Origin of the sequence: Kitasatospora sp. NPDC127067, from assembly GCF_042724755.1 — a bacterium.
Classification (GTDB): domain Bacteria; phylum Actinomycetota; class Actinomycetes; order Streptomycetales; family Streptomycetaceae; genus Kitasatospora; species Kitasatospora lactacystinica.
Window position 1 is genome coordinate 1 of the sequence record NZ_JBHXEM010000065.1, and the last position, 47,660, is coordinate 47,660.

Sequence of the window (47,660 nt, forward strand, 5' to 3'; positions counted from 1 at the left end):
TTCGGACCGCCTTCCAGCGGACCCTCCGGGCTTCGTTCTTTCGTGTTTCCAGCTTATCAGATGTTTTCCGCTCCGTTTTCCGGAGTTTCATTCATCCAATTTCCCGAACTGGCCGAGTCCGCTTTTCGCGACGTCCCCCACATTAGCTCATTCCGAGTGCTACCCGAAATTCACGCTCACTCGGTCGGCGGGAATGCCAAGAAGCCCATTTTCATGGGGATCAGAGTGAGAGTGGGTCTTGCTGAGTGGGATGGCCGCTCCAGCGACTCGTTCAACACTAGGCCACCTGGAGGACATCGTCAAACGTCGAGGGCCGGATCTGTCCAGATCCGGCCCTCGGGGCTCAAAGACGCAGCTCAGGGCAGGTGTGTTTTCAGCCAGGCTTCAACCGGCCGATCCGTCGCCGTCAGCCGGCAACGACCAGCTCCGCCGCCGCCAGGTTGCGCTTTCCGCGCCGCAGCACGAGCCAGCGGCCGTGCAGCAGGTCGGCCTCGGTCGGCACGGCCTCCTCGTCCGTCACCTTGACGTTGTTGAGGTAGGCACCGCCTTCCTTGATCGTCCGGCGGGCGGCCGAGCGGCTCGGCGACAGACCGACGGCGACCAGCAGGTCGACCACCGTCTGGAGCTCGGACACCTCGGCCTTCGGGACCTCGGCCAGGGCGGCGGCCAGGGTCGGGGCCTCCAGATCGGCAAGGTCGCCCTGGCCGAACAGCGCCTTGGACGCGGCGACCGCGCGCTCGTACTGCTCGGCGCCGTGCACCAGCGTGGTGAGCTCCTCGGCGAGGGCGCGCTGGGCGAGACGGGCGGCGGGGCGCTCGGTGGTCTCGCGCTCCAGTTCCTCGATCTCCTCCTTCGAGCGGAAGCTGAAGATCCGCAGGAAGTTGGGGACGTCCCGGTCGTCCGCGTTCAACCAGAACTGGTAGAAGGCGTACGGGGTGGTCAGCTCGGGGTCGAGCCAGACCGTACCGGACTCGGTCTTGCCGAACTTGGTGCCGTCGGCCTTGACGATCAGCGGCGTGGCCAGCGCGTGGACGGACTTGCCGTCGGCCTTGCGGATCAGATCCGTGCCGGCGGTCAGGTTGCCCCACTGGTCGCTGCCGCCGGTCTGCAGGGCGCAGCCGTAGCGGCGGTTCAGCTCCAGGTAGTCCATGCCCTGGAGGATCTGGTAGCTGAACTCGGTGTAGCTGATGCCCGCGTCGGAGTTGAGCCGCCGGGCGACGGCCTCCTTGGCGATCATGTTGTTGACCCGGAAGTACTTGCCCACGTCGCGCAGCAGGCTGATCGCCGACATCCCGGACGTCCAGTCCAGGTTGTTGACCATGCGCGCCGCGTACGGGCCCTCGAAGTCGAGGAAGCGCGAGATCTGGCCGCGCAGGCGCTCGACCCAGCCGGCCACCGTCTCGGGGTCGTTGAGCACGCGCTCAGCGGTGGGCTTCGGGTCGCCGATCAGGCCCGTGGCGCCGCCGACCAGGCCGAGCGGGAGGTTCCCCGCCTGCTGGATGCGGCGCATGGTGAGGATCTGCACCAGGTTGCCGAGGTGCAGGCTGGGGGCCGTCGGATCGAAGCCGCAATAGAACGTGACCGGGCCGTCCGCGAACGCCTTGCGCAGTGCGTCCTCGTCAGTGGACAGGGCGATCAGCCCACGCCACTGCAGCTCGTCGACGATGTCCGTCACGGTCACGCTTCTCCTTCGATCGGGCGTCCGCCCAGTGCTGGCCCGGTTCGGTCGGGCCCCGGGTCGGTACGACTCCAGCCTGATAGAGCCTACGCGGTTCCGGCCAGCGAGTTTCCCCGAGGCACCCCATCAAGCTGGGCGGCCCGCTCTCCCGGTCCCTCCCCCGATACCGGAAATTCCGTTGTTCGACGGCTGTGGGCCCATTCAGAGTGGTTCCACCGCCGTGCGGCGGCAGTGACGTGTGTGGAGACGGTCGTGCCGCCGTGGCACGCCCGCGGGAAGGGTGTGCCGAGTGCGCAACACGCTGGTTCTGAACGCGAGCTACGAGCCCCTGACGACGGTGTCGCTCCAGCGCGCCGTCGTCCTGGTGCTCCAGGACAAGGCGGTGGTGGAGCAGGCGCATCCGCTGCGCTCGATCCGGGGAACGGGCGTGGCCGTCCCGGTGCCACGGGTGATCAGACTGCAACGGTACGTACGGGTGCCGTTCCGACAACAGGCTCCGTGGTCACGGCGGGGTGTCCTGGCCCGGGACCAGCACCTGTGCGCGTACTGCGGCCGGCGCGCCACCACGGTGGACCACCTCCAGCCCAGGTCGCGCGGTGGTGCCGACAGCTGGATGAACACCGTCGCCGCGTGCGCGGAGGACAACCAGCGCAAGGCGGACCGCACACCGGAGCAGGCCGGGATGAAGCTGCTGCGGCGGCCGTTCGAGCCGACGCCGCAGGCCAGTCTGATGCTGGCGCTCGGTCTGCGCAGCTCGGAGGTCCGGGACCTCGCCGACTGGCTGCCGGCCGTACCGGGCCGGCCGGTCTCCGCGGCGTGAGGCGGATTCCGGGAGACGGTTCGCGGGAGGCTGCTCGCGGGAGGCGGTTCCGGGGAACGGGAGCGCTCTCGACGTTCTCGACGTTCTCGACGTTCTCGAGCTGAGGACACTCTCAGTGCTCGGACGGCGGCGGGTGGGGCGGCGCGCCGGCGTGGTGCGGGGCGGAAGGCCTCAGTCCTTCGCCTGGTACCCCGCCGCCGTGCCGTAGTTGGTCGAGTGCTCGGGCACCACGACCACCTGTCCGCCGCCGATCAGCACTCGTCCGGAGATCAGCAGTGAACCGGTGCCGACCGGGAAGTTGCCGCCGGTCGCCTCCTGACCGCCCGCCAGCGGGAACCTGCTGAGACGGGCGGGCTGGTCACGGCGTTCGTCGGCGGCGAGCACCAGCGATCCGCCGTCGATGCCGACCGCCCGGACGGCACCCTTCGCGGCGCTCGGCACCTTCCAGCGCTGCTTGCCGGTGTCCAGGTCGTAGCCGACCGCGGCCACCGGCCCGCCGCCGTTCGGCGGTTCCAGGGTGGTGACCATCGTGCGGCCCTCGAAGTAGACGCCAGGAGTGGCCGAAAACGTACCGTGGGCGACGTCCAGCCGGCCGCCGTCGACGGCCACCGGGATCTCGGCGGCCGGGTCGCCGCCCGCGCCCCAGGCGAACACCCGGTCGTCCTCGGGCTTCCCGCCGGTCGTGAGGACCACAGACGGCTCGGCGGACAACACCGTCACCGTCTTCGGCTGGTTGTTCAGGCCCCGCCACCAGCCGACCTTGCCGTCCGCGATGTTCAGCGCGACGGCCTGGTCGGCGGGGGTCGAATCGGCGCAGGAGGAGGCGACGAGCACGGTCTTTCCGCTGACGCCACCGGACAGGGTGCAGAACTTGCCCTGGCCGGTGTACTGCCAGATGTCTTTCCCGTCGGCCGACTCCCAGGCCAGCGCCCGGTCGTCGCCGACGGCCACCACCTTGTCCTCGGTGACACCGACCCGCGCCGAGTAGGCGCCCTTCGTGTCCGAGAGGGTTTTGGTCCACGCGGTCCTGCCGGTCTTGGTGTCCACGGCGGACACCAGCGTGCAGGGACTCTTCGGATCGGCCTGCGGACGGAACAGCGCCGCGCCCAGGCCCGCCTGGTTCACTCCCGCCGACAGCCCGCACGGGACGGCCCCGGCGGCCGGCGGCTCCACCGACCAGGTCGGCTTGCCGCCCGCCCGGTCGTACGCGCGGACACCGGAGCCGTCGGCCCGGACCACCGCGTCGGCCAGCAGCCAGCTGCCGATCAGCGTGTCGTCGCCCCCGGCCGGACCGGCCACGGCAGGCTGCGCGGCCCAGGCCCTGGTGTGCGCCACCGCGAAGCCCGGCTCACCGCCGCTGCTCGCCGCCGCGCTGCCACCGCCCTCGGTCCCGACCATCAGCCCCGCCGCCACCAGCACTCCCAGCGCGGCCACCCCGGCACCGGTCCGCACCAGCAGGGCCTTGCGGCTGGGCACGTGATCCCCTGCCAGCACTGCGTCGGCGGCCTTCCGTGCCTTGGCAGAGAGCGAAGAGGCCGTGCCCGTGCCCGCGCCGGCACGGGCACCGGAGCCACGGCCGGCACCTCGGCGCGCGGAGGCCCGCGACGGCGAGGCGGGCTCGGCCTGCGACTCGGGGGCCTGCGCCGTAGAAGTCTCCGCGGACTGCGCCGGGACGGTCACGGGCACCTGCCCGGCCTCTTCGAGGTGCACGTAGCCGTCCGCCGAGTACTCCGCCCCGGCCGGGACGTACAAGCCCTCCCCGGCGGGCTGCCGCGGGGCGGCGTACGGTGCGGCGGCCTGATGCGGCTGCGCGTGGTCCGGGTACTGCGGATACGGCTGGTACTGCTCCTGAACGCCGTAGTGGCCCTGATCCTGGCCCTGGACGTAGCCGCCCTCGACATAGCCGGTACGACCGTATCCACTGTGGTCGTAACCGCTCTGGTCATAGCCGGCCTGGTCATGACCGGCCTGGCCGTAGCTGATCTCGTAGCCGGTGTGCCCGTAGACGCCTTGGCCGAGCTGCGGCTGCTGCCCGTACTCGGCCGAGCCGTAACCCGCCTGCTGCTGCGGCTGCCACTGCGACGGCTGCTCCGGCGTCTGCTGCTGCTCGGAGTACCCGCCGTGCCCGCTGTGCCCGCCGTTCTGCCAGTCCGAGTGGCCCTCGGACGGCCACGGCTGTTGGGGGTGGGCGTCTCCGAAGGGCTCCTGCGCCATCCGTTCCGTCCCTCCCGAGCCATCTGCCTGCCGATGCGGCAGTCAGCATCTCACGCCCACCCGGAGAGGCGGCCCGGGCCCTCGGTCGGACGGGCCCGGGCTCCTCGGCCGTGCCGCGTCAGGCCGCCGACTCGACGCGCAGGGCCTCGTCGATCCGGGCGGCGAGGGTGAAGTCCAGCCCGGTGAGGCCGCCGGCGCTGTGGGTGGACAGGACGAAGCGCAGCGATCGCCAGCGGATGTCGATGTCGGGGTGGTGGTCGAGCGCCTCGGCCTGCTCGGCGACGGAGACGACCACCCGGATCGCCGCCGGGAAGTCCGGCGCGTCGGCGGTACGGGCGATGCTGTCGCCCTCCCGCTTCCATTGGGGCAGCGCCGCCAGGGCTGCCGTGATCTCGTCCTCGTTCAGCCGCGCCCTGCTGCTCATCGCCGCACTCCTGGTGGGTCGTCCGTTAGGTCGTCACTCCGGGGCCGGGGAGCTCCGGGGCCGGGATTCCGGGCCGTTCAGGCGCCCGGGAACCGGTGTCAGGCGGCCTTCCGGCGCGGACGGGCCACCAGCTCGCCGCCGCAGTTGGGGCAGGTGGCGGCCATGGCCTCGGTGCAGTCCGGGCAGAAGGTGCACTCGTAGGAACATATCGAGGCGCGGCCGTCCGCGGTCAGCGACACCGCGCAGCGCTCGCAGCTCTCACGCATCTCCAGGGCCATGGCGTACTCCTCCGACCTGCATACGGTCTGACGGTCGTTCAACTCAACAGCAGCTTGGTGACGGCCACGAGGCCGACCACCACGATGACAACGCGCAGCGCGGTCGGCGGGAGACGACGGCCGACCTTGGCCCCGAGCAGACCGCCGACCAGCGAACCCACCGCGATCAGACCGGCGGCGGCCCAGTTCACGGTCGAGGTGAAGAGGAAGAAGAGCGCGGCGACCGCGTTCACGATCAGCGCCAGGGCGTTCTTCACCGCGTTGATCCGCTGGAACTCCTCCTGGAGCAGCATGCCCATCAGCGCCATCAGCAGCACGCCCTGCGCGGCACCGAAGTAGCCGCCGTAGATGCCGGTCAGGAACACCCCGACCAGCAGTACCGGGCTGCCGTCCGGATCGCCGCCGGGGCGGCGGCGGGCGGCGACGGCTTTGGCCACCCGGGGCTGGATCACCACCAGCACGAGCGCCAGCAGGATAAGCGCCGGGACGATCGCGTCGAAGGCCCCGCTCGGCAGCTTGATCAGCAGCAGCGCGCCGAGCAGCCCGCCGAGCAGGGAGGCGGTGCCCATGCGCAGCACGCGGCGCCCCTGGTCGGCCAGTTCGCGGCGGTACCCGATCACCCCGCTGAGCGAGCCGGGGACCAGGCCGAAGGAGTTGGAGACATTGGCGGTGACCGGTGGGATGCCGACGGCGAGCAGGACCGGGAAGGTGATCAGCGTGCCGGAGCCGACGATCACGTTGATCATCCCGGCGCCGACGCCGGCCACCAGGACGGCGATCGACTCCCAGAGCGTCATGGGTCACCTCTCCTCTCGGTCCTGTCCGAGGGGATCATGCCGGACGGCCCCGCGGGCCGACCAGACCCGCCCACGATTCGGGACGCACGCCACAGTGCCGGGTACGTGTGCTTCGGCACCGTGAAAGGCCGAGGGCCCGCCACCTCTCGGCAGCGGGCCCTCGGCGAAGCACGGTTCGGCCGATCACTCCGGGTCGATCTTCGGATAATCCCGGGCCGGGTCCACCCGGGGACGGGCGGCGCCCTTCTCGGTGTCCACCGGCCGGGGGCCGGACGCCGGGTCCAACGGCACCTGGGTGGCGGCCGGGACCGTCTGCGGGACACTGGGCGCCGCGACCGCGCCGCCGTTCACCCCGCCGTTGCCGGTCAGGCCGGTGAAGGCACCGCCGAGGCCCTTGAGCGCGTCGCCGACCTCGCTGGGGATGATCCAGAGCTTGTTGGAGTCGCCCTTGGCCAGCTCGGGCAGGGTCTGGAGGTACTGGTAGGCGAGCAGCTTCTGGTCGGCGTCGCCGTCGTGGATGGCCTCGAAGACCGTCCGGATCGCGGCCGCCTCACCGTCCGCGCGCAGGACCGCGGCCTGCGCCTCACCCTCCGCCTTGAGCACCTCGGCCTGCTTCTCACCCTCGGCCTTGAGGATCTGGGCCTGGCGCTGGCCCTCGGCGGTGAGGATCGCGGCGCGCTTGTCCCGGTCGGCACGCATCTGCTTCTCCATCGAGTCCTGGATGGAGGTCGGCGGCTCGATCGCCTTCAGCTCGACACGGTTGACCCGGATGCCCCACTTGCCGGTGGCCTCGTCCAGGACACCGCGCAGGCCGGCGTTGATGACCTCTCGCGAGGTCAGCGTGGACTCCAGGTCCATCGAGCCGATGATGTTGCGCAGCGTGGTGACGGTCAGCTGCTCGATCGCCTGGATGTAGCTGGCGACCTCGTACGTCGCGGCGCGGGGGTCGGTCACCTGGTAGTAGATGACGGTGTCGATGTTGACGACCAGGTTGTCCTGGGTGATCACCGGCTGCGGCGGGAACGGCACGACCTGTTCGCGCAGGTCGATCCGGTTGCGGACGCGGTCGATGAACGGGACGACGATGTTCAGCCCTGCGTTGAGCGTCCGGGTGTAGCGGCCGAAGCGCTCCACGATCGCGGCGCTGGCCTGCGGGATGACCTGGATCGTCTTGATCAGCGCGATGAAGGCCACCACGACCAGGACGACCAAAACGATAAGGACGGGTTCCACGGACTCTCCCCTAGACGACCAGGGCGGTCGCGCCCTGGATTTCGACGACGTCGACCTGCTGTCCAGGCTGGTACACCTGGCCCGGGTGAAGCGCACGGGCCGACCAGATCTCACCGTTCAACTTGATCCGCCCGCCCTCCCCGTCGACGGTTTCCGCGACGACCGCGGTGGCGCCCTGGAGCGCCTCGATGCCCATCTTGACCTGCGGGCCCTTCTGAAGCTGCCGGTAGGCGATCGGGCGGACGAAGACCACCAGTGCGACCGAGACGACGACGAAGGTCAGGGTCTCGGCGACCACTCCTCCGCCCAGCGCGGCCACGACGGCGGCGGCCAGCGCCCCGACCGCGAACATGGCGAACTCCGGCATCGCGGTGAGCACCAACGGTATGCCGAGCCCTGCGGCGGCCAGGAGCCACCAGATCCAGCTGTCCACACGTCCATCCTAGGGAGCGAAGGCCTTCGAAGCGGACAGTTCCCGCAGGTCGAGGGGCGGAAACCGGTCGCGCGTGCGACCGGTTTCCGACGGCCTTCCGGATGAGCGGACGAAGGGGCCTCAGCCCAGCGGCAGACCCTGGGCCGACCAGCGGTCTCCGTGCCGCTCCAGGGTGAGCGGCAGGCCGAAGCACTTGGAGAGATTACGGGCAGTCAGCTCGGTGTCGATCGGGCCGGCCGTGAGCACCTTCCCCTGTCGGATCATCAGGACGTGGGTGAAGCCCGGCGCGATCTCCTCGACGTGGTGGGTGACCATCGCCATTGCCGGGGCGAACTCGTCCTGGGCGAGCGCGCCGAGCCGGCGGACCAGGTCCTCGCGGCCACCGAGGTCGAGGCCGGCCGCAGGCTCGTCGAGCAGCAGCAGCTCGGGGTCGGTCATCAGGGCGCGGGCGATCAGGGTGCGCTTGCGCTCGCCCTCGGAGAGGGTGCCGAACTTGCGGTCGGTGAGATTGGCCATGCCGAGGCGGTCGAGCAGGGCAAGGGCGCGGACCTCGTCCGACTGCTCGTAGGTCTCCTGCCAGCTGACCGTCATGCCGTACGCGGCGGTGAGGACGGTCTGGAGCACGGTCTGCTCGGCCGGCAGCTTGTCGAACATGGCGGCGCCGGCCAGGCCGATCCGGGAACGCAGCTCGAAGACGTCGATCTCGCCGAGCTTCTCACCCAGCACCGTGACCTTGCCCGAGGTCGGGAACAGGTACGAGGAGGCGATCTGCAACAGCGTGGTCTTGCCGGCGCCGTTCGGGCCCAGGATGACCCAACGCTCGCCCTCGGAGATGGACCACGAGACCTGGTCGACCAGCGCGCGCCCCTCCCGGACCACGGATACGTCCACCAGCTCCAGCACGTCGCTCATGCCTACGCCTTCCCCAAAAAACAAGATTCTCGGCCGTCGGTGCGGGCGGCGAGCCTACTCCGGCAGCCGGTGGGCACGGGGTGGGTGCGCCGCACACGCATGGGCAAACCTACGCCACGCGGATGACCGCCGATTCCGTAGGCTGGCCGGATGCTCGTGACTCCTGCCGACAATCCGTACGAAGAGCCCCGTTCGGGGCGGCTCACCGCATGGGGCAACGCGTTGCTGGCGGGCCTGGTGCCGCCGGACGACGCCGCCATGGCCGTCCTGGGCCGGGACGAGATCCACCGGGTCACCGGGCTGCCCGGCGACGAGCCCGGCGAGCAGCACGGGCTGACCTGGGCGCTGGGGCGGCTGCGGGTGCTCGGCGTGAAGGGTCTGCGTCTCGCGCTGCCCTCAGCCGGGCATCCGCTCGGGCTGACCGGTCCGAAGGCCTTCAACGAGCAGGCCATGAGTGCGGGCGAGGCCGTCCTGGCCGTGGGCGCACCACTCGGGCTGGTGCCGGAGGTGGAGGTGTACGGCCCGGCCGGCGACCGCTCGGCCACCGTGCTGTGGCGTTGTTCCGAGGTCAACGACACACCTCCGGCAGACGTGCCGTCGCTCCACGAGGCCGAACGTGAACTGGCCGACGGGCTGCGGGAGGCGACCGTCATGCTCGCCCGCCTCGACGTGGCCGGCGCCGGACCTGAGGCCTTGCGCGCCCTGGATGCCTACCGCCGCCGTGGCCACAGCGAGCTGCTCGCTCCCGGGTACCCGCCCCGGGCTGTCCGTGTCCTGGAGTCGGCCCGCCAGGTGTCCGCCCTGCTCTCCATCGCCTCCGGCGGCCACGGCGCTGCCGTCAGCGCCTCCGAGATGGCGGCCCGCCAATCCGCTCTGGCCCCGCTGCGGCGCACCGCCCGGCGCGCCCAGGTCGCCGCCTACAACGCCCTCGTGGACGAGCGAGACGATCGCTGAGAGGTGCTGGGCCCCGGAGTCGGCGGTGGCGAGCGCGATCACCTCGGCGCGCTCGTATCTGCCGTCGGGCCCGGCGGCCAGGCCTCCCTGCGCCGTCGTGGCCACCAGCCGGCACCGGGGCCACCCCAGGACTTCGGCTGCCTCCTCCGCCGAGTAGCTCTCCGCGAGTCTCCGTTCCAGCGCCTCGGCCGCGGCCCGTGCCGTGGCCGCAGCCTTGTGCATGCGCTCCGTGACAGTCTGCTGCACCACGGCATACGGGACGGCGGCCAAGGCCTCCCGGCTGTAGGTCGGCCAGCCCCGGTATCCGCCGCAGGGGCGTAGCTCTCCTGCGGCGGCGAGCCGCCTGATGTCCTCGGCGATCACCAGCAGACCTGTGGTGTGGCCCAACACCGTGGCCGCCTTGGCCGCCCCCACGGGCGGCACGGCGCCGAGCGTGAGGATGATCTCCTCGGTGCGGGCCTTCAGCTGTACCTCGACGAGCGCCGACCAGGTGCCGTTGTCGTGGTCCGGCTCGGGGATCAGTTCACGTTCCCGTGCCAGGTTGAACTGCCAACGCCGCATCCGCAGTCGGCGTCTCAGCAGCTCCGGCCCGTAGGCCTCCCGGTCTCGGGCTGTCTCCCGGGCCAACCTCGCTCTGCGCTCGACGGCCTCTGCTGCACGATTCTCTGCCCTCGCCACCTGGCATCCGGACAAGGGCCGTCCTGGCGCTCGCCCTCGACCCCCGCCCTCGACAGTTGACTGCGACCCAGGCCCGGACATCGGAGACTCGTCGAACAGGCGGCATGTCACCTCAAGCTCATGGGCCAGCACGACAGGCCCGCACTGATTGCGCATCGCGTTCATCCGGCCCTCCCTCGGGATCGGTGTCGGCGATCAGCCTGGCACAGCCGAATGGCGATGGATCACCTGAATTCGGGCTAACCCTGCCGAACGGCACATGCTGGACCACCGTTTGACGCCCTGCCTGGCCGAGAACCTGCCGATCGGCACGGCGCCCGCGCCAGTACGTCGCGCCTCCGGCGCGCTACCCCTCTCGGGCCTCGCCGTGACGAACGGCCCAGAGTGCCGCCTGGGTGCGGTCGGCCAGGTCCAACTTCATGAGGATGTTGGACACATGGGTCTTCACCGTCTTCTCCGAGAGGTGCAGACTGCGGGCGATCTCCCGGTTGGAGCGGCCATCGGCGATGTGTCCGAGCACTTCGCGCTCGCGCTCGGTGAGCGTGCCACCTCGACCCTGCGGAACGCGCGGGCCGTCGTCGGCGAGCAGGGCCTCGGCCAGTTCGGGCTGGAGCAGAACGTGACCGGCGTGCACCGACCGAATCGCCCCGGCCAGCGCCTCCGGGTCCACGTCCTTGTACACGTAACCGGCCGCACCGGCCCGCAGCGCGGGAACCATCGTGCGGTGCTCGGTGAAGCTGGTGACGATCAGGATCCGGGCGCGGCTGCCCTCGCCCTTGAGCGTGCGCAGCGCCTCGATGCCGTCGACGCCGGGCATCTTGAGGTCCATCAGGACGACATCGGGGTCGAGCTCACGGGCCCGGTCAATACCCTCTGCCCCATCGGCGGCCTCCCCGACCACCTCGATGTCGTCCTGGACCTCCAGGAAAGTGCGCAGCCCGCGCCGAACCACCTGGTGGTCGTCGACCAACAGGACACGGATCGACGGTGTGCTCTCAGGCACCGGGGACCTCCATCTCGACGAGCGTCCCCCGACCGGGGGCCGATTCCAGGGTGAGTGTGCCGCCGACGGCGGCCGCGCGGTCGCGCATCGAGGCCAGGCCGAGGTGACGGCCTGCTCGCCGGACGGACTCCGGATCGAAGCCGCGCCCGTCGTCGTGTACGCGCAGCACCGCACCGCGCGCAGGCGTCCCTGCCAGGGTGACGGTGACCCTGCGGGCGCCGGAGTGGCGCAGCGCGTTGTGCAGCGCCTCCTGGGCGACTCTCAGCAGTGCGGCCTCCTGGGCGGGCGGCAGAGCCCGGACCCCGTCGGCGGCGAAGGCGACGTCGGCGGTGTGCGCCCGGTCCAGGACCTGCACCTGGGAGGCGAGAGTGGCGCTGAGCCCGTCCTCCTCCAGGGCTGCGGGACGCAGTTCCACGACGACTGCGCGCAGCTCGTCGGCTGCCTCGGCGGCGAGCCGGGCGACCTCGGCGAGCTCGGCACGTGCCCGGACGGGGTCGCGGTCGACGAGCTTGGCGGCCGCCTTGGCCGTGAGCCGGAGCGAGAAGAGCTTCTGCGAGACCGCGTCGTGCAGGTCGTGGGCGATCCGGGCACGCTCGCCGGCCAGCGTGAGCTCGCGGCTGCGCTCGTACAGTCGGGCGTTGGACAGTGCGAGGGCCGCGTGCGCGGCGAGGATCCGCAGGAGCTCCTCGTCGTGATCGGTGAAGAGGCCGCCGCCACGCTTGTTGGCGAGGAAGATGACGCCCATCACCTGCGGCTCGTCCTCGGCCGCGTCGGTGTCCAGGATCGGCATGCCCAGAAAGGCGTCCATATCGGGGTGGGCTGCGGGCCATCCTTCGAAGGCGGGTGCCTTGCGGACGTCCGCCAGCCGGGTGGGGCCGGTCTCGTGCAGCATCGCGGCGAGTACACCGTGCTGTCGGGGCAGCGGGCCGATCGCCCGCCACTGCTCGTCGGTGACACCGTCGACCACGAACTGGGCGAAGCCCCCGTGGTCGTCGGGCACGCCCAGGGCCGCGTACTCGGCGCCGAGCAGTCCCCTGGCGGAGGCGGTGATGCGGCGCAGCACCTCACGGACCTCCAGGTGCCGGCTCATGGCGAGCAGTGCCTGGCTGACGGCCTCGATCCCGGACAGACAGGGCTCGCAGGCGGGCAGCGGGCCCCGGTGGGTCCGGTGGTCTCCGGTGGTACTGGACATACCGCCAAACTACCGCCGCCCCGGCGACCGCCGCGTCCGTCCGCGGCCGCCCCGGGCCCAGGTCCGGGGACCTAGGCCGCAGGGCCCGCCCGGAGCTTCATGAGAGCGCCCGGAAACGCCGAGGGGCGGCCCTCCCTGTTGGGAGAGCCGCCCCTCGGCCTGCCGCCGGAGAGTCGGAGAAGGGGTCAGCCCTTCTGCATGACCTCGGGCTCGTGCCGGCGCTGGAGCCGGGTTACGAGGACGCCGATGGCGACGGAGATGACGATCAGCACACCTGCGTCGATCGCCCACTGGGCGACGCTGTGCTTCCAGAGCGGGTCGTAGTTGGGGTTCTGGAAGTCCTTGTTCCAGGGGCCCATGAGCACGGACAGGTCGAGCGTGGTGGACACGATGCCGGTGCCCCAGCGGGCCGGCATCAGCCAGGCGGCCTGCTCCAGTCCGGGCTTGCTGAAGATCTGGAAGAGGCAGCCGGTGAAGACGACCTGAACGATGGCGAACATGACCAGCAGCGGCATGGTCTTCTCGGCGGTCTTCACCAGCGCGGAGATCATCAGGCCGAACATCATCGCGGCGAAGCTCAGCAGGATCATGCCGATGGTCATCTCGATGATCGGCAGGTTCTTGACGATCAGGCCGTGCTCGGGGAGCTTGCGCGGCAGGAAGCCGACGGCGGAGATGATGGCGCCCTGGATCACGCTGAAGAAGCCCAGCACGATGATCTTGGACATCATGTACGCCGAGCGGGAGAGCCCGGTGGCTCGTTCCCGCTCGTAGATCGCCCGCTCCTTGATCAACTCGCGGACCGAGTTGGCCGCCCCGGAGAAGCAGGCGCCGATCGCCAGGATCAGCATGATCGTCGCGGCGCCGCTGTTGAGGTGGAGCTGTGTCTTGGGGTTGGGTGCGAGCCCCGGTTCATTGGGGATCAGCACGCTGACCGCGCCGATGACGGCGGGCAGCAGCACGGAAAGCGCGAGGAAGCCGCGGTCCGAGGCGAGCACCGACATGTAGCGGCGCATCAGCGTCCACAGCTGCGAGCCCCAGCTCTGCGGCTTCGGCGGCTTGACGGCCTCCTGGGCGACCTGGACGTGCTGCACCTCGCCCGCCTCCACGGTGGGCGCGGAGTACTGCTGGTAGTGCACCGAGCCGCGGTAGCGACCGGCCCAGTCGTGGTCCGGGTAGTTCTCGAAGGCCTGGAAGACGTCCGCCCAGGTCTCGTACCCGAAGAAGTGCAGCGCCTCGTCCGGCGGGCCGAAGTAGGCCACCGAGCCACCCGGCGCCATCACGAGCAGCCGGTCGCAGAGTGCGAGTTCGGCCACCGAGTGGGTGACGACCAGGATGGTGCGGCCGTCGTCGGCGAGGCCGCGCAGCATCTGCATGACCTCGCGGTCCATGCCCGGGTCGAGGCCCGAGGTGGGCTCGTCCAGGAAGATCAGCGAGGGCTTGGTGAGCAGCTCCAGGGCGACCGAGACACGCTTCTGCTGGCCGCCGGAGAGAGCGGTGATCTTGTTGTCGGCACGCTTGTCCAGGCGCAGCTCGTACAGCACCTCGTCGATCCGGGCGTCGCGCTCGCGCGCCTCGGTGTCGCCGGGGAAGCGCAGCTGGGCGGCGTACTTGAGTCCCTTCCGGACGGTGAGCTCGCGGTGCAGGATCTCGGACTGCGGCACCAGGCCGATGCGCGAGCGGAGCTCGGCGAACTGCTTGTAGAGGTTGCGGCCGTCGTACAGGACCTCGCCGCGGTCGGCCGGGCGGTAGCCGGTGAGGGCGCGCAGCAGCGTGGACTTGCCGGAGCCGGACGGGCCGATGACCGCGACCAGGGACTTCTCCGGGACGCCGAAGCTGACGTCGTCGAGCAGGACCTTCTTGCCGCCCTTGTGGTCGACCTCGACGGTCAGGTGGCGGGCGGAGAAGGAAACCGCACCGGTGTCGACGAACTCCTGCAGCTGGTCGCCGACCAGGACGAAGCTGGAGTGGCCGACGGTCAGCCGGTCCTGCGGGCCCATCAGCTGACGCTGCACCCGCTGGCCGTTGAGGAAGATGCCGTTGTGGCTGCCGAGGTCGACGATCTCGTAGCGGCCGTCCGGAAGCTGACGCAGCTCGGCGTGGTGGCGGGAGACCTGGAGGTCGGACACCACGATGTCGTTGTCGAGCGCACGACCGATCCGGGCGGTGCGCATCGACGACGTCAGGTTGCGGATGATGGTCGGCTGCGGCCCGCCGCCACCGTGCTGCGGCGGGGCCTGGAAATCCTGCTGCTGTGGGAAGCCACCGTGCTGAGGCTGGGGCTGGGGCTGGGGCTGCTGCGGGGCCGGCTGGGCCTGCGGCGGCGCGTACTGCTGCTGCGGGAACGGCGGCTGGGCCTGCGGCTGCCCGGGCCAGGCCTGCTGCTGCGGCTGCTGGTACGGGTCCTGCTGCGGCCAGCCCTGCTGCGGCGCGGGCTGCTGGGGCGTGGGCACCGGGCCTCGGCTGGTGGCGGCCTCGTGCATCGGGGTGGCCTGTGGAGCCGCCGCCTGCGGAGCGGCGGCGTGCACGGGTGCGGAGAAGCCGAGCCGGGGGCCGTTCTCCGGGTTGCCCAGGTTGACCACGGCACCGGGGAACAGCTGGGCCTGCAGGGTGCGGGCCCCGGCCACGTACGTTCCGTTGGTGCTGCCGTGGTCGTCCAGCTGCCAACCGCTGCCGTTGAAGCTCATGGTCCCGTGCTGCCAGGAGACCCTGGCGTCCTCGAACGGGAAGTCCGACTGAGGGTTGCGCCCGATGGTGTAGGACCGCCCGGGCTCCAGAGTCCGCTGCTGTCCGTTGATCTCAATGACGAGTTGCGGCACTGCTCGCCTGCCCCGCTCTCTCGGTTCCCCCGAATTGTGGCCCCCGGCCGGGGCTGCGATGTTTCTCTGACTGACGGGGGGAATCATTCCAGCCCGCCGACCGCCGGTGAAAGTCGGCCCGGGCGACTGTGACCAGGCTGCTACCGACCCCGGACCGCGCCGTCCCGCGAGGTGGGACGGGTGCCCCCGGGCCGTCGGGCGCCCGGTAGCGTGGGAGGCACCATGAACGCATCGCCCCTGGCCGCTGAGCCCCTCCCCGCCGCCCAGCACCGGACCGCGGACGAGCGCACCCTGCTCGTCAAGGTGTTCGGCAAGGACCGCCCCGGCATCACTGCCGGCCTCTTCGCGACGCTGGCCGGCTTCGGCGTCGACGTCATCGACATCGAGCAGGTCGTGACCCGTGGCCGCATCACGCTCTGCGCGCTGGTCACCCCGCCCCCCGTACCCGCCGCCGAGGGTGGGCTGCGGGCCACCGTCCACCGCTGGGCCGACGAGCAGAAGCTCCAGGCCGAGATCCTCTCCGGCATCGGTGACAACCGGCCGCGCCGTGAGGGCCGTTCGCACGTCACGGTGCTCGGCAATCCGCTGACCGCCGCCGCCGTCTCCGCGCTCACCTCCCGGATCACCGCCTCGGGGGGCAACATCGACCGTGTCTTCCGGCTCGCCAAGTACCCGGTGACGGCGGTCGAGCTGGCCGTCTCCGGTGTGGCCACCGACGAGCTGCGGGCCGCGCTGGCCCAGGAGGCGGCCACCCAGCGGGTGGACGTCGCTGTGGTCGCCGCCGGGCTGGAGCGCCGGGCCAAGCGCCTGGTGGTCATGGACGTCGACTCCACGCTCATCCAGGACGAGGTGATCGAGCTGTTCGCCGCCCACGCGGGCTGCGAGGAGGAGGTCGCCGCGGTGACGGCGGCGGCGATGCGCGGCGAGCTGGATTTCGCCGAGTCGCTGCGGGCCCGGGTGGCGCTGCTGGCCGGGCTGGACGCCTCGGTGACCGAGAAGGTCCGCGCCGAGGTCCGTTTCACGCCGGGTGCGCGCACCCTGATCCGTACGCTCCAGCGCCTCGGCTACCAGGTCGCGGTGGTGTCCGGCGGCTTCACCCAGGTCACCGACCACCTGGTGGAGCAGCTGGGCCTGGACTTCGCGGCCGCGAACACCCTGGAGGTGGTGGACGGCAGGTTCACCGGCCGGGTGGTCGGCGAGATCGTGGACCGGGCGGGCAAGGCCCGCTGGCTGGCCCGCTTCGCCGAGCAGGCGAAGGTGCCGCTGGAGCAGACGGTGGCGATCGGCGACGGCGCCAACGACCTGGACATGCTGAACGCGGCCGGCCTCGGGGTGGCGTTCAACGCCAAGCCGGTGGTGCGCGAGGCCGCCGACACCGCGGTGAACGTGCCGTTCCTGGACACCGTGCTGTACCTGCTGGGCATCACCCGCGAGGAGGTCGAGGCGGCCGACGCGCTGCACGGCACCCCGACCGAGACCGAGTAGGAGCCGGCCCGGCAACGGCCGGTGGAGTGAGGCCCGAGGAACAGCCCGAGGAAGGCGCGCGGCCCACGGACACGGACCGGTACGGCCTGCGGACACGGACGAGGGGCACGCGGATGCGATCCGCGCGCCCCTCACCTGTGTTCCCGCGGTCAGTCCTGCGGCGTGTGGTACGAGACCAGCTCGGCCACGCCCGGCTCGACGCCCTTCCAGGAGCCACTGAAGCTGAGCACCGCGATCGCCGCCGTCGGGAAGCCACCGAGCCGCAGCCGCTCCAGCGCGTCCCGGTCGCCCGCGTCCCCGGCCAGCACCTGGGTCAGACCCAGCACGCCCGGGTTGTGACCGACCAGCACCACGTCCGAGTACTCCTCCGGGGTCTCCTGGAGCACGGCGATGATCTCGCCGGGGCTCGCCTCGTAGACCCGTTCCTCGTAGACGGTCTTGAGGGGCCGCTGCGGCAACTCGTGCACCGCCAGCTTCCAGGTCTCTCGGGTGCGCAGCGCGGTGGAGCAGACCACGTAGTCGGGGTTGATGCCGGAGTCGACCAGCCAGCGGCCGGCGTCCGGGGCCTGGTGACGGCCCCGGTCGGCCAGCGGCCGGTCGTGGTCGTCCACGCCGTTCGGCCAGTCGGCCTTGGCATGGCGGAGAACGATGATCCTGCGGGGCGTGTCGGCGCTCATACCCAGCAAGCTTGGCAGAAAAGCGGCCCGGCGGCGCGATGCTCCCGGACGCCGCCACTCCGAGGGACGACGAGTGTCACCGCGTCCCGTTCACCGGAGCGTCGGGTGGAGTACGGGCGCAGCGGCGCAGAGGCGTCCGTCAGCCGATCGAGGCCGCGACGGTGGCGATGAGCGCCACCAGCACCACGATGGCGGAGAAGGCGAGGGCGATGCGGCCGAGCTGCTTGCGGCCGTCGGTGGGATTGGGATCGAGAACGGGCATGTCCGGAATTCTCCCATCCCGAACACGCCCGCCGTCCGCTGGCCCCACCCCCTTGGCCGGGCCTTGACCTTCGCCGGCGGGCCCTGGGCCCGGGCCCAGGGCCCCACCGCCGCGTCCCACCGCCGCGTCCGGCCGCTCGGTGTCAGGCTGTCAGGCCTCGGCCCGCTCCGCCGGGCGCACCGCCTCGTCCTCGATGTGCCGGGCCCGCGCGGCGCGCAGGCCGAACAGCATCTGCGGCACCAGCAGCAGCGACAGGAAGCCCAGCGGCCAGTACCACTCACCGGTGGCCCCGTAGAGCCAGCCGACCAGGATCGGGCCCGGGATGGACACCAGGTAGCCGATGCCCTGGGCGAAGGCGGAGAGTTGCGCGACCCCGCCCGCCGACCGGGCCCGCAGTCCGATCATGGTCAGCACCAGCGGGAAGGCGCAGTTGGACAGGCCCAGCAGGACCGCCCAGAGCCAGGCGCCCCCGGCCGGGGCGAGTGCCAGCCCCGCGTACCCGGCGATGCCGCAGCAGGCCAGTACGACCACGAACAGCCGCTGGTCGCCGCGCCTTGCGGCCAGGTTGGGCAGCACGAAGGAGACCGGCACGCCGATCACCATGGTGACCGCGAGCAGCACCCCGGTGGTGCCCTCGCCGATGCCGGCGTCCTGGAAGATCTGCGACATCCAGCCCATGACCACGTACGCGCCGGTGGCCTGGAGGCCGAAGTACCCGGCCAGCGCCCAGGCGGTCCGACTGCGGGTGATCGGCAGCCGGACGGGGGCGGCGGCGCCGTCGGCCCGCTCGCCACGCTCCCGCTTGGCGATCAGCACCAGCAGCCAGAGCACCAGGGCGAGCGCTCCCAGGACGGCCCAGACACCCAGGCCGTAGCGCCAGTCGCCGCCGAGCGACTTGGTCAGCGGCACGGTGACGGCCGCGGCCAGCGCGGTGCCGGCGGACAGCGCCATCGAGTAGAGGCCGATCATCGGCCCGACCTTGTCCGGGAAGTACCGCTTGATCACCACCGGCAGCAGCACGTTGGAGACCGCCACCCCGGCCAGGGCGAGGGCGGTGAGCAGCAGGAACACGGCAGTGCCCCCGGCGAACGAGCGGGCCAGCACGCCCGCCGTGATGGCGCCCATGCCCGCCGTGACGACCGCGATCGGGCCGATCCGACGGGCCGCCGCGGGCGCGGCGAAGCCGAACAGCCCGAAGCACAGCGACGGGACGGCGGTGAGCAGCCCGGCGAGCGTCGGGTTCATCCCGAGGTCGTCGCGGACCTGCTTGAGCAGCGGCCCGAGGCTGGTGACCACGGGGCGCAGGTTGAAGGCGGCGGCGGCGATCGCGACGGCGAACAGCCAGCCCAGGTACTTGGCCGAGCCGGAGGCGGCGGGCCGCTCGGCGGTCGGTGTCCGGCTCTCGGTCCGGGCGGAAGCGGTGGTGTCTGCTGCGGGCATGGACAGCATCATAGAATGATGGGATGAATTGATGCACCTTGGAATTGGCATGATGTGCCGACCGTTCATCGTCCGGCCACTTCCCACCCAGGCCCCATCCGAGCCGTAGCCGTCAAGGAGTCCCCCGTGGCGCTGTCCTCGCCGAGGCGCACCCCGCTGTCCGACCAGGTGATCGCACAGCTGCGTGCCCAGATCACGTCCGGGGAGTGGCCGGTCGGCTCGCGCATCCCCACCGAGGCCGCCCTGGTCGAGCAGCTCGGCGTCGCCCGCAACACCGTCCGCGAGGCCGTCCGCGCCCTCGCCCACAACGGACTGCTCGACATCAGGCAGGGCTCCGGCACGTACGTGCTGGCCACCAGCGAGCTGGCCGGAGTGATGCACCGCCGCTTCGCCGACGCCGACCAGGACCAGGTCGCCGAGCTCCGTTCGGCGCTGGAGACCTCGGCGGCGGCCCTCGCCGCCTGCCGCCGCACCGCGCACGACCTGGAGCTGCTGGACGGCGCGCTGGCCCGCCGGGAGGCCGCCTGGCACTCCGGCGGCGCCGAGGACTTCGTCCAGGCCGACGCCGCCTTCCACCAGGCCGTGGTGGCCGCCGCCCACAACGACGTCCTGCTCGCGGTCTACGCCGACCTCGGCGAGGCCACCCGCGAGCTCCTGCGACACGACGTCGGCCCCGAGCTGATCGCGGAGCGCTACATCGGCCACCAGGCCATCCTGGAGGCGATCCGGGCCGGTGACGTCGAGCGCGCCGCCGTCGAGGCCGGCCGCGCCGCCCCCGGTGGCTGCGCCCCCGCCGAGGCCTGACCGCCCACCGGCCCGCCCCCCGGCCGCCCCGTCCCAGGAGGCTCCTCCCGAAAGCCCCCTTCCCGAGAAGCCCGGCCGAACGAAGAACCCCGGCCGCACGAAGAACCCCGGCCGCACGGAGCACGAAACGCCGCTGCCCGGCACCCCCGCGAGGGAGGGCCGGGCAGCGGCGTACGGGCGGAGCGTCAGGCGCCGATGGCGTGCAGACCGCCGTCGACGTGGATGATCTCGCCGGTGGTCTTCGGGAACCAGTCCGACAGCAGCGCGACGATGCCGCGGCCGGCCGGCTCCGGGTCGCTCAGGTCCCACTTCAGCGGGGAGCGGTGGTTCCAGGTGTCGGCCAGGTCGCCGAAGCCCGGGATGGACTTGGCGGCCATCGAGCCGATCGGACCGGCCGAGATCAGGTTGCAGCGGATGTCCCGCTCGCCCAGGTAGCGCGCCAGGTAGCGGTTGGTCGACTCCAGGGCGGCCTTGGCCGGGCCCATCCAGTCGTACTGCGGCCAGGCGAACTGCGCGTCGAAGGTCAGGCCGACCACCGAGCCGCCGTCCTGCATCAGCGGCAGCAGCGCCGTGGTCAGCGACTTCAGCGAGTACGCGGAGACGTGCATCGCGGTGGCCACGGACTCCCACGGGGTGTCCAGGAAGCTGCCGCCCAGCGCGTCCTGCGGCGCGAAGCCGATCGAGTGGACGATGCCGTCCAGGGTCGGCAGGTGCTCGCGGACCTGGTCGGCGATGCCGGCCAGCTGCTCCGGGTTGGAGACGTCCAGCTCCAGCACCTTGACCGGGTGCGGCAGCTTCTTGGCGATCCGCTCGGTCAGGCTCGGGCGCGGGAAGGCGGTGAGGATGATCTCCGCGCCCTGCTCCTGCGCGAGCCTGGCGGTGTGGAAGGCGATGGAGGACTCCATCAGCACACCGGTGATCAGGATCCGCTTGCCTTCGAGGATTCCGCTCATGATCAGTGACCCATGCCCAATCCGCCGTCGACGGGAATGACGGCTCCAGTGATGTACGCGGCCTCGTCCGACCCGAGGAACCGCACGGTGGAGGCGACCTCGGCGGGCGCCGCGTAACGGCCCAGCGGCACGCCCGAGACGATCTCCGCGCGGCGCTCGTCACTGAGCACGGCGGTCATGTCGGTGTCGACGAAGCCGGGGGCGACCACGTTGACGGTGATGTTGCGCGGGCCGAGTTCGCGCGCCAGCGACCGGGCGAAGCCGACCAGGCCGGCCTTGGAGGCGGCGTAGTTGGCCTGGCCCGGGGAGCCGGACAGGCCCACCACGGACGAGATCAGCACGACACGGCCCTTCCGGGCACGCATCATCAGCTTGGAGGCGCGCTTGACCACCCGGAAGGTGCCGGTCAGGTTGGTGTCGACGACGGAGGTGAAGTCCTCCTCGGACATGCGCAGCAGCAGGGTGTCGTTGGTGATGCCCGCGTTGGCGACCAGCACCTCGACCGCGCCGTGCTTCTGCTCGATCTCGGTGAAGGCGGCGTCGACCTGCGCGGCGTCCGTGATGTCGCAGCGGACCGCGAGGACGTCGTACTTGGCCAGCGCTTCGGGCACCTCGCCCGAGCGGCTGGTGATGGCCACCTTGTCGCCCGCTTCGGCGAAGGCCTGGGCGATCGCGAGGCCGATGCCCCGGTTTCCTCCGGTGACGAGAACCGAGCGGCTCAACGATCCACCTCTCTCCGTGTGTGAGCACGTACGTCGGAATGCGTACGCAGTGTGACGCTATCGGGCGGTCGGCGGCGGCGGCGCATCGGGCTCCCACAGCGCCTCCCCGGCGGATCTGTCGCAATCCGACAATCCGTGCCCGCTCGTACCGTCCCGGCGGCGGACATCTCCCAGGCCCCGGCGCTGCCCGGATCGGGGCGACTGTACGGGAACAACACGGACGGGCGCACCCGTTGCCCCCGTGGTGCGGTCCGGCCCGGGAGCGGCCGTACCGATCCCCGACCATCCCGGCGAGCGACGAAGGCAGAGCGGATGACCATGGCACGGCCCGGGAGCACCCACCGACGCGGACGACTGCTGGCCCTCACCGCCCTGGCGGCCGGCCTGGGCACGGCCGCCTGGGCGCTGCGCGACCTGCCGGCCGCGTTCGGGCGACGGCCGGACGGCGAGCGCGAGGAACGGGTGCGCAACTCCCCGCAGTACCGCGACGGCGTCTTCCACAACGCGCCCTCCACCCTCGCCCGCACGGCCGGCGCCCCCGGCTTCGACGGCGCCGCCGCCCGCCGGATGCTGTTCGAGCGGGCCGGCCGCGTCCCCGCCCGTCCGGTGCCGACCGTCCGCCCCGTCTCCCCGCCCGGGCCGGCCGCCGAGGGCGTGGAGGTCACCTGGTACGGACACGCCTCCGCCCTGGTGGAGATCGAGGGCTTCCGGGTGCTGCTCGACCCGATCTGGAGCGACCGCTGCTCCCCCGCCGCGCACGTCGGCCCCAAGCGGCTGCACCCGGTGCCGGTGGAGCTGGAGGAGCTGCCGCAGGTCGACGCGGTGCTGATCTCGCACGACCACTACGACCACCTGGACATGGCGACGGTCAAGCGCCTGGTGCGCAGCCAGTCCGCGCCCTTCGCGGTGCCGCTCGGCATCGGTGCCCACCTGCGCCGCTGGGGCGTCCCCGAGCACCGGATCATCGAACTGGACTGGGACGAGACCTGCACCCTGGGCGACCTGGTGCTCACTCTCACCGCGGCGCACCACTTCTCCGGCCGCGGGCTGACCCGCAACACCACCCTGTGGGGGTCCTGGGTGGTCGCCGGCCCGAACCGCAAGGTCTTCTACACCGGCGACTCCGGCTACTTCGAGGGCTACGCCCGGATCGGCGGCCAGCACGGCCCGTTCGACGCCGCACTGGTCCAGATCGGTGCCTACGACGCAGCCTGGGCGGACATCCACATGACCCCCGAGGACGCCGTCCTCGCGCACCGGGACCTGGCCGCCGGCCTGCTGGTGCCCGTCCACTGGTGCACCTTCAACCTGGGCCTGCACCCGTGGGCGGAGCCGATCGAGCGACTGGTGAAGGCCGCCAAGGAGCAGGCCGTCCCGCTGGTCGTGCCGCGCCCCGGCGAGCGGGTCGACGTCGACAACCCGCCGGAGCTGGACGGCTGGTGGGAGACCGTCGGCTGACGGCTCGCGCGGGCGCGCCGGGAGAGCGGGCCGGGAGGGCGCGCCGGGAGGGCGGACTCGCGCCGGGAGGGCGGGCCCCGGCGGCCGGACCGTCCCGGCCGAAACCGCGGCGCACCGGTGGAAATGCGCTGGCCGGAAACCCGGTGGACGGGAAATGATGCGGTGCGGGCGCCCCTGTGGCGCCGCACCGCCACCCTCCGCGACCTGGGAGCACGATTGCCTCCGATCCCTCCGGCCGATCGCTCCGGCGCCCCGCACGGGCGCGCCGTCGACCCGCTGTTCCTCGCCCTGCCGCTGCGGCCGCTCGCGGACGCCGCCCTCGCCCGGGCCCGCGAACTGGGCGCGAGCCACGCCGACTTCCGTCTGGAGCGGATCCGCAGTGCCTCCTGGCGGCTGCGCGACGCGCGTCCGGCCGGCACCTCCGACAGCGTGCAGCTCGGTTTCGCCGTCCGGGTGGTGCTGGACGGCGCCTGGGGCTTCGCCGCCGGCGTCGACCTCACCCCCGACGCGGCGGCCCGGGTCGCCGAGCAGGCCGTCGCGGTGGCCCGGCTCTCCGGCGGGATCAGCCGGGCGGCCGGCTCCACCGAGCGGGTAGAGCTGGCCGACGAGCCGGTCCACCGGGACGTCACCTGGGTCTCCGCGTACGAGGTCAACCCCTTCGAGGTGCCGGACGCCGAGAAGACCGCCCTGCTCGCCGAGCGCAGCTCCCGGCTGCTGGCCGCCGAGGGCGTCTCGCACGTCCAGGCGGCCCTGCGGACCGTCCAGGAGAACAAGTTCTACGCGGACACCGCGGGCACGGTGACCACCCAGCAGCGGATCCGGGTGTACTCCGATCTGGAGGCCACCTCGGTCGACGAGCGCACCGGCGCCTTCGACTCGATGACGACCCTGGCCCCGCCGGTCGGCCGCGGCTACGAGTTCATCGTGGGGGCCCGGGGGTCGTCCCCCGACGGACGCGGCCTCACCGGCTCCGGCTCCGGCGCCGGCTGGGACTGGGACGCCGAGCTCGCCGAACTGCCCGTCCTGCTGGCCGAGAAGATGCGGGCCCCGAGCGTCGAGGCGGGCCGCTACGACCTGGTCATCGACCCGACGAACCTCTGGCTGACCATCCACGAGTCGATCGGCCACGCCACCGAGCTGGACCGCGCGCTCGGCTACGAGGCCGCCTACGCCGGCACCTCCTTCGCCACCTTCGACCAGCTCGGCTCGCTCAAGTACGGCTCCGAGCTGATGCACGTCACCGGCGACCGCACCGCCGAGCACGGGCTGTCCACCATCGGCTACGACGACGAGGGCGTGGCCACCCAGTCCTGGGACCTCATCAAGGACGGCGTCCTGGTCGGCTACCAGCTCGACCGCCGCATCGCCGAGCTGAAGGGCTTCGAGCGCTCCAACGGCTGCGCCTTCGCCGATTCCCCGGCGCACGTCCCGGTGCAGCGGATGGCCAACGTCTCGCTGCAGCCGGCCGCCGACGGCCCGGACACCGAGGGCCTGTTCGCCGGGGTGGAGAACGGCCTGTACATCGTGGGCGACCGCTCGTGGTCGATCGACCAGCAGAGGTACAACTTCCAGTTCACCGGGCAGCGCGCCTACGCCATCAAGAACGGCGAACTCGCGGGCCAGGTCAAGGACTTCGCCTACCAGGCCACCACCACCGACTTCTGGGGCTCGATGGCGGCGGTCGGCGGCCCGCAGACCTACTTCCTCGGCGGCGCCTTCAACTGCGGCAAGGCGCAGCCCGGTCAGATCGCGGCGGTCAGCCACGGCTGCCCGTCGGCGCTGTTCCGCAACGTCAACGTGCTCAACACCCAGCAGGAGGCGGGTCACTGATGACCGCGAAGCAGCCCCACGAACTCGTCGAGCTGGCGCTCGGCTTCTCCCGCGCCGACGGCTGCGTGGTGATCGCCGACGAGGAGTCCACCGCCAATCTGCGCTGGGCGGGCAACGCGCTGACCACCAACGGCGTCACCCGCGGCCGCCGCCTGACCGTGATCGCCACCGTGGCCGGCGCCGAGGGCACCGCCTCCGGCGTGGTCTCCCGCGAGGCCGTCACCGAGCAGGAGGTGGAGGAGCTGGTGCGGGCCGCCGAGGAGGCCGCCCGCGCGGCCGGACCGGCCGAGGACGCCCAGCCGCTGATCGCCGAACGGCCGTCCTCGCCGGACTTCACCGAGCCGCCCGCGCTGACCTCCGTCGAGGTTTTCGACGCCTTCGGCCCGGCCCTCGGCGAGGCCTTCGCCCGCGCCGCCGCCCAGGGCGAACTGCTGTACGGCTTCGCCCGGCACGAGATGACCTCCAGCTACCTGGGCAGTTCCACCGGCCTGCGGCTGCGCCACGACCAGCCCACCGGCATGGTCGAGATCAACGCCAAGACCGCCGACCTGTCCAGCTCCGCCTGGGTGGGCGCGTCCACCCGGGACTTCGCCGACATCGACGTCGCCGCCCTGCACGCCGAGCTGACCAGGCGGCTCGGCTGGGGCGCCCGCAAGGTGGACCTGCCGGCCGGGCGGTACGAGGCGCTGCTGCCGCCGTCGGCCGTGGCCGACCTGCTGATCGTCCTCAACTGGTCCTCCGGCGGCCGGGACGCCCAGGAGGGCCGGACGGTTTTCTCCAAGCCCGGCGGGGGCACCCGGATCGGCGACAAGCTCAGCGGCCTGCCGCTGACGCTGCGCTCCGACCCGCACGAGCCCCACCTGGAGGCCGCGCCGTTCGTGCTCACCCACTCCACCGGCGGCGACTACTCGGTCTTCGACAACGGCCAGCCGGTCGCCGCCACCGAGTGGATCCGCGACGGCGTGCTGAACGACCTGATCACCAGCCGTCACGCGGCGGCCCTCACCGGCCTGCCGCTGCGCCCGGCGATCGACAACCTCGTCCTGGAGACGGCCGACCAGGAGACGGCGCCGACCCTGGACGAGATGATCGCCCGCACCGAGCGCGGCCTGCTGCTCACCTGCCTCTGGTACATCCGCGAGGTGGACCCGGCGACGCTGCTGCTCACCGGGCTCACCAGGGACGGCGTCTACCTGGTGGAGAACGGCGAGGTCGTCGGCGAGGTCAACAACTTCCGGTTCAACGAGTCCCCGGTGGACCTGCTGAACCGGATCACCGAGGTGGGCCGCACCGAACGCTGCCTGCCCCGCGAATGGAGCGACAACGTCACCCGCACCGCGATGCCACCCGTGCGTGTCACGGACTTCAACATGAGTTCGGTCAGCCGGGCCTCCTAGCCGCTGACCAACGGGGGATACGAGAGACATGATGGACGAGAAGCACATGGTCAGATCGAGCAAGATGCTGTCGCGCATCCTGCGGCACGAGCCCGGGCTGGTGGGGGTCACGCTGGACGGGGCCGGCTGGGTCCGGGTCGACGAGCTGCTCGACGCGCTCGCCGCCCGGGGCAGGCCGCTCACCCGGGCCGAGCTGGACCACGTCGTGGCGACCAACAACAAGCGCCGCTTCGGCTACTCGCCGGACGGTCTCTCGATCCGCGCCAATCAGGGCCACACGGTGGCGGTCGACCTCGGTCTGGCCGCCGCCGTACCACCGCCGGTGCTCTACCACGGCACCGCCGACCGGCACCTGGCGGCGATCTTCCGCGAGGGCCTGCGCCCGATGGCCCGCCAGGACGTCCACCTCTCGGCGGACACCGGGACGGCGACCGGGGTCGGCGCCCGGCACGGCCGTCCGGTGGTGCTGACCGTGAACGCGGCGGCGATGACGGCGGCCGGCCACGAGTTCCGGCTCAGCGAGAACGGCGTCTGGCTCACCGACGCCGTGCCCCCGCAGTACCTCTCCCGGCGCTCGTAGCCGGCCGGGCCGCGCCCCGCGCCGGCGCCCGCCACCGTTGGGCCTGTCCGCTCCGCCGGACAGGCCCTTCGCGTACCCGACCGGGTGGGTCCGGCCCACCCGGTCTCGTCGCCACCCGTGCCCGGGCGTACCGTGAGGAGGCCGCGCGGCCAGGCGCGCGGGTGCGTGACGAGGGCGGTAGGACACATGGGAAAGAGCGCCGACGACGGGCAGGTCTTCCGGATCACGGGGGCGCGCAGCAGCCTCACCGAGGACGTCCGGGGACGCCAGCGCCGCTACGTCATCTCGATGCTGGTCCGCACGGCCTGCGTGCTGCTCGCCGTGGTGCTGTGGGACGTCCAACGGGTGCTGGCGTTCGCCGCCCTGGCGGGGGCCGTCCTGCTGCCGTACTTCGCGGTGCTGATCGCCAACGCGGGCCGGGAGCGGGCCCCGGGACTGCCGAGCACCTTCGACTTCCCGCTCGACACCCCGCTGATGCTCGGCCCCGGTGGGACGGGTGGGGCTGGTGCGAAAGCCGGTACAGATGAGGCAAAGGCCGTTCCCACCGATCCTTCACAGGACGTGGACTGACCGTCCGTTTCACGCCACTTCGCCCTCGTTCAGCTCGTCGAAAGCTCAAAAGAAGCTCAGATTAATCATGCAAGACCTCCCCATCCGAGGGTGGTGGCGTGACATACTGCGTACGCGCTCCGCATCCCCCGTCGGAGCGACGGACCGACGCCGGGCGGCTCCCCCCGTGGCTGCCCGGCGTCGCCATGCCCGGATCCGGTCGGCCCGAGCGGGCGTGACAGACTGGCGGTGCAGACGTCACCCGCCAATCGTTGAGGACGGCCCGATGGACACCCCGCAGACGCCGATCTGCTCCGCCAAGGGCTGCCGGGCGGACGCCGGCTGGGTGCTGGTGTGGAACAACCCCAAGCTGCACACCCCGGACCGCCGCAAGACCTGGCTCGCCTGCGACGGGCACCGCGAGCACCTCTCCCAGTTCCTCGGGGTGCGCGGCTTCCTCAAGGAGGTCGTCGCCTTCGCCGACTGGACCCCCGAGGCCGTCGAGAGTTCCGGCGGGGCTGCCTAGCAACCCGTCCGGGGTTCCGGCGAGTCGACCCGGAAGGGCGAACCGGTCCGGAAACCGGGCGGCCGCCGAGGGGCCGCCTAGCCGCCGATCGCGGACATCGGCCGCTCGGGCTGGAGGAACTCCGGGTCGTCGATCCCGGCCCCGGCCTTCTTCCCCCACATCGCCGCCCGCCACAGCGCGGCCAGTTCGGCGTCGTCCGCGCCCGAGCGCAGCGCGGTGCGCAGGTCGGTCTCACCGGTCGCGAACAGGCAGTTGCGCACCTGGCCGTCGGCGGTCAGCCGGGTGCGGTCGCAGGCCCGGCAGAACGGACGGGTGACCGAGGCGATCACGCCCACCCGGCCGGGGCCGCCGTCCACCAGCCAGCGCTCGGCGGGTGCCGCACCCCGGCGCTCGGACGGCTCCGGGGTGAGCGCGAAGCGGGCCCGCAGCAGGTCGAGGATCTCCGTCGCGGCGACCATCGACGCGCGGTCCCAGCCGTGCTGGGCGTCCAGCGGCATCTGCTCGATGAAGCGCAGCTCGTAGCCCCGCTCCAGGCACCAGGCCAGCAGGTCGGCCGCCTCGTGGTCGTTGACCCCGCGCATCAGTACCGCGTTCAGCTTCACCGGCGCGAGCCCGGCGGCCTCGGCGGCGGCCAGCCCGTCCAGCACGTCCTGGTGGCGGTGGCGGCGGGTGAGGGTGTGGAAGACCTCGGGGTCGAGGGTGTCGAGCGAGACGTTGATCCGGTCGAGGCCGGCCTCGCGCAGCGCCGTCGCGGTGCGGGCCAGCCCGATGCCGTTGGTGGTCAGTGAGAGTTCCGGGCGCGGTTCCAGCTCCGAGCAGGCGGCGACGACGGCGACCAGTCCGGGGCGCAGCAGCGGCTCGCCGCCGGTGAAGCGGACCTCGCGCACGCCCAGGTCGCGCACGGCGACGGTGACGAGCCGCACGATCTCCTCGTCGGTGAGCAGGTCCGGCTTGGCGAGCCACTGCAGGCCCTCCTCCGGCATGCAGTAGGTGCAGCGCAGGTTGCACCGGTCCGTGAGGGAGACCCGCAGGTCGACGGCCTGTCGTCCGAATGTGTCGAGCAGCACGTGCGTCCTTCCCCGAGATGCGGCCGGCCCGGCCACCATCACGGCGGGCCGGGCCAGCATAGTCATCGTGGGACGATCAGTGGGCGCCCAGCCCGGTCAGCGAGCGCACCTCCAGTTCAGCGTACTTCGCCGGGTCGGGCTGTTCCCTGGACAGCAGCGTGCCGAGCCAGCCGGCCAGGAAGCCGACCGGGATGGAGACCAGGCCGGGGTTCTCCAGCGGGAACCAGTGGAAGTCGGAGTGCGGGAAGAGCGAGGTCTTCGCGCCGGAGACCACCGGGGAGAAGACCACCAGCGTCACCGAGGTGATCAGTCCGGCGTAGACCGAGCTGACCGCGCCGACGGTGGTGAAGCGCTTCCAGAACAGCGAGTAGAGCAGGGTGGGCAGGTTCGCCGAGGCGGCGACCGCGAAGGCCAGGGCGACCAGGGCGGCGGTGTTGAGCTTGTCCGCGAAGAGGCTGAGCACGATCGCGACGGCCCCGATCGCGACCGCGGCCCACTTCGCCGAACGCACCTCCTCCTTCTCGCTCGCCTTCCCGCGCCGGATCACGTTGGCGTAGAGGTCGTGTGCGAAGGAGGCCGAGGAGGCGAGCGTGAGCCCGGCGACCACGGCCAGGATGGTGGCGAAGGCGACCGCCGAGATCACCGCGAGCAGGATCGCGCCGCCGGTGGTCCCGGCGCCTCCGCCGAGCGCCTCGGCCAGCTGGGGCGCCGCCGTGTTGCCCGCCGCGTTCGCTGCCTTGATCGCCTTGGAGCCGACCAGCGCGGCGGCCCCGAAGCCGAGCGCCAGGGTCATCAGGTAGAAGACGCCGATGATGCCGATCGCCCAGAGCACCGACTTCCGGGCCGCCTTGGCGGTGGGCACGGTGTAGAAGCGGACCAGGATGTGCGGCAGGCCGGCGGTGCCGAGCACCAGCGCGATGCCCAGGCTGATGAAGTCGAGCTTGGCGGTGCCGCTGCCGTACTTCTGTCCGGGTTGGAGGAAGGCCTCGCCCTTGCCGCTCGCGCTCGCCGCCGCGCCGAGCAGCTCGGAGGGGTTGAAGTGGTACTTGGCCAGTACCAGGACGGTCATCAGCGCGGCGCCGGCGATCAGCAGCACCGCCTTGACGATCTGCACCCAGGTGGTGCCCTTCATCCCTCCGATCACCACATAGATGATCATCAGTGCGCCGACCCCGACGATGGTCCAGCGCTTGGCGGCGTTCCCCTCCGCGCCCAGCAGCAGCGCGACCAGGGTGCCGGCGCCGACCATCTGGGCGAGCAGGTAGAAGATCGACACCACGATGGTGGAGACGCCCGCCGCGGTGCGCACCGGGCGCTGGCGCATCCGGAACGCGAGGACGTCCGCCATCGTGAAGCGACCGGAGTTGCGCAGCGGTTCGGCGATCAGCAGCAGCGCGACCAGCCAGGCGACCAGGAAGCCGATCGAGTAGAGGAAGCCGTCGTAGCCGGTGAGCGCGATGGTCCCGGCGATGCCGAGGAAGGACGCGGCGGACATGTAGTCGCCGGAGATGGCCAGGCCGTTCTGGAAGCCGGTGAAGCCGCGGCCGCCGGCGTAGAAGTCGGAGGCGCTCCTGGTCTGCCGCCCGGCCCAGACGGTGATGCCGAGGGTGGCCAGGACGAAGACGCCGAACAGGGCCATCGTCAGACCGCGGTGCTCGGTGGCGGAGCTGGCGAGCGAAGTCATTCGGCGGGCTCCCGGGGTGCGTGGACGACGGCGCCGTGCGCCTCGCGGATCGCCGCGGCGGACGGGTCGATCCGCCGGTCCGCGTAGCGGGCGTACCAGGCGGCGATCGCGAAGGTGGTCACGAACTGCAGCAGCCCGAGCACCAGGGCCACGTTGACGTGCCCGAGGACCTTGGTGCGCATCAGTCCCGGCGCGTAGCAGGAGAGCAGGACGTAGAGCAGGTACCAGAGCACGAAACCGATGGTGACCGGGAAGGCGAAGCTCCGGAAGGAGCGCCGCAGGGTTCGGAACTCCTCGCTGTCGTCGATGAGTTGGGCTTCCGCGGCGGCGGTGGTGAGCGGCGGCGAATCCACGCTGTCTCCTCACTCCTTCGGCGTATTTGTCACACGGGGGGAACGATCGAACGTGAGGGGCGTCACATGTCTGGCGCCGCGCAATGCTAGGAGCGTCCTGCCCGCCCCGGAAGGGGTTGACCGCGATCAGTCGAGCGTTCACCCCCTCGCACCATCCGATTGGCCGAAAAGCAGTCCATCTCAGCGACTCCGCCGCACCGGGCCGACCCCCGGCCCCCGGCCCCCGGCCGCCGCCCGCGCCCTCCCCGAGAACGACACCGAGAACGACACCGGCCCGTGCCGCACCCCAAAGGGGGGGGGCCGGGCCCGGGGGCGGTAAAGTGGCGGGGGGGGGCGCGCGCGGGGGGGGCGGGGGCGCCCCCCGCGACCACACCGGTGACGGCGAAGACGGACGGCCAGGCGCCGATCCGCTTCGCCAGCGGGTGCGAGCCGCCGAAGGCCGCCACGTACAGGCCGGTCAGCGCCGCCGCGGTGCCCGCGCCCGCGCTGCGGCGCCACTGCGCGGCGGCCCCGGCACCGGCCACCGCCAGCACCGCGCCGCCCAGTTCGCGCCGGCCGCTCCACCGGGCGACGCCGTAACCGCCGACCAGACCGCTCGCCGCGGTCAGCGCGGCGGGCGCGGCGGCCGTGAACACGTTCGGGACCTTCGCCATCGTCGACTCCACTCGTGGGGGCTGTGTCGTTTTCCGACCATAACCCGGTGAACGAACGGGGCCGCCGGGGCCTCCCGCCGGAGCGCCGGCAGCGCCGACAGCGCCGTCCGCCGGAGCGCCGCCGGGCCTCCTACCGGAACGCCTCCGCGGGCGTCTGCCCCGGCACCGTGGCGGCCAGCCGGCGGGCGGCCTCCGCCGGGTCGAGCACCCGCTCCAGCCGCAGGTCGCCCGGGACCTCCTGGATGAACCGTCCGGCCGACCAGCTCCGCTCGTACGGCAGCGGCTCCAGGACCAGGGTGCGCACGCCGTCCACCACCGGGATGTCGCTCGGCGTCCCCTCGTTCCACACCCAGGAGCCGTCCGGCGCGACCAGGTTGAAGGCGCCGGTGGCGACCACCCGGTGGCCGTCCAGGAACGCCGTCCGGGCCAGTGCCACCACCTCCCGGTCCTGCGGGGTGCCGGGCAGGTGGCCGCCGCCGATCAGCACGTCGGCGAGCAGGGTGTGCAGCTGGAAGGTGTCGCTCAGGCCGCTCATCCGCAGCAGGTAGCCGGTGCCGGTGGGGCGGTCGAGCACCAGCAGCGGCTCGTCGTCCAGCATCAGCGCCAGGTGGACCAGGCCCTTGAAGTCGTGCTGCTCGCCCTGGTAGCGGTCGAACAGCTCCAGGATCACCTCGGTCACGCCCGAGGCGCGGGCCTCGGCCCGGACCTCCGGGTGCGCGTACACCGCCCAGGCCGCCTGCTGCCACAGGTGCAGCGTCCACCAGGCGACCACGGCCAGGTGGGCGTGCCACTCGTCCAGGTGCGCCGGGTCGGCGATCCGCTCGTGCGCCTCGGCCGGATCGTCCTCCTCCGCGCCGGGCAGCGGGCCGCCGCCGGTGGAGACCCAGCGCCGCACCAGCAGCTGCGCGCCGGTCAGCGCCCCGCGCAGTCCGGCCAGCACCGGGCCGGAGCAGGCGACCGGGTCGGCGCCGTGTTCCACGCAGGCGCCCACCACCATGGCCAGGTGCGCCCGGGGGAACGGCGGGGCGTCCGGCAGCAGGGCGGCCAGCCGGGGACCGGCCGCTGCCTGCTCCGCCGGGTCGGCCGTGCCGAACAGCCCGCCGACCAGCCCGAGGGCGGGCCCGAACTGCTCGTCGTCCCCGGCCGCGACCACGGCCTCCAGGGCGGCCACGGCATCGGAGAAGGTGGGCTGTTGACGGTGCGACGGTATCTGCTCGGTGGACATTCGCCGCAGCATAGGGGGCGGAGCCGGTCCGGCGGAAACTCCTCCGCGCCCCGGCCCGCCCGGGCCTTACGCGGGCCCCTGTCGGTGCCCGGTGGCAGACTTCGACCGTGACGGACTCCGAGATCACCGACGGCAGCTACCTGGTCCGCAACGTCGGGAGCGGCCTGCTGCTGCAGGTCGCCGACGCCTCCCGGCGCAGCGGTGCCCGGATCGTCCTCGGCGCGGACGACGGCAGTGACACCCAGCTCTGGCGCCTCGCCGCCGTCCACCCGGGCGGCGCGCTGTTCCACATCGAGAACGCCGGCAGCGGCAAGCGCCTGGACGTCACCGGCGCCTCGACGGAGGACGGCGTCCGGATCCAGCAGTGGTCGGCCAACGCCTTCGGCGCCCAGGAGTGGCTGCTGGAGGCCCACGTGGACGCCCCGGGCACCTACACGGTCACCAGTTTCATCAGCGGCAAGCCCCTGACGGCGGGTGACACCCCGGAGGCCGACGTCCACCAGAGCGAGGACGTCGACGACCCGGCCCAGTGGTGGCGCTTCGAGCGCCGGGAGGGCTGAAGGTCCGTCAGTCCGCGAGGTTGGCGCGGGCGGCGTCGAGTTCGGCGTCCGTCGTGCCGTGGTGGCGGAGGTAGTCGGGGATCGTGCCGTGGTGGTCGTGGATCCAGGCCAGGGAGGAGACCAGGAGCTCGGCGTCCACCGGGCGGGAGAGGCGCTCGGTGCCGGTCTCGTCGAGGTACGGGGTGGGGCCCTTGTCGAGGCCGAGGCCGATGTTGGAGAGCAGGAAGTCGGCGGTGATCTCGGCCTCGGAGGCGCCCAGCAGGGACTGGAGGACGGCGATGGTGAGCCCGGTGCGGTCCTTGCCGACGGCGCAGTGGACGACGGCGGCCAGCGCGTCCGGAGCGGCGAGGCGGCGGACGACGGCGGCGAGCGAAGGGCCGGCCGTCGAGGCCATGAAGGGGTAGAGGGCGGCCTGGTCCTCGGGCCAGGGCCGGTCGGCGTCCTCGGGGTGCGGGGGAAGGGTCGGCAGACCGAGGGTCTCGTGGTCGAGGCAGTGCCGCTGGTCCGGCCAGGCCTCCAGCTCGTACGCGCTGCGCAGGTCGAAGACCGTCCGCAGGCCGAGGGCCTTGAGCCGCCGGGCGCCCTCCTCGGTGAGGGTGTGGAAGGACCCGGAGCGGTACAGCACGCCCCGGCGGAGGGCGCCGATCCCGCCCGCGTCACGGAAGTTGCGCACACCGGGGATGTCGATGAAGGCGTCGGTCATGGCCACCACGGTACGGGCGGGCGCGGGCGGGAGGAAGGAGGAGTGCGACGTCGGCGGCCGGGCGGGAGGACACCGTCCGAAACCGGCCCCCGCCGGTGGGCGACCGGCTGCTCAGCGCCCGCCCGAGACCTCCAGGAACGCCCCGGTGGTGTACGAGGCCGCCGGGGAGAGCAGGAAGAGGATCGCCTCGGCGACCTCCTCCGGCTGCCCGCCGCGCCCCATCGGCAGGCCGGGCGCGACCCGGTCGACCCGGCCGGGCTCGCCGCCGAGCGCGTGGATGTCGGTGTGGATCAGCCCCGGCCGCACCGCGTTGACCCGGATGCCCTCGGCGGCGACCTCCAGGGCGAGGCCGCGGGTCATCGAGTCCACCGCGCCCTTGGCGGCCGCGTAGTCGACGTACTCGTTCGGCGAGCCGATCCGGGAGGCGGCCGAGCCGACGTTGACGATGGCGCCGCCCCGTCCGCCGTGCCGGGTGGACATCCGGCGGACGGCCTGTGCCGCGCACAGGAACGGGCCGGTGATGTTGGCGGCCCAGATCCGGGTCAGCCGGTCCTCGTCGATCTCCTCCAGCCGGCACTGCTTCTCCAGCGTGCCGGCGTTGTTCACCAGCCCGGTGAGCGGGCCGAGCTCGTCGTCCACGGTGGTGAACAGCCGCTCCACCTCGGCGGTGCGGGTGACGTCGGCGCGGACCGCGAGGGCGGTGCCGCCGCCGGCCCGGATCGCGTCCACCACGGCGGTCGCCGAGGCCTCGTCCGTACGGTAGTTGACGCAGACCCGGTAGCCGCGGCGGGCGGCCAGCAGGGCGGTGGCGGCTCCGATGCCGCGGCCGGCGCCGGTGACGATCAGGACCTCGTCGGTGGGAGTGGTCGACATGGACCGTACGCTACCCGGCGGCCGGGCGGCCCGGACCGGAATTCGCTCGCCCGGCGCGGCCCGCTCGGCGAGGATGCCCGGACGAGGATGCGGTGCCCGCCCGTCCGTCCGAGAGGAGTCCGCCGATGTCCACCACGACCGCCGTTCCCGGCGTCGCCTCCGTTCCCGGTGTCGCCTCCGTTCCCGGCACGGTGCTGCTCTCGGGCATCGTCGGCTCCACCGCGTACGGCTTCGCCCACGCAGGCTCCGACCTCGACCGGCTGGGCCTGTTCGCCACCCCCACCGAGGAGTTGCACGGCCTGCACCGCCCGGCCGAGTCCCACGTCACCACCGCGCCCGACGTCACCCTGCACGAGGCCGCCAAGTGGTGCCGGCTGGCGCTGGGTTGCAACCCGACCGCCTCCGAACTGGTCTGGCTGCCGGACGAGCTGTACGAGGTCCGCACCCCGCTCGGCGACGAACTGGTCGGCCTGCGCGCGGCCTTCCTCAGCGCGCCGGCCGTGCGGAAGGCCTACCTCGGCTACGCCGACCAGCAGTTCCGCAAGCTGCTGACCCGCGACACCGCCGACCCGGCCGCCCGCCGCCGGGCCGCCAAGCACGCCCGGCACCTGGTCCGGCTGGTCGAGCAGGCCGTCCGCCTGCACGAGACCGGCCGCAACCTGATCCGGCTGCCCGACCCCGAACGCATCCGCGAACTCGGCGAACGCATCGCCGACCGCCCCGCCCTCGCGGAGGGCCTGCTCGCCGACGCCGCCGACCGGCTGGCCGGCCGCGGTGTCCTGCCCACCGCCCCCGACCAGCGCCCCGTCGAGGCCTGGCTCCGCCGGGTCCGCGCCGTTCACTACACCCCGCCTCAAGTCCCGCTCCACGAGCCCGGCACGCCCGCGCAATCCACTGGCGGAGCCCTGGGCCCCACCGGGTAGGATCGCCGTGGTCCTTCCGCCCGGGCATCCGGGCGCGCTGGGGCCGCGGGCCACTAGCTCAATTGGCAGAGCTGCGGACTTTTAATCCGTAGGTTCAGGGTTCGAGCCCCTGGTGGCCCACCTGGTCGAGGCGAGTCCGGGCGTCCTCCCTTCGGGGAGGGCGCCCTTCGTCGTGATCGGCGCGGTATCGGCGCGGCGCAGGGTGGGGCGCGGCGGGCGACGTGTCATCCGGCGGGGCCGCGGCGGGAGTTCCGCCCTTCGGCGACCCGGCGGAGGTGGCGCTCGGCGGCTCCGGGGGCCGGGTCCCGAAGGGCCGGGCCGGATCATCGGCGAGGTCGTCGCGGAAAGGGTCCACAGGACAGTTCGTGTCCATGTGGACCATGAATTATCGGACATCCGGGCGAAAAGTCCCCCAGGGGGCGGCAATTTCGCCCGGGATGCTCCGGCCCCCCTGAATCCCGTACGCCAGGTGAGGTTCGGATCCGAGGAAATTGCTCCACAGATGGGCGTTTGTCCCGCAAGAGGGGTGAACGGGGGGCAATGTCGTAGCGAAATGGACGCGGTGTAACCTGCGTCACACCGAAGGGTCGTTGACCGGGGACGGTCAATGAATCAATACTCTCGACAAGCAGCTGCCGTATCACCCGTCCGCACAAAATTTCACCGAATCATCCGGGGTTGAGAGGTTTCGCGGACGCGAAGGCTCAACGGGTGGGGTCGAGCCGGCGGAAGAGCCCGGCCCGCTTTCGGTCCTGGAATTCGCCGGGTTCCGCGCGGTGCCCGGGGGGCCGCGATCGGCATGGTGTGTCGATGTTGTGTGCACTGGGTTTGTCTTTCGTCATGACCAGGGTCGCGGCCCACTTTCTCGGTTTCCCTGACGGCCGTCACCGACCTGCGCGAGCACGACCGTGCAGGCGCGCGGGCGGATTCGATCTCCGGTGGAAAGAGGCAGGAAAAGTGATTCTCGACAATGCTCTCGTCCGGTACTACGAAGAGATCCGTTCAGTCCTGCGGGACCTCCTGGGCGGCCCGGAGAAGGCCGACGCCGAAGGTTTCACGCCGGGCGTCGAACTGCCCGAACTCACCGAGGCCATGCGCGAGTACCTCGCGGTCTCCGGCCTCGGCCACGCGGCCATGCCGTCGTACCGGGACCGGAACCTCGCGCTGCTCGACCTCACGCGCAACCCGGCCACCATGACGACCAAGACCTTCGCCTCGCTGGTCATCGTGGCCAGGGCGGTCCGCTTCGTCCAGGACACCGGCCGGCGGGTCACCATCGTCACGCCGTCCTCCGCCAACAAGGCCATCGCCATGCGCGACGCGGTGCTCCGGGCCGTCCGGACCGGTCTGGTGGACGCCGACCGGCTCAACGTCATCACGGTGGTCCCCGAGGGGGCGGTGGCCAAGCTGCGCAGCTCCGAGCTGTTCACCGACCCCGGGCTGCGGGTGCGCAACCCGATCGCGGTGTACGGGGGCGAGGAGCCCGGCACCGTGAAGGCCATCGCCCTCGGGCTGGTCGACGAACACCGGAGCGCTCTGGAGAAGGAGTGCGAGACCAACCTCTGGTACACCCTCCAACTGGAGAACTACCTGGCGGCGGACGTGGTCAGGGCGCTGGCCGAGGCAGACCTGTTCCCCTCGGCGCCCGGCGAGGCCCGGCTGCACGTGCACTCGGTCTCCAGCGCCTACGGGCTGCTCGGCCACGCCCACGGCCGCAGCCGGCTCCCCGCGGACGTCCGCTCCCGGACCCTGCCGCCGCACTACTTCCTGGTGCAGCACCTGGGCGCTCCCGACATGGTGCTCAGCCTGTACAACGAGGGCTCCACCGACACCGGGAACCTCCCGGCGTACTCCTACGACGCGGGGACGGGACTGTTCACGCAGAGCGCCGACCCGCGGTACCCCGCGCAGACCTTCGATCCGCGGGAGACCCTCGACCCGACCTTCTACACCCGCAACCCGCCCACCTCGCCCCGGATGAACGAACTCATCCGCACCCAGGGCGGCGGCGGCATCGTCGTCTCGCTCGCGGAGTGCCTCGGCCGCTACGGGCAGGTGCGCTCGCTGCTCGGGGAGGCCGGCGTGCGGCTGCCCGCGAACCCCACCGCGCTGCGCGAGTGGTCCCTGGTGATGGCGATGACGGGCCTGCTCAACGCCGTCGACCGGGGGCTGGTGCCCGAGACCGACATCCTCGTGCACGGCTCCGGCAGCTACTCGGCGACGGACTACGGCCACCTCACCGTCCGGGACCTGCACCCGGTGGCCACCGCCGAGGACCTGCGGCGCGTCGTGCTGGACGCCACGCCCTCCGCCTGACCGCTCGTGCGGGGCCCCGCACGCCCGTGCCGGGGCCCCGCTCCGCCGCCGCCGCTCGCCACCGCCGACCCGCTCGCCACCGACGACCCGCCGAGGTGATAGCCCCGTGGTCCCTGCCGTCCCGCCCCCGCGCGCCACGCCGCACCAGCGGCTGCGCATGCACACCGGTTACCACTGGCGCAACAGCGGCAACCGGGTCCTGACCACCGCACGGACCGCCTGGGACACCCGGGACGGGGCCGGCTTCCCGGCCGTCCGCTCGGAGGCCGGGGGACTGTCGGTGAGCTACGCGGGCCTCGCCGAAGGCCTCGCGTACACCCTGGAGTTCACCGAGCTCCGACGCGACGCCGACGTCCACGGCGTCCGGCGCCGGACCGGCCGGCTCACCGGAGCCGCCCTCCGGGACCCCGCCCGGCTGCCCGACGCGGACATCGTCATCGTCGGTACGAGCGCCGAGCGGGCCCGCGCGCTGCCGCGCGAGGCCTCCCTCATCGTGCCGATGCGGGTGCACTTCGTGATCGACTTCGACGCGGACCCCGACACCGTCCGGCAGCGCATCTCCAAGCGCGAGCGCCAGCAGTTCAAGCACGACCTGCGCGACCACGCCTGGACCTGGGGGCTCAGCCGCGACCCGGCTTGGTTCGACCACTTCTACGACCGGCTCTACCGCCCCACCATGTTCCAGCGCCACGGGGACCGGGAGCGCACCGAGACCAAGGACGTCTCCTACGAGTGCCTCTTCCGCGGCGGCCGGATGTTCGTCCTGCGGCAGGACGGCGAACCGATCGGCGGAGCGCTCTGCCACTGGGACCGGGCATCGGGGACGATGACCCTGCGCCTGCTGGGCGTGGTCGACGGCGCGCGGGAGCACTACGACAGCGGCGCCTTCAAGGCGATCTACCACTTCCTCATCGACTGGTGCGCCCGCCACGGCGTGCGCCGCCTCGACTTCCAGGGCACCGAACCCTTCGTCAGCAAGGGCACCTACCAGTGGAAGCGGCGGTTCGGCACCAGCGTGCTGCCGCCGCCCAACCACTTCGGCGCCAAGCGGCTGTGGCTGCAGGTCCGCGCCGACACGCCGGAGGTGCGGGACTACCTGGTCGCCAATCCGGTCCTGGCCGAGCGGACGGACGGGACCCTGGAGGCGGTCTACTTCCGCGACGCGCGACGCGCCCCCCGGCTCGACTACTCCGCCAAGTCCCCGGGAGTGGCGGGGGTGCGCGAGGTGGACCTCGACGCATTCCTCGCCGGCGCGGCGCGCGGGCCGGCCGGAAGGGCCCGCAGATGACCGCCCCGTGGTACGGCACCGCACCGCCGCCGCTCGACAACCGGCTCGAACTGCCCGCCGTCCAGCGGGAACTGGCCCGGGTGGAGGACGGCGAGTACGCCCGGGTGGTGCCGGTCGCGTCGTCCCTGCGGCCCGTCATGTTGCCACGTTCCTCCTACGACGAGCTGTTCACCGCCACCGCCGACCTGCTGGCGCTGCTGCGCCGCACGCTGCTGGAGCGCGCTCCGACGGCGGCCGGCCGGATCGCCGCGCTCGGTGCCGACGAGCGGATGTACCCCCTCGTCATGGACGGCCCGGCCGAGGAGGACTACGCCACCTGCATCGCCCGGCCCGACGTCATGGTGGGCGCCTCCGGCCCCAAATTCCTGGAGTTCAACATCGGCTCCGGCATCGGCGGGGTGGTGGACACGGCACTGCACACCGCCGCGTGGGTGGCGGCGTTCGGCGGCCCGGAGCGGATGCCCTTCGACGCGGTCGATCCGCTCGCGGTGCGCGACGAGCTCTTCGTGCGCGCCGTCCGGGCCCTGGGCGTCGAGCCCGCGGTCGCGATCGTCGGCACGCTCCGGGACTTCGGCGGTCCCCCCAGCCGCTACTTCGAGATCCAGGAGGAGTCGCTGCGCCGCCGCGGCCTGGCGGCCGAGACGTTCGAGCCGGAAGACCTGCTCGACGGACTCGGGCTGCCGGGAGAACCCCGCTACCGGCTCGGGCTGCGCCACTTCACGATCCTCGAATGGCTCGGCCACGGCATCGACCTCGGGCCGGTGCGGACGGCCCTGGACGCCGGCGTGCGGTTGATCGCGAGCCAGACCGCGTACCTGATCGCCAACAAGAAGGTGCTCGGCTGGGTGTCCGAGGGGCGGCCGTGGATGACGGACCGGGACCGGCGGACCGTCGAGCGCTACCTGCCGTGGACCCGCGTGGTCGGGGACCGGCCCGTCGAGCGGCACGGCCGGACCGTGGCGCTCCCGGAACTGCTCCTGGAGCGCCAGGAGGAGTTCGTGCTGAAGCCCGCCATCGGGATGAGCGGGCAGCAGGTCCTGGTGGGCCGCACGTGCCCGCCGCAGGCCTGGCGGGCGGCGGTGACCGCGGCCGCCGCGGCGCGGGACCACATCGTCCAGGAGTGGGTGGAACCCGTGCCGTACCGGATGGAGTTCGCCGGTCCGGACGGATCCGGCAGCCACCAGGCCGAGGTGGTGCCGGTCTTCAGCCCCTTCCTGTTCGACGGGCGGGCCGCCGGCTGCATGGTGCGCTACCTCCCGCCCGACCGGGACGGAGTGGTCAGCATCCACGGCCACGGAGCCCTGTCGAACGTGGCGTTCGCGCTCCGCTGACCCCCGCGACTCTCCCCAGGAGGACGACATGACGACCTACTCGCGTGCCGACTACGGCCCGGTGTCCGTGTCCTACACGGCCGAACTCGACGGCGGCGGCAACACCTTCGGCCGGGCGTACGAGCCGTTCGTCCGGTCCCGGTTCGGCCGGGTCGGATCGGTCTTCGAATGGTGCGCCGGCCCCGGGTTCATCGGCTTCTCCCTGCTGGCGGCCGGCCTGTGCGATTCGGTCGACCTGGGCGACGTGAACCCCGCCGCCGGGGACGCGGTCGAGCGGACCATCGCCGAGAACGGTCTGCGCGGCCGCGCCCGCTTCCACCTCTCCGACGGCTTCGACGACGTGCCGGCGGACCTCCGCTGGGACCTGATGGTCGGCAACCCGCCGCACGTCAACCAGGACGCGGCCGCCTCGGACTACCAGCGTTCCCACTCGCCGCTGATCTGGAAGGACACCGACTGGGCCATTCACGGTGCCTTCTACGACGCGGCGGCCGAGCGGCTGCGGCCCGGCGGCTCGGTCCTCATCCAGGAGAACCACCGGTTCTCCGCCCCGGAGGACTTCACGGAGATGGTCGGGAAGGCCGGCCTGGAGGTCGTCGGCGCCTTCGGATGCGGCGAGGGCCGCGAGGACTACTACTTCCTCTGGTCCCGGCTGCCCGAGTCCCGGACGTCCTGAGGTTCCCGCTCCGGGCACCCGTTCCACGCCGACCACCGGACACCACAGTGCGAGGAGAGCGCATCATGCCGCGTCCCACGACGAATCCCGTGATCACCTGGATCTACCAGTCCGAGGACCTCGACCCCGCGGGGGTCGAGGCGTTCGAACGGGGCATCACCCGGCGCTACTCGGCGCTCTCCCGGCCCCGCGGCCTCGACTTCCGGGTGATCAGCGCCACCGAACTGGTGCCGTCCTGCGTGGGTGGCAGGCCGGTCCTGCGCCACGGCGACGAGGACCTGCTGGAGCGGCGGCAGTGCTTCATCGTCGAGGACATGGCCACCGACCCGCAGGGCCTCCAGGCGCTGCGGGCCGTCTACCGCACCATCGAGGCGAGCGACTCCGTCCTGCTCAACCGCTCGTACACCGGCCCCGACTACCTGGAGCGCGACAAGCTCGCGCAGCTCCAGCACGCCGCAGGCCTGGGCATCCGGACCGCCGACACCGTCGCCGTGCCGCCCGGCAGGTACGCCCGGCGGGTCCTCGGGGAGGTGCGGCGCGGGCTCGGCGACGGCCCCTACATCGTCAAGCCCCGTGAACTGACCGGAGGTTACGGCGTGCTGCGGGTCGACTCCGAGCAGCAGCTCGGCGCGGTGATCGACCTCGTCGCCCAGGCCGTCGGCGGGTACCTGGTGCAGCCGCTGATCCCGCACTCCGGCGACATGCGCGTCTTCATGGCCGACGGCGAGGTCGTCTCCTCGCTGACCCGCCGCCCCCGCCCCGGCGGCTACCTGGCGAGCGTCAGCCAGGGCGGGTCCGTGGACGTGAACCGGGACCACGACCAGGTCGCGGACCAGTGCGCCCGCATCGCCCGCGACCTGCGGGCCGAGTGGATCTGCGTGGACTGGCTGATGACGGACTCCGGTCCGGTCCTCAACGAGTGGAGCACCGCTCACGGCGGCTTCACGGTGATGCCCGAGCCGGAACTCGGCAGGGTCGCCGACGCCTTCTTCGGCTGGATAGGCCGACGCTTCGAGGGGAAGCCGCCCGGCCGCTGAGCCCGGGACGGTCCGGTCCGCGGGCCCGTGCCGCAGCCGCCCGACAGAGCGGGCGCGGCCCGGGCCCTGCCCGTCGTCCGGACCGGGTCTCAGGTCCGGTCGGCCGGGCCGAACGCCCGGCGCAGCCGGACCGTCCAGACGATCGCGGCCGCGAGCGCGATCGAGGCCACCGCCGTGGCCATCCCGGCCTGGATGCCGACGGAGACGGTGATGCTGCTGGCCACCAGCGCGCCGAGCGGGACGCCCAGGCCCGAGGACAGCATCCGGCGGGTGGTGTTGACGCGGCCCTGGAGCTCGGGCGGCGTCACCTCCTGGGAGTAGGTCATCGTGTTCACCAGGACGACGAGGTACGCCGTTCCCCACACGGCCAGGGCCACCAGCGCGACCAGCCAGTTGGAGGTGAGGACGACGACGAGGCCGAGCAGCGCCCCGACCGGCAGCACGCCGAGGAGCAGCGGGAAGGCCTCGAAGCGCCGCCGCAGCCGGGGCAGCAGCAGGGAGCCGCCGATGCCGCCGGCGCTCCAGGCCATGTAGAGCAGGCCGATCCGTCCGTCGGAGCCGTGGATGCCCAGCGCGCGGTCGGCGAAGACGACCAGCTGGCCGACGATGGCGCCGCCGGAGAACGACTGGAGGGTGCCGACCACGGTCATGATCCGCAGCGTGGGGTGGCCCGCCAGGAACCGCAGCCCCTGGCCTATGGACTCCTTGAAGCCCGGTCGCGCGGTGCCCGGGGCGGCGGTCCGCGGCGCGACGTTGACGACCGCCCTGATGAACAGCGCCGACACGGCGAAGCTCAGGGCGTCGAGGGCGAGCGTGCCGGCCGGGCGGAACAGCGCGATGAGGCCGCCCGCCACGGCGTTGCCGACGATCCGGACGACGGTCTCCGCCCCGTAGAGGGCGCTGTTGGCCTGGGTCAGGCCCTCCTTCCCGACGATGTCGGGGACGAAGCCGTAGACGCCCGCGTCGAAGAACAGGGCGAGGCCGGCGGACAGGAACGCCACCAGCATGACGTGCCAGGCCGTCAGCGCCCCCAGGGCCCAGGCCAGGGGCACGGTGGCGAGGCAGAGGGCGTTGAGCCAGTCGGTGGCGATCATCAGGGTGCGGCGGTCCACGCGGTCCGCGACGGCGCCCGCGATCAGGCCGAAGGCCAGGTAGGGCAGCGTTCCGGCGGCCGCGACCAGGGAGACCAGCAGCGGCGACCCGCTCTCCTGGAAGACCAGGACGGGGAGCGCCACGGTGGTGATGGCGGACCCGAGGCCGGAAACGGCGCGGGAGAGCCAGAAGTTGCGGAACCCCTCGATGCGGCGGAGGGGGATCGCCTGCGCGGTTGACATCTCGTGATCGGTTTCCGTTCCTTCGGTGACGGTGACGGTGACGGTGACGGCGAGTGGTGCTGGTGGCGGCGTGGTGCGGCCAGGGCGGCGGGTGATCTCCTCGCGCCGGAACGGGATCTGACGGTTCGACAGTTCGCGCCGGGCGTCGTCGGTCCGGTGTGCCGCGGTGCCGCCGCGGTGGGGCGGGCGGCCGAGAAAAACGGTCGACACCCGGACCCGGGCCGGTGGCCGGGTGGGTGTCGACCGGAGCCGAGGGGGGTCTTCGCGGGGCCCGGGAGGGCGGGTCGTGCGGGCCGGGCCGCTCGTTGTCGGCGGACGCGGGGGGTGCCGGCGTTCGGGCGGGCCGACGGTGACGTCTCCACAGCGCGGTGTCTCGGGCGGCCGGTTCGGAAATCACGAAACATTCGGCACTGTAACAGTTCGTTGCGCTCATGACACCCGTGTGCGGCCCATCGCGGATCTCCACGCGGCGCGGACCGCGGGGGAGTGCGGCGAGCTCCGGAGCGGTCGGGGGGCGGGACGTCGCGCAGTGGCGTGAGTCACGCTGGAACCGGGCGATTTCGGCTGTTCTGTCTGGATGTTGCCCGTTGATCGGTGGGATTGCTCCGGGCCGGAGGTCGGTGATCGTGTCGGGCCTAAATATGATCGGAAGCCACGATCGTCGGTTAGTGGTGACGGTCGTATGTGCAACCTGGGAACGGTCCGGACCGTCTCTCTGTGTGCGGTGCGCCGGATCGTCAGGGGCGTCGCTTCCGTCGGTGAAAGGTACGCGCATGTCAGGTCGGAGGGGCGAGAGCCCGGCTCGGGGCGAAGGCGTGCCCGCGACGGAAGACGCCGCGGGATCCGTGCCCTCCCCGCGTGCCGGCGGCCGGGCGGAGGCCCGTCGCGCCGCCCAGGGCAAGGGCGGACGCGGCGGTGGCGGCGGCGGGAAGGCGGAGGCCGCGTCGGCGGGTGGTGGCCGGGCCGCCGCCCGCAAGAGCGCCAAGCCCAAGAAGAACGTGAAGAAGATCGTCGCCTGGTCGACGGCGGGCGTGCTGGTGGTCATCGCCGGCGTCGGCGGCGCGATCTACCTCAAGCTGAACGCCAACATCAAGTCCTTCGACGCCGACGCGATAGCCCGCAACCGCCCCCCGGAGGCGAAGGCCGACGCGGACGGCAACAAGCCGGTCAACATCCTGCTGATCGGTTCGGACAGCCGCGGCAAGAACAACGCGGACCTCGGCGGCGGCGAGGACGGCGGTGCCCGTTCGGACACCACGATCCTGTTGCACGTCTACGCCGATCACAAGCACGCCGTGGGGATCTCGATACCGCGCAACGCCAAGGTCGAGCTGCCGTCCTGCAAGCTGCCCAACGGCAAGTGGACCAAGGGCGGCAACACCGACCTGTTCAACGCCGCGTTCTCGATGGGCGGCAGCGACGACGGCAACCCGGCCTGCACCCAGAACACGGTGGAGAAGCTCACCGGCATCCGCGTCGACCACACCCTCGTGGTCGACTTCAACGGCTTCGCCTCGATGACCTCGGCCGTCAACGGCGTGGACATCTGCCTGCCGAAGCCGATCTACGAAGGGGACATCAACCCCAAGCTGAAGAAGAAGGGCGACCTCGTCCTTCCGCAGGGCAAGCAGACCGTGGAGGGCCAGAAGGCGCTCGACTACGTCCGGCTGCGGCACGGCATCGGCGACGGCTCGGACATCGGCCGGATGAAGCGCCAGCAGGCGTTCCTCGGTTCGCTCGCCAGCAAGATCAAGAAGGATGGGATGAACCCCACCACCCTTCTGCCGCTGGCCGACGCCGCGACCAAGTCCCTGGTCGTCGACCCCGGCCTGGACTCCGCCGACAAGCTGCTCTCCTTCGGCCTGTCGCTGAAGAACATCGACATGCACGACCTCAAGTTCGTGACGGTCCCGTGGCGTTACCGCACCCAGGACCAGGACCTCGACCTGGTCCAGGCGGACGCCGGCAAGCTCTGGGAGACCCTCAAGGCCGACCAGACCATCGACGGCCAGAACGCCACCGGCCAGCAGCCGGACGCCCCGGCCGACGGCACCAGCCCGGCCCCGCAGCAGCCGGCGCCGCCCACCACCCCGGCAGCCCCGGCCGCGGACACCGCCAACTCGGCGATCAGGGTGGCGGTCTACAACGGAACGAGCGTCAACGGCCTGGCCGGCAAGGCGACCGAGCAGTTGAAGGGCGCCAAGTTCGCCGCCAGCACGGCGGGCCAGGCGGCGAGCACCAAGTACAGGACCACCACGATCGAGTACGGATCCGGGCAGAAGGCGAACGCCGAGAAGGTCGCCGCGCTGTTCCCGGGCGCCGGCCTGGAGCCCAGCAGCGCCCGGGGCATCTCGGTGATCGCCGGCCAGGACTTCGCCGCCGCGATGGGGATGGCCACCGGCGCCCCGGCCGGCGGCGGCGCGACGGCCGCCACCCCGGGCGTCCCGGCGCCCCCGCAGCCGCTGCCGACCACCATCACCAACGACGCCCGTTCCGCGGACGACGACATCTGCGCGAACACCAGCTACGGCAGCGGCGGCTGACCGCACCCACCGGGTACCACGGGGACGACCCCCGGGCCGGCGTCCTCCGGGGCGCGCGGGCCCGGGGGTCGTGCCATGGTGGGCCTGGGGCCGTACGTCCCGGGGCCGAACGCCCCCGGGCGGGGACCCAGCGGTCACCGCGAAAGGCGGACCCATGCCCGAGATCGCCCTCCAGTTCGACATCGCCGCGCCCCGGGCCGTGGTGCTCGCCGCGCTCACCACGCACGACGGGCTGACCTCCTGGTGGACCACCGGCGTGGACCGGGACGGCGACGTCCTGCTGTTCGACTTCCCCGACGTCCCCGAGCCGTTCCGGCTGCGGGTGGAGCGGGCCGACCCGGACCGGGTGGTGTGGACCAACGCCGGTTCCTTCCCGCCGCACTGGGCCGGCACCTGGATCAGCTGGGAACTGGCCGAGCTGCCCGCGGCCCCCGGCGTCCCTGCGGCCCCCGGTGTCCCGTCGGCGGCCCCCGACCGGTCGGCGGCCCCTGAGGCCCCCGAGGCCCCCGCCGCCCCGGACCGGCCCGCCGCGTCCGGGCGCACCCGGCTGCTGTTCCGGCACGGCGGCTGGCAGCCGGGCAGCGAGGAGGGCGTCCCGGCGGTGGCCGGCACCTGGGCCGAACTGCTGGTCCGGCTCAAGGACTACGCGCAGAGCGGCAAGGTGCAGCCCTACTTCGTCACCGCGCACCGCCACGACGCCCCGTGAGCGCTCCGTGAGCACCCCGTGGGCGCCCGGTGACGGCCCGGCGGCAGGTCGCCCGCCAGGGCGCCGTCCGGTGGCGGGATCGCGGCGGCGGGCCGATGGTGGCGGTGTACCGCCGTGGGGGGGGGGGGGGGGCGCGCCCCCCCCCCCCCCCCCCCCCCCCCCCCCCCCCCGCCCCCCCCCCCCCCCCCCCGCGCCCCCCCCCCCCCCCCCCCCCCCCAAACCCCCCCCCCCCCCCCCCCCCCAAAAACAAACCAACAAAAAACACCCACC

Annotated in this window: 41 protein-coding genes, 1 tRNA gene and 2 pseudogenes; 20 read left to right on the top strand and 24 right to left on the bottom strand. The window is 72.4% G+C overall.

Features of this window, described 5'->3' with window-relative positions; all coding sequences use genetic code 11:
- Positions 1-406: 406 nt before the first annotated feature.
- Positions 407-1,675 (bottom strand): tyrosine--tRNA ligase, encoded by a 1,269-nt coding sequence (gene tyrS / locus ACFWJ4_RS24455; RefSeq protein WP_380547020.1) that lies wholly within the window; start codon positions 1,673-1,675, stop codon positions 407-409.
- 292 nt (positions 1,676-1,967) lie between these two features.
- Between tyrS and ACFWJ4_RS24460 the strand changes: the two genes are divergently transcribed.
- Positions 1,968-2,498, top strand: coding sequence for an HNH endonuclease (locus ACFWJ4_RS24460; RefSeq protein WP_380546965.1), 531 nt, complete (start codon positions 1,968-1,970; stop codon positions 2,496-2,498).
- Between the two features lie 171 nt (positions 2,499-2,669).
- On the opposite strand, the gene ACFWJ4_RS24465 is transcribed toward ACFWJ4_RS24460, so the two are convergent.
- From ACFWJ4_RS24465 to ACFWJ4_RS24495, 7 genes are all read right to left on the bottom strand, one after another.
- Complete coding sequence (locus ACFWJ4_RS24465) at positions 2,670-4,712, bottom strand: PQQ-binding-like beta-propeller repeat protein (RefSeq protein ID WP_380546967.1); 2,043 nt, start codon at positions 4,710-4,712, stop codon at positions 2,670-2,672.
- Positions 4,713-4,830: 118 nt separating this feature from the next.
- A complete protein-coding gene (locus ACFWJ4_RS24470) occupies positions 4,831-5,136 on the bottom strand; it encodes a 4a-hydroxytetrahydrobiopterin dehydratase (RefSeq protein ID WP_380546969.1) in 306 nt (101 codons plus the stop codon).
- Between the two features lie 98 nt (positions 5,137-5,234).
- Positions 5,235-5,414 (bottom strand): DUF1272 domain-containing protein, encoded by a 180-nt coding sequence (locus ACFWJ4_RS24475; protein WP_360354225.1) that lies wholly within the window; start codon positions 5,412-5,414, stop codon positions 5,235-5,237.
- 38 nt (positions 5,415-5,452) lie between these two features.
- A complete protein-coding gene (locus tag ACFWJ4_RS24480) occupies positions 5,453-6,211 on the bottom strand; it encodes a sulfite exporter TauE/SafE family protein (protein WP_380546971.1) in 759 nt (252 codons plus the stop codon).
- Between the two features lie 183 nt (positions 6,212-6,394).
- Positions 6,395-7,444: an SPFH domain-containing protein gene (locus tag ACFWJ4_RS24485; RefSeq protein WP_380546973.1), complete on the bottom strand. Its 1,050-nt coding sequence runs from the start codon at positions 7,442-7,444 to the stop codon at positions 6,395-6,397.
- 10 nt (positions 7,445-7,454) lie between these two features.
- Complete coding sequence (locus ACFWJ4_RS24490; RefSeq protein WP_359911452.1) at positions 7,455-7,877, bottom strand: NfeD family protein; 423 nt, start codon at positions 7,875-7,877, stop codon at positions 7,455-7,457.
- Positions 7,878-7,997: 120 nt separating this feature from the next.
- Positions 7,998-8,789, bottom strand: a complete 792-nt coding sequence (locus ACFWJ4_RS24495) for an ABC transporter ATP-binding protein (protein ID WP_359911455.1) — start codon at positions 8,787-8,789, stop codon at positions 7,998-8,000.
- 150 nt (positions 8,790-8,939) lie between these two features.
- On the opposite strand from ACFWJ4_RS24495, the gene ACFWJ4_RS24500 reads away from it, so the two are divergent.
- Positions 8,940-9,743, top strand: a complete 804-nt coding sequence (locus tag ACFWJ4_RS24500) for a hypothetical protein (RefSeq protein WP_380546975.1) — start codon at positions 8,940-8,942, stop codon at positions 9,741-9,743.
- A gap of 1,024 nt (positions 9,744-10,767) precedes the next feature.
- Here ACFWJ4_RS24500 and ACFWJ4_RS24505 read toward each other — a convergent pair.
- From ACFWJ4_RS24505 to ACFWJ4_RS24515, 3 genes are all read right to left on the bottom strand, one after another.
- Positions 10,768-11,424, bottom strand: a complete 657-nt coding sequence (locus tag ACFWJ4_RS24505) for a response regulator (RefSeq protein ID WP_380546977.1) — start codon at positions 11,422-11,424, stop codon at positions 10,768-10,770.
- Positions 11,417-12,514: a GAF domain-containing sensor histidine kinase gene (locus ACFWJ4_RS24510; protein ID WP_380547022.1), complete on the bottom strand. Its 1,098-nt coding sequence runs from the start codon at positions 12,512-12,514 to the stop codon at positions 11,417-11,419. The genes ACFWJ4_RS24505 and ACFWJ4_RS24510 overlap by 8 nt, the downstream gene beginning before the upstream one ends.
- A gap of 287 nt (positions 12,515-12,801) precedes the next feature.
- On the bottom strand, positions 12,802-15,435 hold the full coding sequence (locus ACFWJ4_RS24515; protein WP_380546979.1) for an FHA domain-containing protein: 2,634 nt from the start codon (positions 15,433-15,435) through the stop codon (positions 12,802-12,804).
- Positions 15,436-15,657: 222 nt separating this feature from the next.
- Between ACFWJ4_RS24515 and serB the strand changes: the two genes are divergently transcribed.
- Positions 15,658-16,920: a phosphoserine phosphatase SerB gene (gene serB, locus ACFWJ4_RS24520; protein ID WP_380546981.1), complete on the top strand. Its 1,263-nt coding sequence runs from the start codon at positions 15,658-15,660 to the stop codon at positions 16,918-16,920.
- 149 nt (positions 16,921-17,069) lie between these two features.
- Here serB and ACFWJ4_RS24525 read toward each other — a convergent pair whose 3' ends face one another.
- From ACFWJ4_RS24525 to ACFWJ4_RS24535, 3 genes are all read right to left on the bottom strand, one after another.
- On the bottom strand, positions 17,070-17,597 hold the full coding sequence (locus ACFWJ4_RS24525) for a histidine phosphatase family protein (RefSeq protein WP_359911470.1): 528 nt from the start codon (positions 17,595-17,597) through the stop codon (positions 17,070-17,072).
- Between the two features lie 139 nt (positions 17,598-17,736).
- On the bottom strand, positions 17,737-17,859 hold the full coding sequence (locus tag ACFWJ4_RS24530) for an SGM_5486 family transporter-associated protein (protein ID WP_359911473.1): 123 nt from the start codon (positions 17,857-17,859) through the stop codon (positions 17,737-17,739).
- Positions 17,860-18,009: 150 nt separating this feature from the next.
- Positions 18,010-19,299 (bottom strand): CynX/NimT family MFS transporter, encoded by a 1,290-nt coding sequence (locus ACFWJ4_RS24535; RefSeq protein ID WP_380546983.1) that lies wholly within the window; start codon positions 19,297-19,299, stop codon positions 18,010-18,012.
- A gap of 126 nt (positions 19,300-19,425) precedes the next feature.
- Between ACFWJ4_RS24535 and ACFWJ4_RS24540 the strand changes: the two genes are divergently transcribed.
- Entirely contained in the window at positions 19,426-20,103 is a 678-nt protein-coding gene (locus ACFWJ4_RS24540) for a FadR/GntR family transcriptional regulator (RefSeq protein WP_380546985.1), read from the top strand.
- 185 nt (positions 20,104-20,288) lie between these two features.
- On the opposite strand, the gene fabI is transcribed toward ACFWJ4_RS24540, so the two are convergent.
- Together fabI and fabG are read right to left on the bottom strand one after the other, a co-directional pair.
- Positions 20,289-21,056 carry an enoyl-ACP reductase FabI gene (gene fabI, locus ACFWJ4_RS24545; protein WP_359911482.1) on the bottom strand — a complete coding sequence of 256 codons (768 nt, stop codon included), beginning with the start codon at positions 21,054-21,056 and terminating at the stop codon, positions 20,289-20,291.
- 2 nt (positions 21,057-21,058) lie between these two features.
- A complete protein-coding gene (gene fabG, locus ACFWJ4_RS24550) occupies positions 21,059-21,778 on the bottom strand; it encodes a 3-oxoacyl-[acyl-carrier-protein] reductase (protein ID WP_359911485.1) in 720 nt (239 codons plus the stop codon).
- Positions 21,779-22,090: 312 nt separating this feature from the next.
- Between fabG and ACFWJ4_RS24555 the strand changes: the two genes are divergently transcribed.
- From ACFWJ4_RS24555 to ACFWJ4_RS24580, 6 genes are all read left to right on the top strand, one after another.
- Entirely contained in the window at positions 22,091-23,236 is a 1,146-nt protein-coding gene (locus ACFWJ4_RS24555; RefSeq protein WP_359911486.1) for an MBL fold metallo-hydrolase, read from the top strand.
- Positions 23,237-23,461: 225 nt separating this feature from the next.
- On the top strand, positions 23,462-25,066 hold the full coding sequence (locus tag ACFWJ4_RS24560; protein ID WP_380547024.1) for a TldD/PmbA family protein: 1,605 nt from the start codon (positions 23,462-23,464) through the stop codon (positions 25,064-25,066).
- Positions 25,066-26,463 (top strand): metallopeptidase TldD-related protein, encoded by a 1,398-nt coding sequence (locus tag ACFWJ4_RS24565; RefSeq protein ID WP_380546987.1) that lies wholly within the window; start codon positions 25,066-25,068, stop codon positions 26,461-26,463. Before ACFWJ4_RS24560 ends, ACFWJ4_RS24565 begins: the two co-directional genes overlap by 1 nt.
- Before the next feature lie 31 nt (positions 26,464-26,494).
- Positions 26,495-27,043: an RNA 2'-phosphotransferase gene (locus ACFWJ4_RS24570; RefSeq protein WP_380547026.1), complete on the top strand. Its 549-nt coding sequence runs from the start codon at positions 26,495-26,497 to the stop codon at positions 27,041-27,043.
- 186 nt (positions 27,044-27,229) lie between these two features.
- The gene (locus tag ACFWJ4_RS24575; RefSeq protein ID WP_380546989.1) at positions 27,230-27,613 is read left to right on the top strand and encodes a DUF3099 domain-containing protein; all 384 of its coding nucleotides are present in this window, start codon (positions 27,230-27,232) and stop codon (positions 27,611-27,613) included.
- A 265-nt stretch (positions 27,614-27,878) separates the two neighbouring features.
- Positions 27,879-28,118 carry a hypothetical protein gene (locus tag ACFWJ4_RS24580; RefSeq protein WP_380546991.1) on the top strand — a complete coding sequence of 80 codons (240 nt, stop codon included), beginning with the start codon at positions 27,879-27,881 and terminating at the stop codon, positions 28,116-28,118.
- A 77-nt stretch (positions 28,119-28,195) separates the two neighbouring features.
- On the opposite strand, the gene moaA is transcribed toward ACFWJ4_RS24580, so the two are convergent.
- From moaA to ACFWJ4_RS24605, 5 genes and pseudogenes are all read right to left on the bottom strand, one after another.
- Positions 28,196-29,185, bottom strand: coding sequence for a GTP 3',8-cyclase MoaA (gene moaA / locus ACFWJ4_RS24585; RefSeq protein ID WP_380546993.1), 990 nt, complete (start codon positions 29,183-29,185; stop codon positions 28,196-28,198).
- 76 nt (positions 29,186-29,261) lie between these two features.
- Entirely contained in the window at positions 29,262-30,869 is a 1,608-nt protein-coding gene (locus tag ACFWJ4_RS24590) for a cation acetate symporter (protein ID WP_380546995.1), read from the bottom strand.
- A complete protein-coding gene (locus ACFWJ4_RS24595) occupies positions 30,866-31,222 on the bottom strand; it encodes a DUF485 domain-containing protein (protein ID WP_380546997.1) in 357 nt (118 codons plus the stop codon). The genes ACFWJ4_RS24590 and ACFWJ4_RS24595 overlap by 4 nt, the downstream gene beginning before the upstream one ends.
- A gap of 362 nt (positions 31,223-31,584) precedes the next feature.
- A pseudogene (locus ACFWJ4_RS24600) lies at positions 31,585-31,875 on the bottom strand (hypothetical protein); the annotation flags it as partial.
- Between the two features lie 130 nt (positions 31,876-32,005).
- Complete coding sequence (locus ACFWJ4_RS24605; protein WP_380546999.1) at positions 32,006-33,100, bottom strand: hypothetical protein; 1,095 nt, start codon at positions 33,098-33,100, stop codon at positions 32,006-32,008.
- 101 nt (positions 33,101-33,201) lie between these two features.
- Here ACFWJ4_RS24605 and ACFWJ4_RS24610 point away from each other — a divergent pair.
- A pseudogene (locus ACFWJ4_RS24610) lies at positions 33,202-33,660 on the top strand (RICIN domain-containing protein); the annotation flags it as partial.
- Between the two features lie 7 nt (positions 33,661-33,667).
- Here ACFWJ4_RS24610 and ACFWJ4_RS24615 read toward each other — a convergent pair.
- Both ACFWJ4_RS24615 and ACFWJ4_RS24620 read right to left on the bottom strand, forming a co-directional pair.
- Positions 33,668-34,363 (bottom strand): tyrosine-protein phosphatase, encoded by a 696-nt coding sequence (locus tag ACFWJ4_RS24615; RefSeq protein WP_380547001.1) that lies wholly within the window; start codon positions 34,361-34,363, stop codon positions 33,668-33,670.
- Positions 34,364-34,474: 111 nt separating this feature from the next.
- Positions 34,475-35,236, bottom strand: coding sequence for an SDR family oxidoreductase (locus ACFWJ4_RS24620; RefSeq protein WP_380547003.1), 762 nt, complete (start codon positions 35,234-35,236; stop codon positions 34,475-34,477).
- 125 nt (positions 35,237-35,361) lie between these two features.
- Here ACFWJ4_RS24620 and ACFWJ4_RS24625 point away from each other — a divergent pair, with 125 nt between their 5' ends.
- The 7 genes from ACFWJ4_RS24625 (at position 35,362) to ACFWJ4_RS24655 (ending at position 42,807) form a co-directional block, all read left to right on the top strand.
- Positions 35,362-36,159, top strand: a complete 798-nt coding sequence (locus ACFWJ4_RS24625) for a DNA polymerase beta superfamily protein (RefSeq protein WP_380547004.1) — start codon at positions 35,362-35,364, stop codon at positions 36,157-36,159.
- 47 nt (positions 36,160-36,206) lie between these two features.
- Positions 36,207-36,279 (top strand) — tRNA-Lys (locus ACFWJ4_RS24630).
- 837 nt (positions 36,280-37,116) lie between these two features.
- Positions 37,117-38,475, top strand: a complete 1,359-nt coding sequence (locus ACFWJ4_RS24635; protein WP_380547006.1) for a DUF6002 family protein — start codon at positions 37,117-37,119, stop codon at positions 38,473-38,475.
- Positions 38,476-38,581: 106 nt separating this feature from the next.
- On the top strand, positions 38,582-39,763 hold the full coding sequence (locus tag ACFWJ4_RS24640) for a hypothetical protein (protein WP_359897941.1): 1,182 nt from the start codon (positions 38,582-38,584) through the stop codon (positions 39,761-39,763).
- On the top strand, positions 39,760-41,094 hold the full coding sequence (locus ACFWJ4_RS24645; protein ID WP_380547008.1) for a hypothetical protein: 1,335 nt from the start codon (positions 39,760-39,762) through the stop codon (positions 41,092-41,094). The genes ACFWJ4_RS24640 and ACFWJ4_RS24645 overlap by 4 nt, the downstream gene beginning before the upstream one ends.
- Positions 41,095-41,122: 28 nt before the next feature.
- Positions 41,123-41,770 carry a methyltransferase gene (locus tag ACFWJ4_RS24650; RefSeq protein ID WP_380547010.1) on the top strand — a complete coding sequence of 216 codons (648 nt, stop codon included), beginning with the start codon at positions 41,123-41,125 and terminating at the stop codon, positions 41,768-41,770.
- Between the two features lie 65 nt (positions 41,771-41,835).
- Positions 41,836-42,807 carry a RimK family alpha-L-glutamate ligase gene (locus ACFWJ4_RS24655; protein WP_380547012.1) on the top strand — a complete coding sequence of 324 codons (972 nt, stop codon included), beginning with the start codon at positions 41,836-41,838 and terminating at the stop codon, positions 42,805-42,807.
- An 89-nt stretch (positions 42,808-42,896) separates the two neighbouring features.
- Here ACFWJ4_RS24655 and ACFWJ4_RS24660 read toward each other — a convergent pair whose 3' ends face one another.
- Positions 42,897-44,351, bottom strand: coding sequence for an MFS transporter (locus tag ACFWJ4_RS24660; RefSeq protein ID WP_380547014.1), 1,455 nt, complete (start codon positions 44,349-44,351; stop codon positions 42,897-42,899).
- Positions 44,352-44,986: 635 nt separating this feature from the next.
- On the opposite strand from ACFWJ4_RS24660, the gene ACFWJ4_RS24665 reads away from it, so the two are divergent.
- Positions 44,987-46,684 (top strand): LCP family protein, encoded by a 1,698-nt coding sequence (locus tag ACFWJ4_RS24665; RefSeq protein ID WP_380547016.1) that lies wholly within the window; start codon positions 44,987-44,989, stop codon positions 46,682-46,684.
- A 154-nt stretch (positions 46,685-46,838) separates the two neighbouring features.
- Complete coding sequence (locus ACFWJ4_RS24670) at positions 46,839-47,390, top strand: SRPBCC domain-containing protein (protein WP_380547018.1); 552 nt, start codon at positions 46,839-46,841, stop codon at positions 47,388-47,390.
- Positions 47,391-47,660: the final 270 nt, after the last annotated feature.

Bases quoted from the DNA above. Each gene is read 5' to 3' on its own strand.
- ACFWJ4_RS24465 (WP_380546967.1), bottom strand. From the start codon at position 4,712: ATGGCGCAGGAGCCCTTCGGAGACGCCCACCCCCAACAGCCGTGGCCG.
- ACFWJ4_RS24470 (WP_380546969.1), bottom strand. From the start codon at position 5,136: ATGAGCAGCAGGGCGCGGCTGAACGAGGACGAGATCACGGCAGCCCTG.
- ACFWJ4_RS24475 (WP_360354225.1), bottom strand. From the start codon at position 5,414: ATGGCCCTGGAGATGCGTGAGAGCTGCGAGCGCTGCGCGGTGTCGCTG.
- ACFWJ4_RS24480 (WP_380546971.1), bottom strand. From the start codon at position 6,211: ATGACGCTCTGGGAGTCGATCGCCGTCCTGGTGGCCGGCGTCGGCGCC.
- ACFWJ4_RS24495 (WP_359911455.1), bottom strand. From the start codon at position 8,789: ATGAGCGACGTGCTGGAGCTGGTGGACGTATCCGTGGTCCGGGAGGGG.
- ACFWJ4_RS24500 (WP_380546975.1), top strand. From the start codon at position 8,940: ATGCTCGTGACTCCTGCCGACAATCCGTACGAAGAGCCCCGTTCGGGG.
- ACFWJ4_RS24510 (WP_380547022.1), bottom strand. From the start codon at position 12,514: ATGAGCCGGCACCTGGAGGTCCGTGAGGTGCTGCGCCGCATCACCGCC.
- serB (WP_380546981.1), top strand. From the start codon at position 15,658: ATGAACGCATCGCCCCTGGCCGCTGAGCCCCTCCCCGCCGCCCAGCAC.
- ACFWJ4_RS24525 (WP_359911470.1), bottom strand. From the start codon at position 17,597: ATGAGCGCCGACACGCCCCGCAGGATCATCGTTCTCCGCCATGCCAAG.
- ACFWJ4_RS24530 (WP_359911473.1), bottom strand. From the start codon at position 17,859: ATGCCCGTTCTCGATCCCAATCCCACCGACGGCCGCAAGCAGCTCGGC.
- ACFWJ4_RS24535 (WP_380546983.1), bottom strand. From the start codon at position 19,299: ATGCCCGCAGCAGACACCACCGCTTCCGCCCGGACCGAGAGCCGGACA.
- fabI (WP_359911482.1), bottom strand. From the start codon at position 21,056: ATGAGCGGAATCCTCGAAGGCAAGCGGATCCTGATCACCGGTGTGCTG.
- ACFWJ4_RS24555 (WP_359911486.1), top strand. From the start codon at position 22,091: ATGACCATGGCACGGCCCGGGAGCACCCACCGACGCGGACGACTGCTG.
- ACFWJ4_RS24565 (WP_380546987.1), top strand. From the start codon at position 25,066: ATGACCGCGAAGCAGCCCCACGAACTCGTCGAGCTGGCGCTCGGCTTC.
- ACFWJ4_RS24570 (WP_380547026.1), top strand. From the start codon at position 26,495: ATGGACGAGAAGCACATGGTCAGATCGAGCAAGATGCTGTCGCGCATC.
- ACFWJ4_RS24575 (WP_380546989.1), top strand. From the start codon at position 27,230: ATGGGAAAGAGCGCCGACGACGGGCAGGTCTTCCGGATCACGGGGGCG.
- ACFWJ4_RS24580 (WP_380546991.1), top strand. From the start codon at position 27,879: ATGGACACCCCGCAGACGCCGATCTGCTCCGCCAAGGGCTGCCGGGCG.
- ACFWJ4_RS24590 (WP_380546995.1), bottom strand. From the start codon at position 30,869: ATGACTTCGCTCGCCAGCTCCGCCACCGAGCACCGCGGTCTGACGATG.
- ACFWJ4_RS24605 (WP_380546999.1), bottom strand. From the start codon at position 33,100: ATGTCCACCGAGCAGATACCGTCGCACCGTCAACAGCCCACCTTCTCC.
- ACFWJ4_RS24615 (WP_380547001.1), bottom strand. From the start codon at position 34,363: ATGACCGACGCCTTCATCGACATCCCCGGTGTGCGCAACTTCCGTGAC.
- ACFWJ4_RS24620 (WP_380547003.1), bottom strand. From the start codon at position 35,236: ATGTCGACCACTCCCACCGACGAGGTCCTGATCGTCACCGGCGCCGGC.
- ACFWJ4_RS24625 (WP_380547004.1), top strand. From the start codon at position 35,362: ATGTCCACCACGACCGCCGTTCCCGGCGTCGCCTCCGTTCCCGGTGTC.
- ACFWJ4_RS24645 (WP_380547008.1), top strand. From the start codon at position 39,760: ATGACCGCCCCGTGGTACGGCACCGCACCGCCGCCGCTCGACAACCGG.
- ACFWJ4_RS24650 (WP_380547010.1), top strand. From the start codon at position 41,123: ATGACGACCTACTCGCGTGCCGACTACGGCCCGGTGTCCGTGTCCTAC.
- ACFWJ4_RS24655 (WP_380547012.1), top strand. From the start codon at position 41,836: ATGCCGCGTCCCACGACGAATCCCGTGATCACCTGGATCTACCAGTCC.
- ACFWJ4_RS24670 (WP_380547018.1), top strand. From the start codon at position 46,839: ATGCCCGAGATCGCCCTCCAGTTCGACATCGCCGCGCCCCGGGCCGTG.